Origin of the sequence: Janthinobacterium sp. PC23-8, assembly GCF_002250505.1 — a bacterium.
Taxonomy (GTDB): Bacteria; Pseudomonadota; Gammaproteobacteria; order Burkholderiales; family Burkholderiaceae_D; genus Janthinobacterium.
Window position 1 is genome coordinate 401,829 of the sequence record NZ_NJGY01000004.1, and the last position, 57,671, is coordinate 459,499.

A 57,671-nucleotide genomic window follows, 5' to 3' on the forward strand; every position below is an offset into this window, starting at 1 on the left:
GCGCAGCCAGACGCGGGCATAACTATTGCGGTCGCTCCTGCGGTCGCTCCTGAACACCAGCGCATACTGCTCTTGCGCCTGTGGCCGCGAGGCGCCGACATCGACGGCGGCCAGGGTAAAGTTCAAGGCCCGCAGCGGCGCGCATTCGGTATTGCCCGCCATCAGCAGCCGCGCCCGCGCCAGCAGCGGCTTCTGGTACAGCAGCACACCCTCGAGTTCCGCATCGGGCACGCGCTGCAGCAGGCGCACCGGCTCGGCCACGGGCCGGCAGGCGCCACGGTCGAGCCAGGCGTAATAGGCCAGTGCGCTTTGCTCCCAGCGCGCCTGCTTGCCCGCCCCCTTCAATACAAAGCTGGTGCGATGCGTGCGGCACAGCGCGCCCTGGCCCCGGTGCGGCGGCGCTTCCGTAGTGGCGCTGACGGTCCAGCCACGCCCCGATGCATCGCGCCGCACCTCGAACAGGGTGCGGGCCGGCTTGTTCCCGGGATAGGCCAGGGAATAAAAATCCTCGAATGACTTGCGCTCGTCGGCCGTGACCGCGCGCTCGGCAGCGCTGGCGGACCAGCCGCAGGCCAGCAAGGCCAGCAGCGCCAGCGAGCGCAGGGGTGTAATTTGCATGCCCGTCCTTGAAAAATCGGTCGGGCAATTATAGAGGAGCGGACGGACGATCAGGTGTAACTCTCAGGTGCAACCCTCAGGTGCAACCATAAGTGGCGCCGCCGGCAATCAGCGTCGCGCCGCAGCTGGTACGGTCGCCCTCGAACGCCACCGCCACGCCATTGATAGTGTGCCGGCCAGAGCCGCTGGAAATGGTGCAGCCGTTGTGGCCCTTGACCGGGCAGCTGCACAGGTCGCCGACGCAGGCCACCGCGACGCCTCCCACCGTGAAGTGGCTGGCGGCGCAGGAGACGACCTTGCCGCCGTGCGTAGTGGCGTCACCCTGGCGAATGATTTTGCGCATGAAATGCTCCTTTAATGTGCGCTCGCCTGTTCCAGCAGCGACTCCACCGCTGGCGCCGCATAGTTGGCGGGGTCGACGGACGGCGTGACCCGGCTGCGGAAGATCTCGAATGGCGCCTGCTCCTCGCGCACGGCGCTGGACGGCGGCGTGATGAAAACGATGCTGGCCTCGTCCCGGTCGCGCAGATTGATGGCCGCGCTGGCGCCGCCGTCGCGGTAGCTGCCCATCACGCCGAGGGCCATTTGCACGAAGAAGGTGGCCGCGCCGGTATTGCCCAGGCGATGGTCGGTATGGATGAACTGCGCCGACTTGCCGCTGTCGATCTCCGGCCCGCCCTGCGCCGCGTAATCGTGCAGCATGCCTTCCAACATCAATTGCTGCGCCGGCTGCTTGCCGGTGGCGGCAATAATGCGCGCCGCCCCCTGGCTGCGTTCGCCTTCCGGCAAGGTCAGCAGCGCTTCCTGCCAGCCCGCATTGAAGATCTTCTGCCGCGCGTCACGGCGCGTCACCGGCTTGCCATTCTCGTCCTTGAATTTGACGAACACGGGGCGGTGCACGAAGCCGTATGACGGCAAGCGGTCGAAGGTGTCCATCTGCTCGCGGTTCCACGGAATCGGAAACCACGGCGTCGGCTTCCAGGTTTGCGGCGGACGGTGGATCCACGGGTTGATGGCATTGAACTGGTACAGGCCAACGCCACGGACATCGGGACGCTGGGCGAACTTGGCGGTGGCGGCCAGCCATTCGGGGACGGTGGGTTGGCGGGGCATCATGGCACTGGACCATATTAATTTGACCAGGTGCGCGGCAAGCCCGTCCTTCAGGGCGTGGTCAAGAGCGCGGACGGCACAGCCGTCCGGTTTGGCGCATCTGGTGAGGCGTCTGCTGCTGCTCGATGTACTGGCGGATAACGGCAATGGGCGCACCACCACAGCTGCCGGCGAAGTAGGACGGCGACCACAGCGCGCCGCCCCATAGCTTCTGGCGGATGCTCGGGTAGTTCTTCTTCCGAATCATCCGGCTGGACACGCCCTTCAAACTGTTAACAAGATTCGAGACGGAAATTTTTGGCGGATAGTTCACCAGCAAGTGAACGTGGTCATCCTCGCCGTCGAATTCCACCAGTTCCGCTTCAAAGTCCGCGCAGACGCTGGCGAACATCGGTCGCAAGTCGTCAAGAATCTCTTTTGTGAAGACTTCGCGACGGTATTTTGTCACGAAGATCAAATGCACGTGCATGAGAAAAACGCAGTGTCTTCCGTGGTGAATGTCGTTATCATTACTCATAGACCAAACTATGATTGAACGATGCAACGCTTACAAGCCTACAAATACGAACTGATGCCAGACGGCGAGCAAGAGCGCGATATGCGCCGCTTCGCTGGGTCATGCCGGTTCGTCTACAACAAGGCGTTGGCGATGCAGAAGGAGAATCACGAGGCAGGTAACAAGTTCATCGGCTTCGCTGGGCTGTGCAAGGCGCTCACCGGCTGGCGTCATGGCGTCGAGACGCCGTGGCTAAAAGACGCGCCCTGCCACCCGCTACAACAGGCGCTCAAAGACTTGGAAAAGGCATACAAGAACTTCTTCGAGAAGCGCGCCGACTTCCCCAGCTTCAAACGTAAAGGCAGCGGCGACAGCTTTCGTTACCCGGACCCGAAACAGATCAAGCTCGATCAGCCCAACAACCGCCTCTTTCTTCCCAAGTTGGGCTGGCTGCGTTACCGCAACAGCCGTGACATTCTCGGCGAACTGCGCAACGTCACCGTGAGCCAGTCTGGCGGCAAGTGGTTCGCGTCGATTCAGACGCAGCGCGAAGTCGAACAGCCGTTGCCCACGGCGACGACTGCCATCGGTATCGATGTCGGCGTGGCCAGGTTCGCCACCATGAGCGACGCCAGCTTCATCACGCCGCTCAACAGCTTCAAGAAACACCAGCAACGCCTTGCGCACTACCAGCGCCGCATGAGCCACAAGGTCAAATTCAGCAACAACTGGAAGAAGGCGAAAGCCCGCATTCAGAAGATTCACGCCGGCATCGCCAACGCCCGGAAAGATTTCCTGCACAAGAGCACAACGACGATCAGCCAAAACCACGCGCTCGTATGCATTGAGGATTTGCAGGTACGGAACATGTCCAGGTCTTCCAAGGGCAACAGCGAACAGCACGGCAAGATGGTGCGCCAGAAGTCCGGCCTGAATCGTGCCATTCTCGACCAGGGTTGGGGCGAGTTCCGCCGCCAGCTTGGCTACAAGGTCGCATGGAACGGCGGCATGATGCTAGCCGTTCCACCGCACCACACCAGCCAGACGTGTCCGGCCTGTGGCAATGTCTCAAAAGATAATCGGCAGACTCAGGCCAAATTCCTGTGTGTCGATTGCGGCTACGAAAATCACGCCGATGTGGTCGGCGCGATCAATGTTTTAGAGCGGGGATACCGCTTGTTAGCCTGTGGAGAGTCGGCGCAGTCAGGCCGCTCGATGAAGCAGGAACCCACCGAAGCGACTGCGCAAATTACCGCGTAGCGCCGTAGGAATCCCCTTCCTTCAGGGAGGGGAGGATGTCAATTCAAACGCTGATTGCGGCGCCAGTTGTGCTTGCTGCTGGCCATCGCCGTCTTCATATAATTGCGCCGCCATGCTTTGCGCGTCGCCAAAGGCAAAGCTCGGTGCATTGAACTTCAGTGGCGACTCGCTGCCCAGGGTGATGCCATCGGCGATGCGGATAAAGGCGCCATGTTGGGAGATCAGCACAATCTCGTCGGCCATGGCCGTGATCTTGCCTTCGCTGGCCGTCAGCTTGAGGTTTTTCCCTGCATTGACATTGGCGGCCGCTGCCCGGTCCATTGCCAGCCCAGCTCGACGCCACGCGCACCCAGGCCGAATCGGCGTCCGTGTCCTTGGCGCCGGTGCCGCTCGCATGCTGATGGTCGGCGGGGCGCGTGGCGGGAAAGCGCACCTTGACACGGCCAAACGCATCGCAATGAACCTCTTCATTGGCAGGCCCGACCACCACCGCGCTTTGCATGGCCAGCGGCGGCAAGTCGGTGCGGGGATCATAGGCCGGCACGATGGGCACGCCACGGCGCACGGCCGTCAGGGCCACATGCATGCGCAAGGGGCCGTGCGCCACCACGGCATCGAAATCACGTTGCATCAAGGCATAGTCTTGCTGCAACCAGCGGTTGCGCTCGAACAGACGCGCCACGCGCGCGGCCAGCGCCAGCGGCAGATTGTTCTGCGCCGCCACCTGCAGCGAGGTGACGACAAAATCGCGTTCAAGCGCAGGCAGGCGGTCAATATCGGGATGGCCAAGCAAGGTGAAATACTCGCCCGCGCACAGGTCGCGCACGCTGCCTTCGGCATGGAAACAATGGCTGGCGTAATCATGGCGCCGCATCGCCAGCATGCCGAGATGGCACAACGCTTCGTGGTCCGAGGCGCCCGTTTGCGCCGTGCGTGGCGGCAGCACCAGGTAATCGTCGAGCGTGGCGGCCAAGGCATTGCCGTGCACGCCACCCCGGCCCTGCGCCGTCACCTCGGCCGACATGAAAGCGCGCCCGTGCGGACGCTCTTCATTCCAGCGGTGGCGCGTGACCTTGCCCGCTTGCAAGGTGCGTACCTCGCTCCAGGCACTCAGGGTATCGCGCTCTTCCGTGGCGCGCTCGGCATGATAGCGCACGCTGCCCGCCGCATTTTGCCGCAAGCCATCAACATGGTTGAACAACACCAGGGTGTGCGACGGTACGGCCGGCGCATGGGCCGGTCCAAGGTCGCCTGCACGGAAAAGCCAGCCCACGCCGCTGCGCGCCAGCAACCTGCGCACGAAGGCCGCATCGGACTCGTTATGCTGCATCACGAACTCGCGCTGCGGATAGCTTTCGGCATCAAAAAAATCCGCGTACTCGTACTGGAAGGCATGGGCCAGGATGCTATTGCTGCGTATCCACTCATCCAGCAGCAGCTGGACGATCTCGATATCGCTCTGGCGGCGAAACACGCGCGTATTGATGCGCTTTTCCATAATGGAAAATACATCGGTCAATACCAGTTGATAGCTGGCCAGGCCGCCATCGCCGTCACCGGCGCTCGCTTCGGTGATGATGCCGCACACGCTGCACAACTCCCCCTGATCGGTGACGATATCGAGCGCGGCCGGCAAGGCGATCAGGCTGGCCAGCGGCAAGCCGGCATGGCGCGATACGCACAGCAGGCGATACTCGATGCCACCGCAGATGGATTGCCGGCCAAACACGGTCTGCGGTAGCAAGCCGCCCGCTGGCAGCCCGGGCGTGGACGCCAGGCGCAAGCGCAAGGGGCGGTTTGCGCCCATCAGTTGGTCTTGCTCGAAGTAACTGGAAAAATCGCCATCGCCGCCATCCATCGCCGCCTCCCGTTGCATGCCTTGGAGAAACGACAATGCCATGGGAGGGACAGGCAATACTTGATTTTTAGCAACTGATCACGCGCCCGTAACGGTGGCGCCAGGCACACTGCTAAAATCGCCGCTGTTTGTCCACTCTTCCAGGTTTGCCATGTCTTGTTATTCCCTGTTGCTGCGCCGCGCGGCCCTGTTGCCGATTTTTCTCACCAGCATGCTGTTGCCAGGCGCCGCCAGCGCCGCGCCAGCCGCGTCCAGCGCTCCCCATAAGGTCATCGTCGATATGGATATCGGCGACGATATCGACGACGCCTTTGCGCTGGCCCTGTTGCTGCAAAGTCCAGAGATCGAGATTCTCGGCATCACCACCGCCTGGGGCGACACGGCCTTGCGCACGCGCCTGCTGGAACGGTTTCTGCGCGACACCGGCCATGCGGGTATTGCCGTTGCGCAGGGCGCCGCCACCGCCAACCCCACGCCATTTACCCAGGCGCGCTACGCGCAGCGCGGCAATGCGCCAGCGAAGGCACCGCAAGACGCGGCCGATTTTATCCTGCGCGAAGTGGCGCGCCAGCCGGGCCAGGTCACCTTGCTGGCGCTGGGGCCGCTGACGAATATCGGCGCGGCCATCGCCCGCGACAAGGCGGCGTTTGGCAAGGTCAAACAGGTGGTGATGATGGGCGGCTCGGTGCGGGCCGGCTACCGCAAATCGCAGTATGTGCCGGTGCGCCCGGCGGACAAGGAATACAACATCGTCTCCGATATTGCCGGCGCGCAGGCGCTGTTTGCTTCAGGCGTGACTATAGTCATGATGCCGCTGGACTCGACCCAGATCCGCCTCGACGAAGTCGAACGCAATGCGATCTTCGGCCACGGCTCGCCGCTGACCGACGCCGTCACCCTGCTCTACCATCAATGGATAGACAGCTACCAGCCATGGTCGAGCAATATGCCGTCGCTGTTCGACGTGGTGCCCGTCACCTGGCTGATCGACCCGGCAAGCTGCCCCACCGCGCCGCTGCGCATTGCCGTCACTGACGACGGCTATACGCGCGAGACGCCCGGCCAGCCCAACGCCCGGGTGTGCCTGGCGTCGAACCAGCCGCGCTTCTTTGAGATCGTCATGCAGCGCTTGCTGCAATAGCCTGGCGGCGTCATGCCGATCAGTTCTGCCAGGCGAACGCGCCACTCGCCATCGGGGCGATGGCGTTTACTCAATGGTGGGAAATGCGTATGCTATGGATGGCAGTTCCTCCCATAAAACACATCAAAGAGACACATGGCCTCCCCTGAAATTGCTTTCGCACGCCCGCTGAGCCAACAAGACTACAAAACCCTGTCGCTGGCCGCCCTCGGCGGGGCGCTGGAATTCTACGACTTCATCATCTTTGTCTTCTTCGCCAACGCGATCGGCCAGCTGTTCTTCCCGCCGGAAATGCCGGACTGGCTGCGCCTGCTGCAAACCTTCGGCATCTTTGCCGCCGGTTACGTGGTGCGTCCGCTGGGCGGCATCATCATGGCCCACTTTGGCGACTTGCTGGGTCGCAAGCGCATGTTCACCCTGTCGATCCTTTTGATGGCCGTGCCGACCCTGCTGATCGGCCTGCTGCCGACCTACGCCGCGATCGGCCTGGCCGCGCCGATGCTGCTGCTGTTGATGCGCATCCTGCAAGGCGCGGCTGTCGGCGGCGAAGTGCCGGGCGCCTGGGTGTTTGTGTCGGAACACGTGCCGAGCCGCTACACGGGCCTGGCCTGCGGTATTCTGACGGCCGGCCTGACGGTCGGCATCCTGCTCGGCTCGCTCGTCGCCACGGGCCTGAACACCGTCTATACACCGGCCGAAGTGCTGGACGGCGCCTGGCGCTATCCCTTCCTGTTGGGCGGCGTGTTCGGCTTTGGCGCCATGTATCTGCGCCGCTGGCTGCATGAAACGCCGGTATTCGCGGAAATGCAGCAGCGCAAAGCGCTGGCCACCGAAATGCCGTTGAAATCGGTGCTGCGCAGCCACCGCGGCGCCGTGGCGGTGTCCATCCTGCTGACCTGGATGCTGTCGGCCGGCATCGTCGTCATCATTTTGATGACGCCGGCCCTGCTGCAAAAAATCCACCATATCGACGCGCGCACCACCCTGATCGCCAATACTTGCGCCACCCTGTGCCTGGCCTTCGGCTGCGTGATCGCCGGCTGGCTGGCCGACCGCCTGGGCGCCAAGCCGGTGATCCTGGTCGGCGCGCCGCTGCTGGCCATTGCCACCTGGGTGTTCTACACCACCGTCGGCAGCCGCCCCGACCTGTTGCTGCCGCTGTATGCGGTGACCGGGCTGTGCGTCGGCGTGGTGGGCGCCGTGCCTTGCGTGCTGGTGCAGGCTTTCCCGGCCCAGGTGCGCTTCTCGGGATTGTCGTTTTCATACAACATTTCGTATGCGATTTTTGGCGGCCTGACCCCGGTCGTCGTCACCCTGATGCTCAAAAACAATGTGCTGGGCCCGGCCTATTATGTGATCGGCGTGTGCGTGGTCGGCATGCTGACGGCCCTGTTCGTCAGAAACGGGCACCACACGGCGCATTGATGTCGCTCGGCGGGGCTGGCAAACAGCCCTGCCTGCCGGCGCCTCTCCCCCCAACTCCCATCACCTGCTGAGCGCCATTGCTGCAGCGCGCTGGCGCCCTGCTGTATCACGCAAAGAACGCCGGGCCCGAGCGGGGCAGCAAATGAGCAGGCAATTGCCCGCATTGTTGCGGCATAATCGTTGCACCGCACCAAAATCCGAAACCCCATTTCACATTGCGAAATACCGGTGGTGCGGCGCCTGCCTGTATTGTCTCGCTTTTTGAAAATTCATTTCGCATCATGGAACGCAACAATCAAGTCATTGAAAAACAAGGATAAAATTTAAGTTATATGTCTTATATAAGACTTGATGAACTTCATAAAAATAGCCTACTATTTAGTCATGCAGTTTGCTTCAACAAGACGCGGCGGCACACTCGACGATTTTCTTACTTCGCTTTTTTTTCAGGAGATTCACATGTCCCAATACCAAGACGACATCAAGGCAGTTGCAGGTTTGAAAGAGCAACAAGGCAGCGCCTGGAACGCCATCAATCCCGAGTCCGCCGCCCGCATGCGCGCCCAGAACAAGTTCAAGACGGGCCTGGACATCGCCAAATACACGGCGAAAATCATGCGCGCCGACATGGCCGCCTACGACGCCGACTCGTCCAAATACACCCAGTCGCTGGGCTGCTGGCACGGTTTCATCGGTCAACAGAAGATGATCTCGATCAAGAAGCATTTCAACAGCACCGACCGCCGCTACCTGTACCTGTCGGGTTGGATGGTGGCCGCCTTGCGCTCGGAATTCGGCCCGCTGCCAGACCAGTCGATGCATGAAAAAACCGCCGTCACCGACTTGATCCGTGAACTCTATACCTTCCTGCGCCAGGCCGATGCGCGCGAACTGGGTGGCCTGTTCCGCCAGTTGGATGCCGCCGAAGGCGATGCCAAGGCCGCCATCCAGGCCAAGATCGACGGCCATATCACCCACGTAGTGCCCATCATCGCCGACATTGACGCTGGTTTCGGCAATGCCGAAGCGACCTACCTGCTGGCGAAACAGTTCATCGAAGCGGGCGCCTGCTGCATCCAGATCGAAAACCAGGTGTCCGATGAAAAACAATGCGGCCACCAGGACGGCAAAGTGACGGTGCCGCACGAAGACTTCCTGGCCAAGATCCGCGCCATCCGCTACGCCTTCCTGGAACTGGGCGTGGACGACGGCATCATCGTCGCCCGCACCGATTCGCTGGGCGCCGGCCTGACCAAGCAGATCGCCGTGACCACCACCCCGGGCGACCTGGGCGACCAATACAACGCCTTCCTCGACTGCGAAGAAGTGTCGGCCGATGCGCTGGGCAATGGCGACGTGATCATCAAGCGCGAAGGCAAGCTGCTGCGCCCGAAACGCCTGCCAAGCAACCTGTTCCAGTTCCGCGCCGGCACCGGCGAAGAGCGTTGCGTCCTGGACTGCATCACCTCGCTGCAAAACGGCGCCGACCTGTTGTGGATCGAAACCGAAAAACCGCATATCTCGCAAATCGGCGGCATGGTCAGCGAAATTCGCAAGGTCATCCCGAACGCCAAGCTGGTCTACAACAACAGCCCATCGTTCAACTGGACCCTGAACTTCCGTCAGCAAGTGTATGACGCGATGAAAGCCGCTGGCCAGGACGTGTCCGCCTACGAGCGCGGCCAGCTGATGAGCGTGGAATACGACGAGACGGAACTGGCCGCCATCGCCGACGAGAAAATCCGCACCTTCCAGGCCGACGCGGCCCGCGAAGCGGGCATCTTCCACCACCTGATCACCCTGCCGACCTACCACACGGCGGCGCTGTCGACCGACAATCTTGCCAAGGACTACTTCGGCGACCAGGGCATGCTGGGCTACGTGGCCGGCGTGCAGCGCAAGGAGATCCGCCAGGGCATCGCCTGCGTCAAGCACCAGAACATGTCGGGTTCGGACATCGGCGACGATCACAAGGATTACTTCAGCGGCGAAGCGGCGCTGAAGGCGGCGGGCAAAGATAACACGATGAATCAGTTCTGATTGTTTGAGGCTGGTTTATGAATGGAAAAGCCCGCTTCGGCGGGCTTTTCCATTCAGTTGAGGAAAGTCATAGGGCGTTGCTCGCAACGCCGCCTGCATCGCGTCATTGATCCAGTACGCGAAACGTCAAGGTGTAATTGTGGCCGTACATCGGCGCGGCTGCGCCGGCCGGCGCCGGCGCCTGATAGCGCACCAGGGCCAGATACAGTCCGGACTTCGTCAAGGGCAACGAGACTTTCCCGTCGGCATCGGTGGACAGATGTTGCACCGTGCTCTGGCTGGCCAGATCCATCGCCGAACGATACACGCTGACCTTCTGATTCGGCAAGGGCTTGCCGTCATATTGAACGGCGAAGTCGAATTTTTCATTGACGAACAGATCGCTCGGATGCGTGATGGCGACGATTTCCAGTCCCTTGCCAACGGGCGTGAGCGCCTTCGTCGATGGCTTGCCGGCAGTGACATAGGCCTCGGCAATAGACAGCGACTGATAGTGGCTCAGCAACTTGGCGTCTGCCGGAACGACTTGCTTCGGATCACGTGCGGACTCGGTCTTGCCGTTGCGCTCCCAGGTGCGAAACACGGCGCCCAGCCGGGGGCCGGTGCTGAGGCGATACGTCCCTTTCTCGTCGGGCAGCGTTTGTTCGGCCACCGTACGTTGCTTGAACTGACGGATGTCGCCGAACGCCATGCGCGCGCCTTCCGGCGTCACCAGCGAAAAGGCCGTCTCGCCAAACGCCACGGCGGGGATAAAGAATTTCTCGGTGAACCCCGCATCGACCCCGATCGTCTCCTTCGGCTGCACATCGAAGCTGCTCGGCAACAGGTAGGGTGTATGGGCGTGTGCCGTCAGCACGACAAGGGACGAGGCGGCAACGAGCGCGCGTAGCAGCCGCATCACTTCTTCTCCCCATCGGCTTGATCGATCTTGCCGTCACTATTGGTATCGGTGCGCTTGAAAGTTTTCTCGGCAATCGCGTTTTCCTCTGCCAGCGTCAGCTTGCCGTCATGGTCGGTATCGAGAATCTTGAAGCGCACATGGGCCTGCTTGATCGACCCGGCGTAACTGTCGTCCTGGGCACGGCCGGCGTACTGCTGCTGCAGGCGTGCTGCGAATTCGGCCACATATTCATCTTCGCTGAGCACGCCATCGTGATTGGTATCGGCTGCCGTGAAGCGCTGCGCGCGTACCGCATCGTACTCTTGCCGTGTCACCGTGCCGTCGCGGTTGGCGTCGAAACCGCCGATGAATGCCGACAGGCCATGGCCGCCGGCGGGCGCCGCTGGTCCTTGCGCTGCTGTTGGCTTCTGTGTTGCTGACTGCTGCGTTGCTGACTGCTGCGTTGCTGACTGCTGCGTTGCTGACTGCTGCGTTGCTGACTGCTGTGCCGCTGGCAGTGGCGCCGATGTACAGGCGGCCATCATGGCCGCCACCATGGCCGCCATGGCGAGACGGCTGGCGCGCGCGCCGCGTTGGGTTTTCTGATATTGCATGCTTACCTCTGTAAATAAGATGTGGATAGCGTCAAGCTGCACCCTGCCGGCCTGGCCTGGCCCTGCATCAGGCCGGCAAGGCACCCTAGAACGCCAGGTTCAATGACACCGCTGCAGTGCGACCCGGCTCGGTCAGCAGTTCGATGTCGCGCCGGTCACGGGCGACCGACGGTTGCAGGCTGCGTGCGCTGGAATAATCCCAGTAACGTTTATCGCCGAGGTTGTAAATGCCGGCATCGAGGCGCACGTTCTTGTTGATCTGCCAGTAACTGACCAGATCGAACAAGGCATGACCTGGCACACGGAACAGTGCCGTCGTGGCATCGGCCAGCGCCGGCCCCGCGTTATTGTAGGCATCGCGGTTGGTCGCCACAGCCTGCTTGCTGCCGACGAAGGTGCCGGTCAGATTCAGTCCCCACGCTTTCATCGGCGCATCGTAGCCGGCACCGATGATGGCCTTGCGCGGCAACACGGACTCGAGTGGAACGTCCTTGTCGCCAGCGTAGCTGGATTTGGCGGTGCCGCGGCTCAGGCCCATGGCCCAGGTCGTGTAGATGCCTTTGGCATGCGGACTCCATTGCCCGTGGTCCAGCCGTGCGCTCAGTTCGAAGCCGTAAATCCTGGCGTCGTCGCGGTTCTCGGCCTGATAAATGGTGCCGATATGCGCCGGCACCCTGGCAAACATGGCCGGGAACATCGCGCGGCCGTAGCGGGTGTAGGCGATGAAATCGTGGTATTTGGTGTAGAACAGCGATGTATTCAGGCTCACGCCCGGCGTTGGCTTGCCCTTCAGGCCGATCTCAAAAGCATCGCTGGTTTCCTGTTTCAGGTGTTGATTGCCGATCAGTGCGTACTGATTGTTGGCGACATAGTTGCTGGCCAGGTTCCATGAGCCGAAAATCTCGCCGGCCGATGGCGCACGTCCGCTGCGCTTGTACTGCGCATACGCGGCCATGGCCGGCGTCAGGTCGTAGCTCAGGCCCAGGCTGGGGCTCCAGATGGTGGTGCTCGGGGTGCCGTACATCTTTTCCACGTCGGCCGGCGTCAGGACGCCCGAGACAAAGTTGTCCAGGTCACGCGTCCTGATTTTGACGTAGTCGCCGCGCAGTGCCGGGATCAGCACCAGGCGATGGCCGCCAAGGTCGAATCCGATATGATCCTGCAAAAACAGCCCGGCCCGCGTGGTCGTCGTGTCCGGTTGCGGCTTCATGTAGCCGGGCACGTTCCATGGCCGCTCCACATCCTGCGTCGACGCGTTCAAGCCATAGCTCAGATAGTGCCGGCCCAGCCGCTTGTTGACCACGCTCGACAGCCCCCAGGTGCGCGTCTTGTTTTCGGAAACATTGCGCACACTGGCGTTGGTCGACAGCGTCTTCGTGTCGGTGGTGTCTTTCGTCCCGGTGCTCTGGAAATACAGACGCGTATCGGCCTGGTCGGCCCAGGCGTTGTTCGGTGTCCACTGGTGCATCAACTGCAGCGTATTGCGGCTGGTATCGCTATGTTGCTGCGAATCTTCGGTGATCAACGTGCTGGTGGTGTCCCAGCCAAAGAAAGACGTGTCGTTCTTGCGCCGATACAAATCCAGGGACAGCTCAAGCCGGTTGGCCGCATCGAGGCGCAGTGCGCCCTTGAGCAGCAAGGCATCGGAATTGAAGTCGTTGGCCATGCTGTCGACGATATCGCTGTTGTTGCGCGTGGCATGCCCATCGCGCCGCGAATAGCTGACCAGTCCGTCCAGCTTGCCGCTTTTGCCGGCGGCGGTCACGCTCTCGTTGCGGGCGCGGTCGGCCGAATCGTAGCCCACTTTGCCGCCGAAATACGACACCTTGTCGCCGCGCAGATAGTCGTCCGCCGACTTGGTCTTGAAGCTGACGGCGCCGCCGATGCCACCGGCCGAGCGCGTGGCCGAGGTGGTGCCGGAGAGGATATTGACCGACGTAAACATCTCGGGATCGATGAAGTCGCGACCGACACCAAACGAATTGACGCCGGCCCGGCTCACGTAAGGACGGGTCGTGGCATCGGGCATTTCAATGCCGTCCACATCCATGCCGACCCGATTGCCTTCGATGCCGCGAATGTTATAGCCGGTCGTGCCGGAACGGTCAAAGCTGCTGCGGTTGCGGGTCGTGCCCGCGGCAGTGCCCGGCGCGGACACCAAAGGCTGGTTGCGCACCACCTCCTTCATATTGTTGGCGCGATCGAGTTCGTCGCCACTGACCGTCGTCGCCGTGCCTGGCTCGGCCAACGCCTGCTCGGTCACCTCGACCGGCGCCATTGTCTGCATGAATGGCGGCTGGCTGCTGCTGTTTTCCTGGGCCAATGCCGGTGCCAGGAACATGGTGGAGATGGCGCAGGCCAGGGAGGTGCGAACCAACAGGGGGGTGCAGCGATGGCGTGCAGCCAGGCGCCGCTGCGGGAGCGAATCCCGTAAAGCGTATCCGGTCATAAAGTCTCTTCGAGCTTGTTTTTGGCTGGATACCTCCTTTGTTGGTGTTGCGGGGATTTCTGGCTGGCAAGTAAGTGTACTTTAAATGGGAATGATTTTCATTAACTTTTTTGGGGGGAGGTCTGTGGCACGACATTCGGTGACTTGCGACAGCGGCTTGTCAACTTTTCCGAATTCGTACGTGCCGGGGGCAGGTCTGCCATTCGGACAGCGCGGTAGGCTGGTGACGCGGGCGCTGTTGCGGTTGATGGATGAGGAGGTTAAAAACGATTTCGGCACGAGAAACTAAGTGTCTAGAGATGGGTGATCATATTCCAACTCGCAGCCTGCCATTTTTCAGAGCCAGGTTGCTTTTGAGTACACTGTTGAATCCTGTCACCCAACCACCAGCGCCATGAGTCAAGCCCTTCACAGCCAAGCCCGCACCACCCATCTGATCCGTGACGAAATCCGCAATTCGACGCTCTCTCAACGGGAACTGGCTGAGCGCTACAACGTCAGTCGTCTGACGATCCGCAAGTGGCAAAACCGCGACAGCGCCGAGGATCTTTCGCACCGGCCGCACACCATGCACACCACGCTCACGCCTGCGCAGGAACTGATCGTCGTGGAGCTGCGCACCACGGCTGCGACTACCCACCGACGACCTGCTGGCGGTGGCCCGCGAGTTCGTCAATCCGGCGCTTTCGCGCGCCGCCTTGGCATCTCCAGCCTGCTTGAACTGGCCGCCCGGGAAAGCGACAAGCCGGTCACCAAAAAGTCGTTCAAGGACTACGAGCCTGGCTTTTTACATATGGATATCAAGTACTTGCCGCAAATGCCCGACGAAACTGAGCGCAGTTACCTGTTCGTCGCGATTGACCGTGCCACGCGCTGGGTCTTCATGGAGATATATGCCGACCAGTCCGACAGCAGCAGCATTGACTTCCTGATCAAGCTCAACAAAGCCTGTCCGATCGCCATCGTCAAGCTGCTCACCGACAATGGCAGCCAGTTCACCGACCGCTTTACCAGCAAGAAAAAGGACCCGGAAACCGGCGACCGGATTCCCAGCGGCAAGCACGCGTTTGACGTGCTATGCCAGCAGCTGGCGATCGAACATCGCCTGATCCCGCCACGTCATCCGCAGACCAACGGCATGGTTGAACGCTTCAACAGCCGCATCAGCGAGGTCGTCAATCAGCCACGATTCGCGTCCAGGGCCCAGCTCGAATCAACACTGCGCAATTATCTGAAAATCTATAACCACAACATCCCACAGCGTGCTCTCAACAACGAAACGCCGATTCAGCCAATGAAGAAATGGCAGGCAAAAAAGCCAGAATCATTCGCAAAACCTGTTTATAACCAAGCGGGTCTTGACACCTAGGTCGCATGCACTGTGACAATGCGTGACTTTTCCACATAGGAAATTTGCTACAGTGGAGTGCCGCATCCCAAGAAAAACATGTTGACTTCTCTAAAAAAAATAATAGGCTTTACTACATTAGTTGAAGGGAAAGCAAACCCAATTAAAGAGAAGAGTGTCTTATTATTTTAGTGCCAGAAAGAAGTGATCGATGTGGCAATCCTGGATATTATTTGATGGTAGTATATAGTTACCATGATCGATTAAGAAAAATTTTGGAATTACTCAAAATTTTCAGCAACATTCTTCAAAGACACCTCCGTTCCGAAGCTTTATTATAGGCTCGCCATTCAGATTACACCCAACTACGCAAAACTGGTTCCGTTTTCGCTGTAATCAAAAATTTACCAGATGATATTTAAAACTCGGAAAAACCTCATACTTTAAATTATATAATTTATGCCGAGTTTATTTTTATTTTATATATACATTTTCAATTAAATAATTTACTTTATTTTAAAAACTAAATATTAAATATTAAATAATGAACTTAACATTAGATGAACTAGGCAATCCAATTTATCCATTTCAACATTCAAATGGATTTCCCATATTTCCGGAAGTCAATTTAATCGACAGACAAGGTTTTGTTGAAACAATTGAAAGAATGCTTTCTGAAGTACAATTGGTTTTCCTAGAGGGTGAAGAAGGATTTGGAACAACAACCACAGCAGCGCAATTTTGCCTATCTTATCCGGAACGGAGCTTTTGCCTATTCATCAAGCCTTCCAGCCGTACAACTTACAGTCCGGATTATATAAGATTGACGTTAGCAGAACAAATAACTTGGTTTCTTGACGGTAAAGAGATGGCGGAAGACGCCACGGGACCGAATGAGTTTAGAAAAATAATCATTCGCCTTGGCCGCAAGATAACTCGAAAAAATCCAGTATATTTCGTTATCGATGGTTTACAGAAAATTCAAAATGCTGAACCTATAATTGAAGAAATTTTTCGAGATATCCTTCCATTTTGGCAAGACAACATCAAGTTTTTGATTTGCGGAAAACAAAATACATTTGAAAAATATTTTTCTGATATATCTTGCAAGTACATACAGCAGCTCACCCTCTCATCGCCAGAAGTGGAAAAATTCATGCTCCCCTTCGTTCTTGATGGAAGTGATGTCAGGACATTGCATTCACTAACACAAGGGATTCCAGGAAGACTAGCTGCTGTCCGTCGCCTGATGTTAGGGAAAAAAACTTTAAACGAAATTTTAAATTCCAGTCCGGAAAAATTTCCCACCTTCATAAAGCTAGAGTTCGCACAGGTCGAGTATCTTTCAGAAATAGAAAAGAAGATTTTAGCAACCATAACTTTTTCGGGTAGGGAATTAAGCCGCGACAATCTTCTCGAAATGACAAACGCCAGCGAGAAAAACATAGATGAAGTATTGTCTTCATGTCAATTCATCAATGAAACCGGGAGCGAAAGAAGGATAGACTTTGTTTCTGAAGCGTTGCGTCGTTTTTCCTGCACAATGCTAGAAAAAACTAAAAATGAAGTTATCGCAACGAATATTGAATATCTTCTAAAAAGTCCCGAAAGTCGGGAATCAATCAACTACCTCCCTATATATTTTCAACAGCTTAATCAAGCGGCAGAGATAATTCGATTTTTAACACCAGAACACTTCTCCCACCTTTTACAGCAGACCTCTTCCATAGGCGCAGTGAGAGCTAGGTCTCAGATCGGAATGAAATCCGCAGTTGCATTGGAGCAACCAACAGATGTTCTAGGATTTTCTCTCTTACAAAGCATATTCTTGAGTATCGCTAAGTCTGAAGGAAGCATTGCCCAAATTCGGGCTTTAGTCGCTCTCGGCGAACATCAAACTGCACTCGCAATCGCGTACAATTGTGTTACGAATGAAGAGCGGCTTAAATTTCTAGCAGCTTATGCTAAAAAATGCAAAGAACTTACAAATACATTAAACGATGAAGTAATTTCTGCCATAAAGTCGACAGCGAAAGAAGTTGATTTCTCTCAGCTTGGCGATACTGCTATAGATATCGCTTCCGAAATAGTGTATGTCGACCAGGATATCGCACTGTCCATCATTGACGATGTTCTGAAAGGCGCATCTGTTTCTGAACGCGACGCGGCAATGGTTAGACTAAGCTTAGCAACGCCTGTAAAAAAAGGAACTCACTCAAATAATAGAAGTCACGCTCAGATAAGTGACACTAAGCTACAAGAATTCGTTTCTTCGATATTAGCTGTAGTGTCAGACTGGACTCATAAAGATATTATTGACGTATGTGGAAAGCTCGACCAGAGTAGGCAGCTCTTATTTCTTGCATACTGGATTACAGAGCATAAGCATAGTGAAAATGCAATAGATGTTATCGAACACGGGCTAAACTTAATGATTAGCAACTCTGCTCACAATCCACGAATGCGTGAATTTCGGGATTTGGCACTTGCGCTTCCATTTTGCTCCGACTTGATAAGAGTTGAAGCCTTGGTTAAAAGATTTGATGGTCAGCGAGGCCTCATTAGTGATGTAGCGATTTCAACTGAACTGGTTGGTCTTCAAATGATTCTAGCGCATGCTGAGACCCGATATAACGATAAAGCCGCTGCGTTAAGGATATTAGATTGTTACGTACAACTTAGTGATACTAGTGATGCTGATACGAAGCTGCAAGGTTTTTCCTCAATGCTAAGAGCTCTCAGTGAAATGGATGCTGATGACATCCTCGAAAAAGAAAACGGATTTAAAAAAACCGTACAGATGGAATTCTCAACACTTTTCGAGGAAGTTCTAAATAACTCAGCTGATCATTTCTTAATAATGAAAAATGTTATTTCAGAATTTTCACATATTAGCTTATCACATGCAGTAAATATTGCAAAATCATTAAACATCGAAGGTCGCAGAGACCAAGCATTTTCCAGAATATGTATCTCATTGCAAGAGGGTGAAATTTCGTCGAAAATGGTCAGTGAGGTCTGCGAAACGCTTCCTAAAATATCTGACGTTAATGAACGAAATATTATATTTTCAGATTTCCTTCATAATATTTCCGTGAGAAAGGCGAAGTTAGAAAAATCATCTTTGGAGAAAATAGAGGTACTTCTTGCAGATGTTAGAGACAGTTATATTCGTCCAAAAATAATTATCTCCACTTATAAACTAAGGATACTTTCTGGGTTAGGCGAGGAAGAAAAACTAATCGATTTGTTTTCGAGTTCAATTAATAATGTAATCACTAGCTATTGTCAGTCTGACTTCTATTTTGATATGGCTGAAGCTTCCTCAAGTGTAGATAACGCAGCGGCAAAAAAATATTATCTTTTAGGCACCGAAATAGCGGCATCTTCGTTACCTACACAGGCTTATACTCAGATCCTTGCTTGGTGCCTTACTTTCGCTGCAAGAGCAATTGGTGGCGCAGTGGGTGGAGGAGGATTCAAAGAGGAAATGGTTCGTCGATACCTGCAACTAGTTGAAGTAGCGCCGTCCTTACCCACAAAGGTATCGGCAATTTCCGACCTAGCTTCGAGAATGTGGATCGCGGGGCGACAGGACTTAGCAAAGTCTTTAATGGGTCAACACATTATTCCATTACTTGAGTCAACACTTATAAAATACCCTCCGAATGGAATGACACTGGTAAGTATATGCGCACCAGTTCTTTATTGCACTCATCCTCAAATCGCAATTGCTAAGATTCATCTTTTAAGCCGTCAGGAACGAGAGCCCGTGTTGGCTATCGCATTCGATTTGCTTCTCACCAAGACTCCAAGAACCGATCCCTGCATTACAGATATAAAAGAACAATTTTTTATTACTTATGATGAAGTTCTTGGCGCCGCAGCATTGATGGAACTTATGGAAGAAGATTGGAATATATATTCTTCCGTTCATCAACTAGTTAGCTCCATTGTTCATAAAAAAAATGCTGTAAACTTTACCGCTCAACAAAAAATTGATATTGCGGAAAAATTAAAAATTATTTTTGAAAAGGGCCTGCCCGACAAATTTAATATTCAGCACGATGGTTACCTAATATTATGCGAAGCGCAGGACCTGCGACTCCGATCTTCAGTTTCAATTCCAGCTTGGGAAAAATGTATAACAGAAGCATATCAAGTTTCAAACGTGGCTGACCGTGGATTCATCCTCTGTGAAATTTCTGCCCTACTCCCTCCCAAGATGGCTGCCCGGAAAAATGAAGTCCGTTTGGAAGCGCTGGCACTTTTTAGTCAAGTTCCTTCAGTGATCGATCGCATTAATCGGCTAATCGCACTATCTACCGGCACGTCGAAAGATGCAATTTCGATAGCAAAGCAATCGCTGAAATCAGCGATGTCAATGACGCTTTATATGCAGGACGAACAAGTTGCTCGCGACTCTAGGCGTAAGATAATCGACATTGCGGATAAAATTAAACCAGAGTTTGCGGATGAGTTAGCTGATTTAATTGATCAGGATACAGCTAGGAAATCTGCTCGGGCGGAAGTGAAGCAGCGAATTGAAATGCTGGCAGTAAAGAAAAAAATATCTGACGTAAAATCAAATCAGATGATAAGCAATTCAGAAATAAAACATTTATCCGAAGCATCCTGGAAAAACCTTCATAGCCTTTTAGGCGACAGGTTAGAAATTAAAAATCCAACGCTAATGATTGATTATTTGGACCAGTCATCTCGCTTTACGCTACACGATGCAGTACCGATTATATCGTGGTTTATCGAGAATAATTCAAAGAAATATTCTACTGGAAAAGACTCAAACGGAATTATTCGGACCTTAGCAGAGAAGCTATTAACCATAGCAGAATTTTCGGCTAACTCTATGATATCGATGGCTGAAAAGAATAGCAACTTTACTAAAATTTCGATAGGCGACTTTCCCTCAGAAACCCTCTTGGGACTAAATAACCGTACTGATTCTTTAAATTACATTGAAAACTGGTTGACTGAATGTGATGAAGAGATTATTTTGTGTGATCCATACTTCGGATGTAAAGAAAATGATTTAGAATTTTTTAGGCTAATACTTCGAGCGTGCCCAAATTGTGAGGTAGCAATCCTAACAAGCAAAGAAATTTTTCAGAAACAGGGAATATCTTCCGGGGATGTCTTTGTAGAGAAGTGGAGGCAAGTATGCGAACTTGATCTTCCGATAGGTCGAGTGATAAGTATCGGAAAGTTGATTAATTCGGCGTCCCTTATTCACGATCGATGGCTAATTAGCGGAAATAGAGGTCTTAAGCTTGGTACGTCTTTCAATGGAATAGGGACAGGTAAGCTGTCTGCCATTTCCATTCTCTCCGATGGAGAGTTGCTTCAAACAAAGAACCAAATTTTGCGGTTCGTAAACGGGGATCGATTTATTGACGGTGAGCGCATAAGCTCTTCAAGCTTCACGATTTAGATGCTCGCTGTCGGTGTAACCCGTCTCCACGTCAGGCTGTTCTCAAATGCCACTGCGTCGGGGTCAGGTCTGCCATTCGGACACGGACTCATGCATTAGTCGCCGTAGAAGCATGCTCAGCCACAAACCTAATCAGAACCACGAACGCGCGCCGCAGGCGCGCGAGGCTGCCGCGTAGCGGCAGCAGTGTGCCGATCGGCATAGGGGGTAGCCAAAGGCTACTCCCCTGCCACACCACCCGGCATGCGGGTCCGCACCGGGCGGTTCGAGAAGTTGAGGTCAAAGCAAGCGTGGCACGCCCAGCTTGTCGAAGTACGCGATGGTCAAGACGTATTTCAAGTGCCTGTTACTGTTGCGCCACCAGCCTAGACGCTTCGCGGCAACCCGTCGAGCAATGGGCGCAGGGGCACCAAGTTTCAGCAACGCCTGATAGATACGATGACTGTGCTTCCATTGTTTGAGCTGTATTGCCCGCAACCGGTGCCTTAGCCATTCATCGAGTCGTCGCCAGATACCCGGCGTCTGCGCCAATCGAAAGTATCCTCGCCATCCATTCACGTACGAGCGCAACCGTGCTACTACCTCTTGCATACCGCGTCCCCCGACGCGGCTGGTGAGTTCACGGATGCGTCGTTTGTATGCCGCTAATCGAGCGCCGGGGTCAGGTCTGCCATTCGGACACGGACTCATGCATAGGCCGCCGTAGAAGCATGCTCAGTCGAAACCTAATCAGAACCACGAACGCGCGCCGCAGGCGCGGGGCGCCGGGGTCAGGTCCGCCATTCGGACACGGACTCATGCATTGGTCGCCGTAGAAGCATGCTCAGTCGAAACCTAATCAGAACCACGAACGCGCGCCGCAGGCGCGCGAGGCTGCCGCGTAGCGGCAGCAGATGGGCGATTCGAATAGCCTCGCGCCCTTCAGGGCGCTCCGTCTTCGAATCCCCCGCGCAGGGCGCGCAGGCGCCCTGCTTCTCTCCACCGGCAGACGAAAAAAAAGCTACCCTAGGGTAGCTTTCTTTTTTTCGTCTTTGGCGGAGAGAGGGGGATTCGAACCCCCGATAGAGTATTACCCTATACACGCTTTCCAGGCGTGCGCCTTCAGCCGCTCAGCCATCTCTCCTGCGTTCAATGCTGGCGGACTACTTGCATTGACACTATTTCGCTTGTCGCGAAGCCGTAGATTATAGCAAAGAATCTATGTACTGCCAAAGATATTTACCGTGGAGTAAAAGTCTCTTTATAACCCAAGACCCCGAAGCCGTTCTAGCGTCCTTGCTCCACAAGCACATCAGCAAACATTTTAAACCCCCAAACCCCGGCACAGGCACTTCGGGCCAAGCGGGCCTGAAAAACGTCGAGGGCAAGGCGCAGCGACGACGACAGTACGAATAGTACGGCTAGGAGCTGCAACGCCGCCATCGGCGTTTTCTCAGGCTCGCGTCTACGGCCCGCCATTTTTAGGCTTTTACGCCTTGCTTTACGACGTCTCTTTCAGCTGATCCAGGATGGCCGGATTTTCCAGCGTGGAAACGTCCTGCGTGATCGTCTCGCCCTTGGCCAGCACGCGCAGCAGGCGGCGCATGATTTTGCCGGAGCGGGTTTTCGGCAGGTTGTCGCCGAAGCGGATCTCTTTCGGTTTTGCGATCGGGCCGATTTCCTTGCCGACCCAGTTGCGCAGCTCCAAGGCCAGTTTCTTCGCTTCCTCGCCGGTCGGGCGCGCTTGCTTGAGCACCACGAAGGCGCAGATCGATTCGCCTGTCGTGTCGTCCGGGCGGCCCACTACCGCCGCTTCCGCGACCAGCGGGTTGGCGACCAGGGCCGATTCGATTTCCATCGTGCCCATGCGGTGGCCGGAAACGTTCAGCACGTCATCGATGCGGCCCGTGATCGTGAAGTAGCCGGTGTCCTTGTTGCGGATCGCGCCGTCGCCGGCCAGGTACATCTTGCCGCCCAGCTCTTCCGGGAAGTAGCTCGACTTGAAGCGCTCGGGGTTGTTCCAGATCGTACGGATCATCGATGGCCATGGGCGTTTCACCACCAGAATGCCGCCCTGCCCGTTCGGCACGTCATGGCCCGCTTCGTCGACAATGGCAGCCATAATGCCTGGCAGTGGCAAGGTGCACGAACCCGGCACCATTGGGGTGGCGCCTGGCAGCGGCGTGATCATGTGGCCGCCGGTTTCGGTTTGCCAGAAGGTGTCGACGATCGGGCATTTTTCGCCGCCGATGTGTTTGTAGTACCACATCCACGCTTCGGGGTTGATCGGCTCGCCCACCGTGCCCAGCAGGCGCAGGCTGGACAGGTCGTAGTGCTGCGGATGGACTTTCGGGTCCACGTCGGCCGCCTTGATCAGCGAACGGATGGCCGTCGGCGCCGTGTAGAAGATGCTGACGTTGTGCTTTTTGATGGTTTCCCAGAAGCGGCCCGCGTTCGGGTAGGTCGGGATGCCTTCGAACACCACTTGCGTGGCGCCGACGGCCATCGGGCCATAGGCGATGTAGCTGTGGCCCGTCACCCAGCCGATGTCGGCCGTGCACCAGAATACGTCGTCGGGCTTGATGTCGAAGCTCCACTTCATCGTCAGCGCGGCCCACAGCAGGTAGCCGCCGCTCGAGTGCTGCACGCCTTTCGGGGTGCCGGTCGAGCCGGAGGTGTACAGAATGAACAGCGGATGCTCGGCATCGACCCATTCCGGCTCACACTGCGCGCTCTGGCCTTCGACCAGCTCGTGCAGCCAGGTGTCGCGGCCCTCGACCATGTTCAGGGCGCTGCCGGTGCGCTGATAGACGATCACGTTTTTCACGCACTCGCAGCCGCCCAGCGCCAGCGCTTCGTCGACGATGGATTTCAAGGGCAGCTTCTTGCCGCCGCGCAGTTGTTCGTCGCCGGTGATTACCGCCACGGCGCCGGCGTCGATAATGCGTTCCTGCAAGGATTTGGCCGAGAAACCGCCGAACACCACCGAGTGGGTGGCGCCGATGCGCGCGCACGCCTGCATGGCGGCCACGCCTTCGAGCGACATCGACATATAAATAATGACGCGGTCGCCCTTGGCGATGCCCTTGGCTTTCAGGCCGTTGGCGAACTTGCAGACTTTTTCGTGCAGTTCTTTATAGGTTGCCTTGGTGACGGTGCCGTCGTCGGCTTCGAAGATGATGGCGGTCTTGTCGCCCAGGCCGTTTTCAATGTTGCGGTCCAGGCAGTTGTACGACACGTTCAGCTGGCCGTCTTCGAACCATGTGTAGAACGGCGCGTTGTCTTCGTTGAGGGTGCGGGTAAAGGGCTTTTTCCAGCTCAGGTTTTCGCGCGCCAGCCTGGCCCAGAAGCCTTCGTAGTCGCGCTCGGCCTCAAGCACCATGGCGTGATAGGCGTCCATGCCGGAAATGGTGGCCTGCGCGGCAAATTGCGGCGAAGGATCAAAAATGCGGGACTCTTCCGGTCCCTGCTGCTGCGTTCCTTGGTTTTCTGTAGCGGCCATGCTGATCTCCAATGTAGTAATTGTTTGCAGATACCATATTCCCGGCGTCTTACGGACGCCTTACAGCCGGGTTTTTTTCACGCTCCGACACTTACCATACTCGCCCCCATTGACGAGCGTCAAGCGCGCCACGCCACGCCCTTCCCCGCAAATGCCGGTCTGTCAATTTATCTTGGGCCGGCTTGTGTTTCATCAAGACCAAGAACTCGACATGGGGGCATGCGCAGTGACTGGCAGCAAGTGTAAAATGTCGGGCATGCTGAAAAAAGCATTAATCCCGGGACTCTCCTCATGATCGACCACTCAAACAAGCCCTCCCATACCAAGCTGCACCCCTTGTCTGCTTTTATCTTCATGTCGCGCTGGCTGCAATTGCCGCTGTACCTGGGCCTGATCCTTGCCCAATGCGTGTATGTATTTCATTTCTGGGTAGAATTGTCCGACCTGATCGGCGCCGTGTTCGGCAACGATGCGGCCTTGCAGCATATCCTTACTGCCGTCGCCGTGCCGGGCAACCCGCTGCCGACCAAGCTCAATGAGGCGACCATCATGCTGGTGGTGCTGGGCCTGATCGACGTGGTGATGATCTCGAACCTGCTGATCATGGTCATCATTGGCGGCTATGAAACGTTTGTATCGCGCATGCACCTGGACGACCATCCGGACCAGCCGGAATGGCTGTCGCACGTGAACGCGTCGGTGCTGAAAACCAAGCTGGCCATGGCCATCATCGGCATCTCGTCGATCCATTTGCTCAAGACCTTTATCAACGCCAGCTCCTACAAGATGGACGTGATCATCGCGCAAACCGTGATCCATATGGTCTTCATCCTGTCGGCCATGGCAATCGCCTACACGGACCGCATCATGACCGTGACGCAGAACCAGGCCCGCCCACCGCATTAAGCAAGCACCAGTTTTATCCTTCTTATCTATCGCGAGAACACCATGACTGTCATAAAGCAAGAAGACCTGATCGAATCCGTCGCCGCAGCGTTGCAGTACATTAGCTACTACCACCCTGCCGATTACATCGAACACCTGGCGCGCGCCTACGAGGCCGAGCAAAGCCCGGCCGCGAAAGATGCGATCGCGCAAATTTTGACCAATTCGCGCATGTGCGCGGAAGGCAAGCGTCCGATCTGCCAGGACACGGGGATCGTCAACGTCTTCCTGAAAATCGGCATGGGCGTGCGCTTCGAAGGCTTTACGGGCACGGTTACCGACGCCGTCAACGAAGGCGTGCGCCGTGCCTACAACTTCGACGACAACAAGCTGCGCGCCTCCATCGTGGCCGACCCGCATTTCGACCGCAAGAACACCAAAGACAACACGCCAGCCGTGGTGCACATGGAACTGGTCGAAGGCAATACCGTCGACGTGAAAGTGGCGGCCAAGGGCGGCGGCTCGGAAAACAAGTCGAAGATGATCATGATGAACCCGTCCGATTCGCTGGTGGACTGGGTCATGAAGACGGTGCCGACCATGGGCGCCGGCTGGTGCCCGCCCGGCATGCTGGGCATCGGCATTGGCGGCACGGCCGAAAAAGCCATGCTGATGGCGAAAGAGGTGTTGATGGAAGACATCGACATGTTCGAGCTGAAACAACGCGGCCCGCAGAACAAGCTGGAAGAACTGCGCATCGAACTGTGCGACAAGATCAACTCGCTGGGCATCGGCGCGCAGGGCCTGGGCGGTTTGACCACCGTGCTGGACGTCAAAATCATGATGTACCCGACGCACGCCGCCTCGAAACCGGTCGCCATGATCCCGAACTGCGCCGCCACCCGCCACGGCCACTTCGTGCTGGACGGCTCGGGCCCGGCCTACATGACGCCGCCACCGCTGTCGACCTGGCCTGACGTGAGCTGGGCGCCGGACACGGAAAAATCGAAGCGCGTCGACCTCAACACATTGACCAAAGAAGAAGTCGCTTCGTGGACGCCGGGCCAGACCCTGCTGCTGAACGGCAAGATGCTGACCGGCCGCGACGCCGCGCACAAGCGCATCCAGGACATGCTGGCCAAGGGCGAAGCGTTGCCGGTGGACTTCAAGAACCGCGTCATCTACTACGTTGGCCCGGTCGATCCGGTGCGCGACGAAGTGGTCGGCCCGGCCGGCCCGACGACGGCCACGCGCATGGACAAGTTCACCGACATGATGCTGGAAAAAACCGGCCTGATCGCGATGATCGGCAAGGCCGAACGGGGACCGGTCGCCATCGAAGCTATCCAGAAACACCAGTCGGCCTACCTGATGGCCGTCGGCGGTTCGGCCTACCTGGTGTCGAAAGCCATCAAGGGCGCGAAAGTGCTGGGCTTTGCCGACATGGGCATGGAAGCCATCTACGAGTTCGACGTGGTCGACATGCCGGTAACGGTGGCGGTGGACGCGAAAGGCACCTCGGTGCACAACACGGGGCCGAAGGAATGGCAGGCCAAGATCGAGCAACTCAATAGCGTCAGCAAGATTCCTGTGACGGTTGCTTAAACAGGCACTACCATATACGCCGCGCGGCAACTCCAGCGCGGCGTTTTTTTATCTTTCCCGCTCTCTATGACTTTGACTTTACGCGACGCCGCCATCGGCGTGTTCGACTCCGGCGTCGGCGGCTTGTCCGTGCTGCGCCATATCCGCGCGCAACTGCCGCACGAAGACCTGATCTACGTGGCCGACTCGGGCTATGCGCCGTATGGCGACAAGACGGAACAGCAGGTGATCGACCGTTCGCTGGCGGTCGCCGCCTACCTGGTGCAACAAGGCGTCAAGGCGCTGGTGGTGGCCTGCAACACCGCCACAGTTGTCGCCATCAGGGCGCTGCGCGCGCGCTACCCGGAGCTGCCCATAGTCGGCGTGGAACCGGGCCTGAAACCGGCCGCCGCCGCCAGCCACAACGGCAAGATCGGCGTGCTGGCCACCGAGCGCACCGTGCGCGGCGACAAGCTGCTGGCCCTGCGCGAGCAGGTCAGCGCGGCCACCGGCGCCACCTTTATTTTGCAGCCGTGCATCGGCCTGGTCGAACGCATCGAGCAGTGCGCCGTGGGCGATGAACCGGGCGACGCCACCAGCGCCATGCTGGAACACTATATCGCCCCGCTGCTGGCGCAAGGCGTCGACACCCTGGTGCTGGGCTGTACCCACTACCCTTTCGTGCAGGACGCCATCACCCGCACCGTGCTTGCGCATACGCAGCAAGCGGTTACCCTGATCGACACGGGCGACGCCGTGGCGCGCCAGCTGGCCCGCCTGCTCGACGCCAACGGCCTGCGCCGCGACGCCAACCAGGCGCCGCAACTGCACGGCTACACCACCGCCAGCGTCGAGGCATTGCACACGGCCTTCGCCGGTTTGCTCGGCTGGCATCCGCCGCTGGCGCAGCTGTCGATCCAGGTGGAAACTGAGGTTTGAAGGCAATCTTTCGAAATATTAAAAAAGACCGCATTTAGATTTGCCACTTCGCCGAGTTCTTTGTATAATTCGGCACCTGTTCAGCAAAACACGCGCTGAACTAGCAGTAAGACAGTGGTGGCTGTAGCTCAGTTGGTAGAGTCCAGGATTGTGATTCCTGTTGTCGTGGGTTCGAGCCCCATCAGCCACCCCACAGAATGCGCAGGAAAATCAAAGGGTTACATGCTTCGGCTTGTAACCCTTTTTTTGTTTTCCGCTGTTAAACAGGCATGCGCTTGCGATAGCGCAGCAGCCCGAGCAGCGCCAGGCCGGCCACCAGCATCATGGCGCTTGCAGGCTCCGGCACGGCCGACAGGTTGCTGCTGTAGACAGCCGCGCCATCGACGATACTGAAACCGCTGTCGATACCTTTGCATCCGCTTGCGCCGATGCTCGCGCCATCGCCGCTCGATACATACGATGTCGCAGAGAACACACCCCCGCAGCCGCCACCGAGGCCGGCCACGCTGGCGTTGGCGCCGATGCTGATATAGTCCCTGGCCAGCACGGTACCGAGAAAGGCGGCGCCGGCGCCCAGGCTGGCGTAGCCGCCGCTGTTCCAGATGACGCGGTCACTGCCATCGGAATTGATCAGGACGATTTTGGTCGAGGCGCCCGCCACCAGATAATCACCGATATTGAAGACCCAGGCTTGATTGCCCTTGTTCTGGCCGTCAAGCGTCAGCGTAATGCCTGCCGTGGTCGACAGGTTGGCGGCGCTGAACACCCCCGCGTAGAGCGTGGTGTCGGCAATCATGGTGGTGGCCAGCGCGGTGCCTGTGCCCATGCCATTCAATGCGGCCTGGGCATTACCCAGTTGCTGCGATTGCGCCAGCACGCCGCCCGGCATGCCGGGCAACACCGGCACCGCCGACAGCGTGTCGACGCCATTGGTCCTGCTGCTGGCCGACAGGGTAATCGCGCCCATGGACTCGACCTTGCCGATCACCTCCGCATTGGCGCCAACCGTGGCCGCCCCGCCGGTGCGCAAATAGCCGCCTACCGATGAGGTGTCGCCGGTGCTGCCGGCGCCAACGCTCACCATATTGCCAGCCACCCTGGCGTTGGCGCCGATGGTGGCGGCACCGTTGGCGTACAGGCTGCCGCCGACAAGGGAGTGCGCACCCGTCGTGGTCACGCCGCCCGACAGCATGTCACCGATGACTGTCGAGTTGGCGCCGGTGGTGACATACGTCTGGCCGAACACCGTCAGGTCATTGAAGGAGTTGCCCAACAGAGGCACGGCAGTGCTCTGGGCATGAGCAGCGGTACTGCCCAGCACCACCAACAGTAACAGGGTTAATTGAGACGGTTTCATGAATATCTTTTTGCGCAACTTGCGCTTGAACAGACGGACCTGCGTGGACCATGGCGGTCTTGAATGGCCCGCGCCGCGAACAGGCGCACGCAGACAAGCCGGCATGGCTGAGTGATGATGGTGGTTGCCGGATTACATAGCAATCAGGAGAGGCGACACACCTGGCATGAACGATAAGGGCCAGGCCGGCCAATACGACGGCTGGTCATGGAGGGCACCGGAAGTACCGCGAAGAGTGGGCGGCAAGCTGCGGGAGGTATGTCAGGTATTCCGGCAACGGGGCGAGGTTGCGCAGAGAACGATCAAGACCATAAGCTGCTCAGAAGCAACAATACAGTAAGCATGGGTTATTAGATATATAAATCCATTGCCTACACTATATTTGGCAAATGAATCGATTTTCACGCCACACTAACGGCGCGGCGCAAGGGTCAAGCAGTGTGCCATCAGGTTCGGAGAACGGTTCACCAACGCGATTGACCAGTTTTTTTTATGCCATGCACATCCATGTAAAAAAAGCCGGCATGCAGCCGGCTCTTCGTCTTTTACTTCACGCTGCTTATCCCGCCAGCACCGACTGCACCGTCGTCGCCAGGTCTTCGATCCGCACCGGCTTGACGAGGAAATGGCGGAAGCCTACCGTCAGCGCGTCGTCCATGTACATCGGCAGGCTGTGGCCTGTGACGGCGACCAGCACGGCGTTGGCCGTGTCGGGGTTATTGCGCAGGCGGCGGCCGATTTCGATGCCGCTGATACCGGGCATTTCGATGTCGAGGTACACGGCGTCGGGCACGCATTGCTTGACTTGCTCGACCGCCATTTGCCAGTTGCGCACCACCACCACGGAATGGCCAAAGGTCTCCAGCAGCATGGCCAGCGATTCGCCCACTTCCTGGTTATCGTCAACCACCAGCAAATTGAGCTTGCGCGGCGGTACTGTTGTCGTGTCTCTACCCTGGCGGCGTTCCGTGGACTGGTTTTCGATGGTTTGGCTCATGTCGGTGTATTTTCTGGCGTCGTCGAAAACGGCAGTATACAAGAAGGCGCGCCCGGACATCGCACGCGCGTCTTCTGCCGCGCCAGCAAGACGCGTACCACCGCCGCCATCGGCGCGCTTTGCCGCATTGACAAAGAGAATGAGAATCACTACCATCCAGACCCCTACCCTCCGGAGTCAGCACCATGTCACGTCATCTTCCCTGTTCATTGCGGCCGTGCTCACTGGCCATTACCCTCGCCTGCCTGGGCCTGTCTCCGGGGGCGCAGGCGCAGCAGGGCGGCTCGGCCGACGATGCGGGTCCGGTGCTCGAAACAATACAGGTCAGCAGCAACCTGCTCGGCACCAGCATGGCGGCCAGCACCAAAAATTTCGCCGGCGCGCGCAGCGTGGTGCAAAAGGAAGAGATTGAAAATTCAGGCGCGTCCAGCGTCAGCGATGTGATGCGCCGCATCCCGGGCGTGCAGATCAGCGACAACTCGAGCAGCGCCGGCAGCGCCGTGTCGCTCAATATCGGCGTACGCGGCCTGCCCGGACGCTTCTCGCCGCGCAGCACGGTCTTGCTCGACGGCATACCGATGTCGGTGGCGCCTTACGGCCAGCCACAGCTGTCGTTCGCTCCTGTCAGCCTGGCCAATGTGGAAACGGTGGACGTGGTGCGCGGCGGCGGCGCGGTGCGCTTCGGCCCGCAAAACGTGGGCGGCATCATCAACTTCAAGACGCGCCGCATTCCCGGCACGGCCAGCATCACCGGCGACGCCAGCGTGCGCCAAAACAGCTACAGCGAAGGCGGCCACAATACCCAATACAGCGTGTTTGCCGGCAGCCAGCAGGACAGCGGTCTGGGCCTGGCACTGCTGTATTCAGGCATGACCGGCAGCGACTGGCGCGTGGCCAGCGATGAAAAACTGAACGACTTTGCGCTCAAGTTCCGCTACGACCTGAGCCCGACGGCCGAGGTCTACGGCAAGCTGTCGTATTACGACGTCACCTCGCGCACACCGGGCGGCCTGACGCAGGCGCAATACCGCCTGGACCCGTTCCAGAATACGCGCCGCCTGGATTTCTGGAACGGCGAGCGCAAGGCGTTTGACATCGGTTATTTGAACAGTATCTCCGCCACCGAGGAACTGGAAGTGCGCGCCTACTACAACGACAGCTCGCGCCAGAGCACCCTGATCAATGCAGCCGGTACCGGCCTGGGCCACCAGCCGCGCAACTACGAAACGGCCGCGTTCGAGCCACGCTACACACAGCGCTTCAGGACGGGCGCCGTCACGCAGGACGTCACGGTGGGTTACCGCTACCTGCGCGAGCGCGCCGACGAGACGATTTACAACGTGGTGGTCGCCACCGGCGTGCAACAGGCGCCGACGCGCTTTGCCGACAACAGCACCGACGCGCAAGCGATCTATATCGACAACAAGATCGCGCTCAACGCCTGGCGCCTCACGCCGGGCGTGCGCTACGAACATATCAGGACGCAGCGCATCAATCATTTGCCGCAGGAAGAGCAGATCGAACTGCTCAACAACCAGGCCCTGCCCTCGCTGAACGTGGCCTATTTGCTGAACAACAACGTGACCGTATTCGCCAACTACAACAGTTCGTTTGGCGCCGTGCAGAACATCCAGCTCAATGCGCAATCGGCGAAGAACCCGCTGCAGCCGGAACTGGCGAAAACCATGGAACTGGGCGGGCGCTGGAAGAGTGCCAGCCTGGCGGCAGAAGCCACCCTGTTCAACATCAAGTTCGACAACCAGATCCAGTCGGTGGGCAGCGGCCTCAACACTACCTTCTTCAACCGTGGCGCAACGCACCACCGGGGCCTGGAAACGGCGCTCGACTACCGCTTCGACGAGTCCGGCCCCTGGCGTGGCCTGAACGCCTACGCCACTTATACCTATACCAGGGCAACCCTGAAGGAAGGCGCCAACGCCGGCAATGACGTGCCGTATTACTCGCGCAATACCGACACGGTCGGCCTGCATTATCAGCGTGGCGGCGAGCGCGGCGGCCAGCGCGGCGGCCAGCGCGGCGGCGAGCGCGGCGGCTGGAGCTTTGATTTGTCGAGCACACATCAGACGCGGCAGTTTGCCGACGATGCCAACACGGTGCTGGAAAACGGCGCCGGCGACCTGGGGCTGATACCCGGCTACCGCACCTGGAATATGCAAGTCAAATGGCAGGTGCCGGGCCAGCCTGGCCTGGAACTGCTGGCGGGCGCAAACAACCTGGCCGACAAGCGTTACTTCACGCGCACCTCGGATGGCAACCTGGGCAAGATGGTCGGCGCGCCGCGCATGGTCTATCTGCAGGGGCGCCTGGCATTTTAATGATTTCCAAATGGCAATAATTTGTTGTTGAAAGTATACTATACATTTCAAATTTGAAAATAAATTGTCCGGCTAATTGCTTGTCCGCACAGTTTTAATGCTACTATTTGCATATCAATCAGGAAATAAGATTATTCTTAACATAACAAATGGAACGCCCATGAAATTGCCAGCCACCCTGTTGAACCTCGCCGCCATGACAACCCTGCTGTCGGCCGGCGCCGCCAGCGCCGCAACCGAGTTGGTGGTCAACGGCAGCTTTGAAAGCAACCCGATCAACTCGGGTGTGGAACAGGTCAGCAGCGTCACGGGCTGGACCTCGTCGATCAGCGGCAATTCGGCATTCGAGATCCAGAAAGGCACCACCCAGGGCGGCAACGGCGGCTTCATGCCGGCGGCGGCCAACGGCGTGCAATACCTGGAATTGAATACCGACCGCCTGACCTCGATTTCGCAAACCCTCAACACCACCGCCGGCGGCACTTACCAGCTGTCGTTCGCCTACTCGGGCCGCCCCGATACGGCGGGCAATGCCAGCAGCCTGATGAATGTGTACTGGGGCAACACACTGCTGACCGCCAGCCCCCTGGTCGGCACCACCACGCCAACCTGGCAGAGCTTCAGCCAGACCGTCAGCGCCGTGGGCGGCTCCACCGTGCTGCGCTTTGAATCGGTCGGCCCGGCCTCGGCGCCCAGCTACGGCTCCTACCTGGACAATGTCTCGGTGACCTCGGCGGTGCCGGAACCGCAAACCTGGGCCATGATGCTGCTGGGCCTGGGTTTGATGGGTTTTATCACCGCACGCCGCAAACACCAGGCATAAGCGCTCAACGCTGACTGACCGGCCACCCCGCAGCAATGCCGGGTGGCTTTTTTCATGGGAACGCGCTCATAAAGTCCGTCCCCGCTGCCCAATAGAATTAGATTGAGGCTACAATACTTTACCTATATAAAACAATGCCAAGTGCGCATTGCTCCGCCAAGGCAGCCCTGCGCCTTGATCACTACTATGTATGACAGAACAGGATGGCGCTTGCCATCAGTACCGACCATGGCTGAAGAAAAACCGATTCATGAAACGAGTTCCTACGGCAAGGACACCCCTGTGGGCCGTCCCGATATCGATGGCCGCGCCGGCGTCTTCGTGCCGACGGAAGAGTTTGACATCAATAACAGCACCACCTTCCGCAAGGGGGCCGGCATCGTCGGCTTCGGCAATCATGACGGCACGCTGACGGTGTATTACGAATCGAACCGTTTCGATGAAAGCAGCCTGCACAAGTGGGAAAACAAGGCGCGCAAGGCGTATGACCGCATGGTGATGAGTGCGCCGACGGTGTCGAAGGCCAAGTTCGATGCGCGCTTCCTGGAGCAGGTGGGCACCATTGACGGCATGGGCATCAACCTGAAACACCCGGAGCGGCTGACGCACTGGCTGGCCGTGTCGAACTTGTCCGACACGGCGCCCGAAGAGCCGGTGGTGCGCTGGAAAAATCGCTGAAACGGGCTGTCAGCAAGCTATAGATGGGTTCGCAAGCATTTGTCCTACAGGGTGACGGACATTCATCTGATTCCTGTAGGAACTATAGCTGCCTATGATGGAGTCATGCCGTTAGCGCGGATGCGCTCAACCTGCCACCATCTGGAGTCCATCATGTCCCGCTTTATCCCCATCAGCTTTGGTGCCTTCCAAATCAGTCTGGCTGGCGCGGCAATATATCTCCTGTGTTCGGCAGACGTGTTGCACCAAACCGCCATCTACTTCCATTAACTGGCCGGGACCAGCCCGGGCAGCTTACCAGCGGCGGCCGCCATGATAGCGGCCGTAGCCACCCCATCCGCCACGCGGACCACGGTAGCCCGAGCGCCCGAAGCCAAACATGAAATCGAGTCCGATCGACACGGGCGGGTTGTAATAATACGGCTGCGGCGCATACACGGGCGCCGGCACATACACCGGTTGCTGCACATACACCGGCTGCTGCTGCACATACACCGGCTCACTCGTATATTCCACCTGCGGCTCGCTGACCACGCGCGAGGTATGCACCGGCTCGGCCGAGACCGTATGCCATTCATAGGGATTGTAGGCCGCCTGCGGCGCACGCGTGCCATAGTAGGCCGGGCCGGGCGGCGCCACGGCGCAGCCACCGAGGGCGGCCATCGACATTACTACCAATAAGGTTTTCATCAGACACTCCTTTTGCAAGCTGGTAGTGTAAGAAATAAAACGACCATCGACTGCGGATTTACCGAATGTTACACCCCGAAGCAGAGCGCAACATGAAACGTGGCGCGCCCGCCACAAGCGGCGATGGTGGCCACGGAAATATCCTTAAATAAAGGGGATGTCGCACTGGTCGATCGCCTTGCCGGCGGCGTCAAGGCGCTGCGCGCACACCTGGTAGCGCACGCCGAAATCGAGTTCCATCTGCTCCACCTTGCCATACTTCAAGCCGATGGTGTGCTGTAGCTGCTGCGTGCCGGCCAGCGCCGCCACGTCCTGCGGGATCGCCATCGCGGTCTGCACTTCGCTCTGGCGCACTTCCTGGCGCCGCGCCACGTCAATCGCCAGCGCGAAGGTCATGTTGACGCCACCGTCGGCATAGGTGAACGACGGCGCGCTGCGCTGGGCCCGCATGACGCCCCAGGCGCACTGCTTCTGCTGCGCATCGCAGCGTTTCAACTGTGCCAAGGGATAATATTCGGCGGCCACCTTGCCATGCTTGATGGGCCAGCTGGTACGCACGCCATCGCGCTTGCCACTCATCGGATTGACCCAAGTCAAGCTATTGACCAGCGACACCGTCTGCCCCGCGTCGAGTCCCGGCGCGGTGCTGAAACCGGCGCAAGCCGACAGGGAAAGAACGGTGGCGGCGAGAGTTAGTTTCAAGATGGAATGCATAATGGCCTCTAGGCATGGAAAAACACGGCGGTATAGTGCCGAGCGTAACAGATACGGTACCCGAAAGCATGTCGTTCTTGACGAAAAGGTGCTATCAGCACAATCTTGGTGATTATGCTTTCGATGACTTGCCTTAACAGCCCCATCTTCCGACAGCATATCGCCAACGCGTGGCGCTCTGTGACCTCGCCGACTCGCATTCCAGCCAACTGCTTAATCAACAACATTGCGCAGCTTATAGAATATATCAATAATTCATGACTTGAATGACCAGAAATATTAAAATAAATTTATTTATTAAAATACACCAAGGACAATCGATGAATTTTTCATTGGCATAACGAGACTGGTTTGGCAGTTCCAGCAAGAATTCTCTCATAGCCATAAAAACTATTGAAAAAAAATAAAAATAGCAGGATAATAAATTACTAAAAATAGCTTATCACAGAAAAATTATTACTTTTTTATTTTTTATAAATATACATTTTTTTTAAAATAGGCTAGGCAACATAGCTGACCGAGGCTCTGTGTTTAAATAAAGACTACGGGTGGCGCTCACATTTATTTCAACCAAATACGCCGCAGCTATATTTATTTTTAACAGAATAAATTCAACCAAAATTATTAAGATTCCGATAAATGATGCTTAAAGTAAATAAGAAAAATAGCGATAAATTAATTCTTGAAAGAAAATACAAATTTATTAATTGGGGGATTCATGTCGAAAAAGTGGAAAAATATTTTCAACTTGTCATTATAGAAGCAAAAAATAAAGGTTATACAGAGAATTTTTATATCTCGCGAAACGACGAAGAAAGACAGATTCAAATTTTTTCGGGACGACGCCCAATGGAATTTAAACAAACCAACTACAATGCTTCGAATGACGCAAAAAAGCGGGAACTCTCTTATGAAAATGGTGCTGCAATTGTAATTTCTCAAACGGAACTTGGGGAAGTTGCAGTAATTCTTTACCCATACTCGTCCGAGAAAAGAAATAGAGTTCAGCAATATATTATTTGGAAAGTATTTTCAGATCCAACACACATAACTGATTCAGTATTAAAATCCGCCGTACGTGATTTTTTTCGCTACGTGCATGTATCTAGCGCATTTTTATCTGAAAGCTTTGTTGATAAGTCGAGAATTAGATACCTGGAATTTATAAGTAAACGCTATTCTGCAGATAACGGCATGGCAAAAATTTTGTTCGCCCATTGGATTTGGATATTTATTGGATCAATTGGATCCATTGCAAGCATTTATGGTATATGGCCAAATTCACCAAAACCTGATTCTTTCGTTCCAATCCCAGAGAGCAACAATCTGGAGCGTGCAATTTTAATGGCAAAAATGGAAGGTGTTGCATTCAAAACGCCAAGCGCTCTAGATGTAGTAGCAAAATTTTATGTTTCACCTACTATAAATTTCCCACTTAACAAGGATTCAAGCGTTTTTGCATTAGTATCAGTCAGCCCTTTCAGACCATCAGATTCCGATTTTACATTTGATGCCGGCGATTGTCGATTTTTGGGAAATGTAACAAATTTTGACCCCGCGTCGAATAAAGCTTATTTTTCCATTCAAACAATTTCCTGCACTGACAACTCAAAAAATGCATTTTCATTAAATAACACATACGCCCAGGATGATTTTACCGGGTTTCTGGCAAACTTAAAATATCCCACTGAATCCAACCTGCAAGTAGTTAAAGAACAAGACGGAAGTTATTCAGTCCCCGTGTTTTCTAACGCGTTGATAAAATTCTCCAATCCGATCAAGATGATAAAATACGTTGGGCAAGTTAATGAAAGATTTTAAAGGTGGATAATATCGTCTCTTGGCGCGGTATAACTACATTCGAAGTATTTGAATCGCAGATCTGAATTCAGACTACTGTCAGCTTATCTCCGAAAACAATCAGTCCTTGATCGCGATCCTGCGCCACCTTTTTACACTCGATATCGCCCTTGTACTGGCAGGACGGGCATATTGGCTGTCAATCACTGTTGGCAAAAACGGGCGGTATCGCCATCGCGATACCGCCCGTCAGGGGTAACCAACATCGTGACGGCCAGGGCACGCCTGGCCGGCGGCGATCAGTCCAGCTTCCAGGCGTAGTCGACCTTGGTCCAGGTCTGCGCCGGGCTGCCGTCCTTGGTGCCCGGTTTGAACTTGCATGCCGACAAAGCCTTGATGGCGGCCTTGTCGAGGTTCTTGAAGCCGCTGCTTTTCTCGATCTTCGAATCGGCAACCGTACCGTCGGCATTGACCAGGAAGGACATCGAGACCGTACCTTGCTCCTCGTTCATCAGCGATGCTTTCGGATAATCGGCCTTGCAGGTCTTGGCATCGAAGGATGCGGAAACCTCTGCCGCAAAGCTAGCGGACGAGACAGAAAACAGCAATGCTGCTGCAACACCCAGATGACGCATACTTTTAGACATGTGCTTCCCCATAAAGATCAAACAGAGTGATTACAGCTTCCAGGAATAGTCGACCTTGGTCCAGGTCTGGGCCACGCTGCCATCCTTGGTGCCCGGCTTGAATTTGCAGGCAGTGATGGCCTTGATGGCGGCCTTGTCCAGGTTGCGAAAGCCGCTGCTTTTGTCGACTTTCGAATCGACGACCTTGCCGTCGGCCGACACCAGGAACGACATCGTCACCTCGCCCTGCTCTTCATTGACCAGCGACGCTTTCGGATATTCCGCCTTGCAGTTCTTTGCATCGAAAGTCGCTGGCACTTCGCTGGCCAGGACAGTGGCGCTCACGCCGGAGAGGAGTACTGCTGCGATAACATTACGCTTATTCATAATTACACTTTTTCAACAACGTTAAACAACATCGTAAAACCGGCTGCGCGACTGGCCGCGCAGCCCGGCACTCTACTGCCACCATGGCACTACTACCGCTGCAACTTAAAACTCTTCCCATTCGTCATTGCCGGGGCTGGCCGCCGCCGCACGCTTGGGCGCCTTTGGCGCCTTTGGTGCGGCGGCCACTTCGGTCTTGCGCGTGAGCGACTTGACCGGGCGCAAAGGCGCGGCCGGCTTGCGCGCGGCCACCGGTGCGGCAACGGCGACCTTCGCGGCCGGCGCCTGGGCTGTCACGCGCTGTTCGCCTTCGACCAGCTTGAAGACGCTGACCACATGCGACAGTTCGGCCGCCTGGTCCTGCAGGCTTTGCGCCGCGGCGGCCGCTTGCTCGACCAGCGCCGCATTTTGCTGCGTCATGCCGTCCATCTCGATGATCGACAGGTTGACCTGCTCGATGCCGGCGCTTTGCTCGGCGCTGGCGCTGGCGATCTCGCTCATGATGTCGGTCACGCGGCGCACGCTGTCGACTACTTCACCCATTGTCACGCCGGCCTGGCCGACCAGGCGCGTGCCGCGTTCGGTCTTCTCGGCCGAATCGTCGATCAGGATCTTGATTTCCTTGGCGGCGCCAGCCGAACGCTGGGCCAGGTTGCGTACTTCCGAAGCGACCACGGCAAAGCCACGGCCCTGTTCGCCGGCGCGCGCCGCTTCCACGGCCGCATTCAGGGCCAGGATATTGGTCTGAAAGGCGATGCCGTCGATCACGCCGATGATGTCGACAATCTTCTTGGCCGATTCGTTGATCGAGCTCATGGTGTCCACCACTTGCGAGACCACCGAACCGCCCTTGATGGCCACGTCCGAGGCGGTGGCGGCCAGCTTGTTGGCTTCACGGGCATTGTCGGCGTTCTGTTTCACGGTCGAGGTCAGCTCTTCCATGGCGGAGGCGGTTTTTTCCAGTGCGCTGGCCTGCATTTCGGTGCGCGAGGACAGGTCGATAATGCCGTCGGCGATTTCATGCGAGGCGGTGCCGATGGTTTCCGTACCGACCCGCACCTGGCCGACGACGCCGACCAGACTGTTGCGCATTTCTTTCATTTCCGCCAGCAGGCTGGAATTGTCCGAGCTTCGCGTATGGATGCCGATCGACAGGTCGCCCTTGGCGATGCTGCCGGCAATCGAGGCCGTGTAGTCGGGTTCGCCGCCGAGCTGCTTGAGCAGGCCGCGGGTAATGGTCAGTGCCGCCGCCACGCCCAGCGCAACGGCCAGGGTGCCGAGCACGATCATGAACAGGCGCGCGCTGTCGAAAGCCTTGCGGGCGTCCGCCTGCATTTGCTCGTTGAGCTTGTCTTCCAGGGTGGCCAGCTGTTCCAGCGCATCGATCCATTTTTTCTGCACCGGGCGGATTTCCTTGATCATCACGCGCGTCGCGCCTTCGGCATTGTTGGCCATCCACAGCGCCGAGGCCTTGGCAATCGCCGGCATGGCGGTCGCTTCATATTCCTTGATCGAAGCGAGCAAGGTTTTTTCTTCGGCCGTCGATTCGGCGGCGAACTTGGCTTCGAGTTTTTTCTGGGTTTCCTGGTAGGTATTGGTCTGCGTCTTGATGCGCGCCATTTCCGGCTCCATGTCGCCCGCATCGGTCATCAGGGTCAGGATACGCAGCGACGTGATGCGGTCGCTGACATTGCCACGCATGTCGATCACCAGGCGGGTGACCACATTGTTGACGTTAATCACGTGATCGAGACGTTCCTGAATTTGCGCCATGCGCGCAATGCCGAGTATCGTCACAGCCACCAGCAGAACCAGTACCAGGGCGAACCCCAGGCCCAGGCGTGTACCAACCTTCATTTTTGCTAAATTCATTTCGGCTCTTCGTAAATGAAACTATTGATAAGAATTTTGCCCGGTACGACAAGACGAACGCTACGCAACGCCAATATCCGCCAAGGGCTTGACCAGCCCACCAGCGGTACCCGGTTGCGCGCAACACGGTGTGGTTCCTGCCTCCGGCAGCCCCGTCGATCACCCGATGACTGCGCATGCAAATTAGCCTCTCATATTGCTTTTTATTTACGATTAATTCCACCGTGACACAAAAAATTCGTATGAGAAATATTTGTCTATAATCAATTATAGGTGTAAGTTTTGCCTCAGAGCAAGCGATAACTGCCTGAATAAGTTGCAGATTAACTTTCTTCGGGAAAATGACAACATCACCGTTTCTTGCACCGTGAAAACGCCCCATGACTGTGCAACGATGTGCCAAAACAGCACATTGCCAACATGTAATGGTATGCAAAAAGACGTTTTTTCACCACAAAAAGGCAAAAAGAAGAGAACTGGGAAGATAGATGAAAAGCGGTATTACGGGCCTGATAATGGCGTAAAAACGACACTTCAGCCATCCCGACCACAGCGCAAGAAACCAGGCGCGAGCCTCAGGCCTGCGCCGGCGAAAGACGCGCCGCCGCTTCGAGCAGCAGCCGCGGATCGCCCGCGGCCAGCTTTTTTGAGTCGGACAAGGTCTGGCGGAAACCGCGCGCACCGGGCAGGTTCTGCATCAGGCCCAGCATATGGCGCGTGATGCTGTTGAGCTTCATGCGATCCTCTTTGGCCAGCTGCGCAGTGATATAAGGAATCATCGCTTCGAGCACCTGCTCGCGCGTTTTCACTTGCGTCTCGTCGCCGTAATAGCGCTGGTCGAACTGCGCCATCACATACGGATTGTGATAGGCCTCGCGGCCCAGCATCACGCCGTCCAGGTGCTGCAGGTGCAGGTCGATCTCATCGAGCGTCCTGATGCCGCCGTTGATGATGAATTCGAATTGCGGAAAGTCGCGCTTGAGCTGGTAGGCGTACTCGTATTTCAGCGGCGGCACTTCGCGGTTCTCCTTGGGGCTCAGGCCTTTCAGGATGGCGTTACGCGCATGCACGATAAACGTTTTGCAGCCGGCCTCGGCCACCGTGCCGACAAAGTCGCGCACGAAGCCATACGACTCGCTGTCATCGATGCCGATGCGGTGCTTGACGGTGACGTCGATATCGACCACGTCGCGCATGGCCTTCACGCAATCGGCCACCAGTTGCGGCTCGGCCATCAGGCAGGCGCCAAAGGCGCCCTTCTGCACGCGCTCGGACGGGCAACCGCAGTTCAGGTTGATCTCGTCATAGCCCCATTGCTGGCCCAGTCTGGCGCTGCTGGCCAGGTCGGCCGGATCGCTGCCGCCGAGCTGCAAGGCCACCGGATGCTCCTCCTCGTTGAAGCGCAGGTGGCGCTCCACGTCGCCATACACCAGCGCGCCGGTGGTCACCATCTCTGTATACAACCAGGTATGGCGCGTGATTTCGCGGTGGAACTTGCGGCAGTGGCGGTCGGTCCAGTCCATCATCGGGGCGACGGACAGGCGGCGGGAAGGCAGAGAAGAGGAAGTCATGGTGTGTATGAAAACAGGGGCTGCAAATGACAAACCCGCTGCGCGCATCACCGGTAAAAGTGAAGCTGCGTAGCGGGCTGGAAGCAGCATGGCCGAGAGGCCATGCTTGCACTACATATTACGCGTCACGCGACGCTTTTTTACGCTCGTGCTCTTTCAGGAAGCGCTTGCGCAGGCGGATCGATTTAGGCGTGATTTCGACCAGTTCGTCGTCCTCGATGAATTCGACCGCGTATTCCAGCGACATCTGGATCGGTGGTACCAGGCGCACCGCTTCGTCGGTACCCGACGAACGCACGTTGGTCAGCTGCTTGCCCTTGATCGGGTTGACGACCAGGTCGTTGTCGCGCGAGTGGATGCCGATGACCATGCCTTCGTAGACCGGGTCATTGTGCGACACGAACATGCGGCCGCGGTCCTGCAGTTTCCAGATCGCGTATGCAACGGCGGCGCCGTCGTCTTGCGAGATCAGCACGCCGTTGCGACGGCCAGCCATTTCGCCACGGGTGTTGTCGACCGGTGCGTATTCATGGAACACGTGGCTCATCAGGCCGGTGCCGCGGGTCAGGGTCATGAATTCGCCCTGGAAGCCGATCAGGCCACGCGCCGGGATCAGATACTCGAGACGCACGCGGCCCTTGCCATCCGATTCCATGTTTTGCAGGTCGCCGCGACGACGGCCCAGTTCTTCCATGACGCCGCCCTGGTTGGCTTCTTCCACGTCGACCGACAGGTTTTCAAACGGCTCGTGGCGCACGCCATCGACCATTTTGAAGACCACGCGTGGACGCGATACGGCCAGCTCGAAGCCTTCGCGGCGCATGTTTTCGATCAGAATCGTCAGGTGCAATTCGCCGCGGCCCGACACTTCAAAGATCGTGTCGTCGTCGGTTGGTGTAACGCGCAGGGCAACGTTGGCTTTCAGTTCGCGGTCCAGACGGTCGCGCAGCTGACGGCTGGTAACGAACTTGCCTTCGCGGCCAGCCAGTGGCGAATTGTTGACCATGAAGTTCATGGTCAGGGTCGGCTCATCGACGGTCAGCATCGGCAGCGGTTCCGGGGTATCCGGCGCGCACAGGGTCGAACCGATACCGATTTCGTCGATACCGTTGATCAGGCAGATGTCGCCGGCAACGGCTTCGTCGACCAGCACGCGCTCCAGGCCCTTGAAGTTCAGCACCTGGTTGATGCGGCCTTTGACTGGCGTCGCGCCTGGGCCATTGATGACCAGCACGTCCTGGCCGACCTTGACGGTACCGCGGTTGACGCGGCCAATGCCGATCTTGCCGACGTAGGACGAGTAGTCGAGCGAGGTGATCTGCATCTGCAGCGGGCCTTCCGGATTGTCGTCACGTACTGGCACGTGTTCCAGGATGGCGTCGAACATCGGCTTCATGTCGCCGCTGCGGATATCTTCGGTCAGGCCGGCGTAGCCGTTCAGGCCCGAAGCGTAAATGATCGGGAAGTCCAGTTGTTCGTCGGTCGCGCCGAGTTTGTCGAACAGTTCGAACGTCTGGTTGATGGCCCAGTCCGGGCGCGCGCCTGGACGGTCGATCTTGTTGACGATGACGATAGGCTTCAGACCCAGTGCCAGCGCCTTGCGGGTGACGAAACGGGTTTGCGGCATCGGGCCTTCCTGGGCATCGATCAGCAGCAAGACCGAATCGACCATCGACAGCACACGTTCCACTTCGCCGCCGAAGTCGGCGTGGCCCGGGGTGTCGACGATATTGATGTGGGTGCCTTCGTACTCAACGGCGCAGTTCTTCGACAAAATCGTAATGCCGCGCTCCTTTTCCAGGTCGTTCGAGTCCATGACTCGGGTGTCGACCGCTTGGTTTTCACGGAAGGTACCGGACTGGCGCAGCAGCTGATCCACCAGCGTGGTTTTGCCGTGGTCAACGTGGGCGATAATGGCGATGTTACGAATTGCGCGTTTTGTAGTAGACATGGTCGTTATATTTGCTGAAAAACTGCAGGGTGCGTACGGGGTGTACGGTGCGTTTCGGTAGTGGCTGAAACTGGAACCGCGTAGTATAGCATGTTGCGTTACGGCGCCATTTAAAATTGCTGGCGGTTCCAGGCTGCAGGAGTGGATGGGTTAAAATGCAACACAGATAATTATTGGTGGGCGGTAGCGATCAGGCGCTCCGGCGCCAGGATGCTGTACTCCTGCAACTGGCCGGTGCCCAGCAGTCTGGCGTCGTGATACACGCGCACCCTGCCCGGCCCGGCTGGCACGACGACCTCTTCCTTGCCCAGCGCAATGCGCTGGCCATGCAGGAAGCGCCTGGCCAATTCTTCGCTCAAGCGCACCGCCGGAAAACTCGACAGCAAGGCGTCCACGGGGGCAAGCAGGCTCAACGGTTCGGCATGCGCCGTCAGTTCGTCGAGCGTGATCACGCCGTCCAGCGTCAACTCGCCGACCCGGGTGCGGCGCAAGGCGTTCAGGTGCGCGCCGCAACCGAGGGCGTTGCCGATGTCTTCGCCCAGCACGCGGATATACGTGCCCTTGCTGCACATCACCGACAGTTTCAGGAACGGCGCTTCGTAGCTCAAAAACTCCAGCTGGTGGATGGTCACCGGGCGCGCTTCGCGCTCCAGGGTGATGCCGGCGCGCGCATATTCGTACAGCGGCTTGCCGTCGCGCTTCAAGGCCGAATACATCGGCGGCGTTTGCAAAATCGGTCCACGGAACTGCGCCAGCACAGCTTCGATCTGTTCGACCGTCACGTCGACGTCGCGCGTGGCGATGACGGCGCCTTCGGTGTCGCCCGTATCGGTCGCCACGCCCAGGTGCACCAGGGTTTCATAGGTCTTGTCGGCTTCGAGCAGATCCTGGGAAAACTTGGTGGCCTCGCCAAAGCACAGCGGCAGCAAACCGGTGGCGAACGGATCGAGCGTGCCGGTATGGCCCGCCTTCTTCGCGTTCAACACGCGCTTGGACTTGATCAGCGCATCGTTGCTGGACCAGCCGACAGGCTTGTCCATCAGCAGCACGCCGTCGACCAGGTCGCGTACGCGCTTGAGGCCTGGTGGTCGTTTCGGTCCCGCCACGTTTATTGCTCGTCCGCTTTATCAGCTTCCGGCTTGGTTTCCACCTTCTCGTCCGGCTCGGCGTCCGCCGCACGGGTGGCGTTGGCCTTGTCGATCAACAAGGACATTTCCATGCCGCGCGAGGTCGAGCTGTCGTGCACGAAATGCAGCATCGGCAGGGTGTGGATATGCAGGCGCTTGCCCAGCAGGCCACGGATAAAACCGGCCGCAGCCATCAGGCCTTCGGTGGTGTTCTTGATGGCTTCCTTGCTGTCTTTCAACATCGTGAAAAACACCTTGGCGTGCGCGTAGTCGGGCGTGATCTGCACTTCGGTGATGGTGATCATCGTGCCCACGCGCGGGTCTTTCAGTTCGTAGGCGACGATTTCGGCCAGATCGCGCTGGATCTGGTCTGCCACGCGCAAGCCGCGCGCCGGCATGGTTTTGCTATGTTTGGCCATGATTATGCTGTCCTGAGTGCCGCAGGGCGCATGGATCAAACGGTTGCCCGTAGCCCCATGCGCCCCGCGTGTTGTGCGCGGACAGATCACTGTCCGCGCTGTTCTTCCGTAATTACAAGGTACGAGCGATTTCCTGCACTTCGAACACTTCCAGGGTGTCGCCAACCTGGATGTCGTTGTAGTTCTTCAGCGACAGGCCGCACTCGAGGCCGGCGCGGACTTCTTTGGCGTCGTCCTTGAAGCGTTTCAGGGACTCGATCTCGCCACTCCAGACCACGATGTTGTTGCGCAACAGGCGCACCGACGAAGCACGCTTGACGACGCCATCGGTGACCAGGCAACCGGCAATCGCGCCGACTTTCGAGACCAGGATAACCTGGCGGATCTCGACCTGGCCGATGACCGTTTCGCGTTTCTCTGGCGCCAACATGCCCGACAGCGCCGAACGGATCTCGTCGATCGCATCGTAGATGATGTTGTAGTAGCGAATGTCCACGCCGTTCGACTCGGCCAGCTTGCGCGCCTGGGCGTCAGCACGGGCGTTAAAGCCGATGATGACCGCTTTCGAGGCGACCGCCAGGTTGACGTCCGATTCCGTGATGCCGCCAACGGCTGCGTGTACAACCTGCACGCGCACTTCCGAGGTCGACAGTTTCTGCAACGAGCCCACCAGTGCTTCTTGCGAACCCTGCACGTCGGTCTTGATGATCAACGGCAAGTTTTTCACTTCGCCTTCGGCCATCTGGTCGAACATGTTTTCCAGTTTCGCGGCTTGCTGCTTGGCCAGTTTCACGTCGCGGAACTTACCTTGACGGAACAGACCAATTTCACGCGCCTTGCGCTCGTCGGCCATCACGACCACTTCTTCACCGGCGACCGGCACTTCGGTCAGACCCTGGATCTCGACCGGGATCGATGGACCGGCTTCGGCAATCGACTTGCCGTTTTCGTCCAGCATGGCGCGCACGCGGCCATACGAAGAACCGGCCAGGATCACGTCGCCACGGCGCAAGGTACCCGATTGCACCAGGATCGTTGCGACCGGGCCACGGCCCTTGTCCAGACGGGCTTCAACCACCAGGCCACGGGCCGGCGCATCGACGGGCGCTGTCAGTTCCAGCACCTCGGCCTGCAGCAGCACTTGCTCGAGCAGCTCGTCGATACCCTGGCCGGTTTTGGCCGACACCGGCACGAATGGCGATTCGCCACCGTACTCTTCCGGCACGACCTGTTCGGCAACCAGTTCCTGCGTCACACGGTCAACGTTGCCACCCGGTTTGTCGACCTTGTTGATCGCCACCACCAGCGGTACGCCGGCAGCTTTCGCGTGGGCAATCGCTTCTTTCGTTTGCGGCATCACGCCATCGTCGGCGGCAACCACCAGAATCACGATGTCGGTTGCCTTGGCGCCACGGGCACGCATGGCGGTAAACGCTTCGTGACCCGGGGTGTCGAGGAAGGTGATCATGCCGCGTGGCGTGTCGACGTGGTAAGCGCCGATATGCTGCGTAATGCCACCGGCTTCGCCCGACGCCACTTTGGCGCGGCGGATGTAATCGAGCAAGGAAGTTTTACCATGGTCGACGTGACCCATGACGGTGACCACCGGTGCGCGCGGCTTGGTTTCGAAGTGCGCGTGTTCGCCCACATCGGCCAGCAGGGCTTCCGGATCGTCCAGTTCGGCGGCAAACGCCTTGTGGCCCATTTCCTCGACCAGTATCATGGCCGTTTCCTGGTCCAGCACCTGGTTGATGGTGCACATCTGGCCCAGTTTCATCAAATGCTTGATGACTTCGGAAGCCTTGACCGACATCTTGTGCGCCAGTTCGGCAACCGTAATGGTTTCCGGCACGTGCACATCCTTGATGACGGCTTCAGTTGGCGCCTGGAAATTCGTTTCGCGGTCGTCATGGTGCGTCGGGCGACGGCCCTTGGCGCCACCACGCCAGCTGTCACGGCCGGCAGGGCCGCTATTGCCGCGTGGCTTGGGACCGCCGGTGGTGCCGCGTTTTTTCGCGTCATCGGACCAGGTGGACGATACATTGGCCGACTTGATCGATTTCTTGTCTGCCACGGCAGGCTTCTTGTCGGCTGGCTTGTCGCCAGGCTTCTTGTCGGCCGGCTTGTGCAGCGTGCCTTCGGGCGCCTTCGGCTTGACCGGGACAGGCACTGGTTCAGGGGCCTTGATGGCGCGGCGTGGCGCGTTCATCATGGCCTTGATCTGGGCGACCTCGTCCGCCACGGCCTTGCGGGCACGATCGGTGGCTTCGGCTTTTTCAGCGGCTTCCTTGGCGGCGACTGCGGCAGCGGCAGCTTTTTTCTTCGCTTCTTCGGCGGCGGCGGCTTTTTTCGCTTCGGCGGCGGCGTCGTCAGCCACTGGCGCGGCAGCGCTGGCAGCAGGCGCGGCGGCAGCCTTGGCGGCAGCTTTCTTCGCTTCGGCGTCGGCTTCTTTCTTGGCGGACAGTTCAGCCTGTTGCGTGGCTTTCGCCTGGGCTTCTTTTTCCGCGTCGAGCTTGGCCAGACGTTCCTGTTTCTCACGCAGATCGGCTTCCTGGCGTGCGATCAGTTCAGCTTGCTTGCGAACTTCTTCTTCACGACGCGCCACTTCGGCGGGATCGATCACCGGTGCGGCAGGCGCAACCGGTTCAGGCGTGGCGGCAGGCGCCGCTTCGTCACGCTGGACGAAGGTGCGTTTCTTGCGCACTTCCACCTGGATGGTGCGCGATTTGCCGGTTGCATCGGCTTGCTTGATCTCAGTCGTTTCCTTGCGGGTCACGGTGATTTTCTTCTTTTCTGTGTCAGCCGCTGCGCCATGGGTGCGGCGCAGATGATCCAAAAGCTTGTCCTTATCATCTTTCGACAATGGATCTGACGTCGAACTTTTCTCGACGCCGGCAGAACGCAGCTGCGTCAGCAGCAAATCTGCAGGCATCTTCAGTTCGGTGGCAAATTGGGCTACGTTGTTACTCGCCATTCAGTCCTCTTTTCTATGTGTCGCGGAGATGATAAAGATACTCAAATTAAGCCTTTGCGGATTCAGCCAGACTCCATGCCTTGGCTTGCAGCGCCTTGGCACGATCGTCATATTTCGAGTCAACCAACTTCATCTCATCGTCGGTCACATCTTTAAATTCACTTGTAATCAGTTCACGCGCACGGTCCGCAGACAAGGCCAGGATTGCGCCAACTTCGTCATATGCCAGTGCTGCAAATGCTTCAACGGTCTTGATACCAGCCAGACCCAGCTTGCCAGCGGTGACGCGGTCCATGCCTTCCAGACCCACCAACGCCTCGTCCATGCCTTCCAGTCCCTCTTCCGAAGCGATCGCTTCGGTAACGAGCGCATCACGCGCACGGGTACGGAGTTCATTGACGGTATCTTCGTCAAACGATTCGATTTCCAGCATCTCGGAAATTGGCACGTAGGCGATTTCTTCCAGACTGGCGAAACCCTCTTCCACCAGAATGTCTGCAACTTCTTGGTCCACATCGAGCTTTTCCATGAACAGGATGCGCACGGCAGCCGTTTCCTGGGCAGCTTTGTCGGCCGATTCTTCGGCCGTCATGATGTTGATCTTCCAACCGGTCAGGTCGGCGGCCAGGCGCACGTTCTGGCCGGAACGGCCGATCGCGATGGCCAGGTTCTCTTCGTCGACCACCACGTCCATCGCGTGCTTTTCTTCGTCGACCATGATCGACGACACGTTCGCCGGCGCCAGCGCGCCGATGACGAACTGCGCCGGATCTTCCGACCACAACACGATGTCGACGCGCTCGCCACCCAACTCACCGGTGACAGCCTGCACGCGCGAACCGCGCATGCCGACGCAGGTGCCGATCGGGTCGATGCGCTTGTCGGCCGTGTAGACGGCGATTTTGGCGCGCACGCCGGCATCGCGGGCGGCCGATTTAATTTCCAGCATGCCTTGTTCGATTTCCGGCACTTCCAGTTCGAACAGCTTCATGATGAATTCCGGCGCGGTGCGCGACAGGATCACCTGCGGGCCGCGCATGTTGCGGTCGATGCGCAGGATGAAAGCACGCACGCGGTCGCCGATGCGCAGATTCTCTTTCGGGATCATCTGGTCGCGCGGCAGGCGCGCTTCGATCTTGCCGGACTCGACGATTGCATCGCCGCGTTCCATGCGCTTGATGGTGCCGGTGACGAGCGAGTCGCCGCGTTCCAGGAAGTCAACCAGGATCTGTTCGCGCTCGGCGTCACGCACGCGCTGCAAAACGACCTGCTTGGTGTCTTGCGCAAAGCGGCGGCCGAATTCGACGGACTCGATCGGCTCTTCGATATGGTCATCGACTTCGATGTCGGCGATCTGTTCTTTCGCTTCGAAGTGCAGGATTTCCTGATCCGGCAGTTGCAGGCCGGCTTCGTCAGGCACGACGTGCCAGCGGCGGAACGATTCAAATTCGCCCGAATCGCGGTCGATCGAAACGCGGATGTCCACTTCACCCTCATATCGTTTCTTCGTGGCTTGCGCCAACGCGAATTCGAGGGCGCCGAAGACGACATCTTTATCGACGTTTTTTTCGCGCGCCAGCGCGTCTACCAATAATAAAACTTCGCGACTCATGCTTTGCGTCCCTTAAAAACCACCTGCGGCACCAAGCGTGCCTTATCCACATCGGCGAGCGTAAACTCCAACATCGCCGGACCATCCTTACCTTCGAATTCCAACGACAAATTCTCGCCCACGGGTTCTTGCAAGATCCCCTGGAACGATTTCCGGTTGTTCGTACCCGGCATCGCCACGCGCAGCTTGACGATGATTTCCTGGCCTGCGAAACGGACGAAGTCTTCCAGCTTGCGCACCGGCCGGTCCAGGCCCGGGGAAGAAATCTCGAGACGCTCGTAAGGAACGTTCTCTACCGTCAACACATGCGATAACTGGTGACTCACCGTGGCACAGTCTTCGACCGTGATCGGACCTTTTTCAGCGGCATCGGCGGCGCTGAAATCAATAAAGACGCGCAGCATTCCGCGCTCGGCACGTTCGACATCAACGAGCTCATAGCCCAGACCTGTGACTGTCTTTTCAATTAATCCCAACTGCTGCAAGAAATTCTCCAGAAATAAGGCCCGTTTTCGCCCGATATCGCGCCTGGCAGCGCCAGACACTGGGCAAAAACACGCATTCAATCATATATGGCCCCTCGCGGAGCCATGACAAACGGTTCAACAAAAAAAAAATGGGCATCTGCCCATCTTCTTGTATTTCCCCAACCAGATGAAAGCACTCTCTACCGAACAACCCTGCGGAGAACTTTTATTAGGCTGCAGATTATAACCTCTTATTAACTTCGCTGCAATGCCGCACATGCGACCATGGCCGACTTACAACAGTTACAAGAGCGCGCACCCACGCAGAAAAGCGGGTGCGCTACAAGTATTAATTAACCTTTGGTGCGGCGGCGCGGCATGCCATCCATGCCACCGCGCGGCTGGCCACCGGATCGCACCTGGCCGGCACCACCACCACCACCAGTACGGCGCGGGCCGGTATTGGCAAAGCCGAACGTGGTTTGCAACGGATCGGGCTGGCGTGGGCCGCGCTGCGGTGCGCGGTCAGCGCCACCGGGACGGCCCTGGCCACCCTGGCCGGCCACACGCGGAGCGCGTCCCTGCGGCGCACCGTCGAAGGCAGCGGCCGAACGCGGCTGACCGCCCTGGAACGGGCCTTGCGGCTGGCCACGGCCAGGACCGCGCGCTTCGCCGGGACGGCCCATGCCGCCCGGGCGGCCCTGGCCCTGGCCTTGTGGGCGGGCAAACTGACCGCCGCCTGGCTGGCCACGGCGCGGCGCGACCGGGAACGGATCGGCGTTGCGGTTGCTGACATCGATGCGGTTGCCGTTCGGCTCGTCATCGCGCTCCTTGCGGTCGACCTTGCGCGCGTCGCGCCCTTTCGCGGCGCCAGCGGCGCGTGGATCACCGGAAGCCGGCATTTTCTTTTCGATGCCGTAGGCGGCCAGCAGGTCGCGTACGGTATTTTCTTCCATCTCTTCCCAGCGGCCGCGTTTCAGGCCACTTGGCAAGGTCATCGCGCCGTAGCGGGTACGGATCAGGCGCGAGACGGTCAGGCCGATCGCTTCGAACATGCGGCGCACTTCGCGGTTACGGCCTTCGCCGATCACCACGCGGTACCACTTGTTGATGCCTTCGCCGCCACCATCGGCGATCTTCGAAAACTGCGCCAGGCCGTCTTCAAGTTCGACGCCGGCCAGCAGTTTCTGGCGCATGCCTTCTTCCAGTTCGCCCAGGGTACGCACGGCGTACTCGCGGTCGATGCCGTAGCGCGGGTGCATCAGGCGGTTGGCCAGGTCACCGGAGGTGGTAAACAGCAGCAAGCCTTCGGTATTGAAATCGAGGCGGCCGACGGCCAGCCATTTGCCGGCCTTCATGGTCGGCAGGCGGTCGAACACGGAAGGACGGCCGTCCGGGTCGTTGTGGCTGACGATTTCGCCGGCCGGCTTGTGATACACGAGCACGCGCGGCGGCTTTTTGCTGACGCGGCGCTGGATCAGTTTGCCATTGATGCGGACATGGTCCGACGGCAAGATGCGCTGGCCGATATGGGCCGGCTCGCCATTGACGGACACGCGGCCCGAAATGATCAGGTCTTCCATGTCGCGGCGCGAACCGAGACCGGCTTCGGCCAGCACCTTGTGCAGCTTGGGTGCGTCGTCGTCGGAGGTCAGGTCGCGGCGCACGGCGGTTTTCTGCACGCGGCCGGTGCCGCCCTCTTCGCTGTCGAACGCGTCGGAGGTGACGAACGAGAAGATCGCATCGGCTTCGTTCAGTTTGCCTGGCGCAGCCTGGCGGCCCTTGCCCTTTTTACGGCTCTTGCCGGCGTTCTTGCCGGTGCCCGGCAGATCGTTGCGCGGCTGGCGCGGCTGGCGCGCTGCGGAAACGAGGTTGCCTTCGGCGTCGAACACATCGGCGACCGGCGCGGCGGGTTCGGCTGCAGCTTCCTGCGGTGCGGCGTCAGCTTGTTCCGCCTTCCCGGCCTTCTGGCGCGGCGGCTGGCGCAACGCGCGTTCGGCTTGCCGTTCGGCTTGCACGCCGCGCATCTGGCGCGGCCCACGCGTGGCGCGGGTTTCCTCGGTTTTTTCCACGACTGCTTGCGGCGCGGTTTCGGCCTCAACCGCAGCGGCCTTGGCGGCGGCGCGCGCGCGCGGTGGGCGCGGCGCCGGCACGGCAACGTCGGCAGGCGCGTCGGCGGCGGCAGCGTCAGGCGGCGCTTTCGGCGCGGCCTTGGCGCGGGCTTTCTTGACGACTGGCGCGGCCTCGACCACCTCGGCGGCGGGCGCGACGATAGCAGCGGCGGCGGCGATCTCGGCCTTGGTGCGGCGCTTCGGCTTGGCGGCCGGCACGGCATCGGCTATGGGCGCGGCGGCGATGCTGCCGGCAGCGGCGTCCGCTTCGATCTGAGCCTTGGTGCGGCGCTTGGGCTTGGCAACGATGACGTCGTCGCTGGCGGGTACTGTCTCGGGTGTGTTCGGATTATTCATTGTTCGTTTCTTGGCTGTGCTGACCTGGCGCAGCGTCAGCCGTTAGTTCTGGCGCAGGGTCGTGAGTATAGGCTTCGCTCGCGGGCGAAGCATCGGGGCCGGCATCAGGGCTTGCTGTCACTATTGTCACAGCCGTACTGCTACCCGCACCAAGCGGTACTGCAACGTTATTGGTTGCTTTGTCAAAATTTTCCTGCAGGGCCGCTTCCAGGGCTTCGAGCCCGTTGCCCTGCATGTCGCTGATTTGCTGCAACGGCGGCAGCTGGGACAGCGAACTCAAACCCAGGTCATCCAAAAACTGTCTGGTGGTGGCCAGCAAGGCCGGCCGCCCCACCACGTCGCGGTAGCCGACCGCATCGACCCAGCCGCGGTCTTCCAGCATCTTGATCGTCTGCGAGTTGACGGCCACGCCGCGAATTTCTTCGATATCGCCGCGCGTGACGGGCTGGCGGTAGGCGATAATGGCCAGCGTTTCCAGGGTCGCCCGCGAATACTTCGGCGGGCGCTCCGGGGTCAGCCGGTCGAGGTAGATCTTCATTTCAGGACGGCTCTGGAAGCGCCAGCCCGACGCCAGGCTGACCACTTCGATGCCGCGCCCTTCCCATTCCTGCCGCAACTCCTCGAGCAACTGCTTGATCGTATCGGCGCCGACGCCGGCGCCGCGTACGCGGCCATTGTCGTCGGCATCGACGAACAGCTTTTTCAGGCTGTGGATCGTCAGCGATTCACGCGCGCACAGCAGCGCTGTTTCGAGGACTCTTTTGGCCTCAATGGTGTTCATAGCAATTCTGTGCGGATATGTGTTGCAATTCGTGTGCAGAGAAAGAAATCAAAACGTTCATTTCAACGTAACAGATGGCAGGCATCACTGACGATGTCATGCTGGGTTACAAGTTGAGGCTGTTTTTCCGACGCCTTGGCCTAAGCGCGCAAAGCGGGAGTCTTGCGGATGCGATGAATATCCTGCGATCCATGGCGCTGGCCTTAAATAACCAGCAATGAAACGATTTTCCGGAGCAGCTGCTTCATCTGTGCCGGCGCCGGGCGCCGGGCGGGTGAGACAGTCGTCGTTTCATCCAACGATGCCAATTGTACCTGATAAAAAGCGGAAAAGCGCAAAACCGGGCAAAACAGCCATTTGCCCGGCGTAAACGCTACAGATCAGTTCACCTTATTGTGCGGACAGTTTTTCGGCCAGGATGGCCGAGGTGCCGAGAAAAGCCGGGTATTGCGCGGTAATGACGAAAGTGGGCACCTGCGACACGTAATTGGCAAAGCGGCCCTTGCGTTCGAAACGGGCGCGGAAGCCCGAACGGTCGAAGCGCGCGCCGAGCCGTGGCACGATGCCGCCGCCGATATAGATGCCGCCCAGCGCGCCCAGGGTCACGGCCACGTTGGCGGCCACGGTGCCGAGCATGCAGCAGAAGGTTTCGATGACCTCGTCGCACAGCGTCGATTCGCCGGCCAGCGCGCGGCGCGTGATTTCGGCGGCCGGCAGTTGCTCGTCGGCTACGCCAGCGCGGTCGGCCAATGCGCGGTAGATCAGCTCCAGGCCATCGCCGGAAATCAGGCGTTCGGCCGAGACGTGCTCGAATTCGCGCCAGGCAAACTGCAGAATCGACACTTCGAGTTCATTGAAGGGGGCAAAGTTGACATGGCCGCCTTCGCTTTGCAGCGCGATCCAGCCGCCGTGCGACGGAATCAGGCCCGACACACCGAGGCCCGTGCCGGCGCCGATCAGGCCGATGGCCGTATTCGGGCGCGCGGTGCCGGCGCCGACCTGGCGCTTTTCATGGTCGGACAGCATCGGCACGGCGCGCGCCAGCGCGGTGAAATCGTTGACCACCTCGAGCGTGACAAAACCGCACTCTTCGCGCATGGCGCGGATCGAGAACGACCAGTGATGGTTGGTCATGCTGAGGAAATCGCCGGCGACCGGGTTGGCAATCGCAATGACGGCATGGCGCACGGCCTGGCCACCGGCGGCGGCCACTTGCGGCAAGGCCAGATAGGCTTGCAGGGCGGCGGCCAGGCTCGGGTAGTCGGCGCACGGCAGCACTTCCACCTGGCCGATCTGGCCGGCAGCCACTTCCAGGGCAAAACGGGCATTCGTGCCGCCTACATCGGCCAGCAGGCGCGGACCATCGGCGTAGGCGGAAGTGGGCAATGCGGGAGTAGACGGAGCGCTCATGATTTTAAGTGTAAGTGGGACGCATGGGACGCCCAGCTTAAAGGATGAATGAGCTTCGAGGCAAGTAAAGTTTGTAGTTTAAGTACATCAAAAGCCGCATTTATCGGTAGTTCCACTCCAAATACGACAAGCCAGCTGGCAGCACCAAGTCGACGCAAGTGCTCACACTCAGAACAGCCATCAAATCATGCTGCATAGCAGCAGAAACCAGGCACCACAACACCGCTGCCCACTGCCCCGCGTGGCGCCGTGATGCATGACGGTTTGTTCGTATTTTCGTAGGATTACTACCAAATTCCGACAACGAAATCAGGAGGCCATGCCTTCCTTGAGCAGGCCGGCACTGGCCGGCTCATCGGAACGGTAGACGGCGTTCCAGGCGTCGAGGCCGCCATGGAGCGGCTTGGCGCGGTGAAAACCATGTTCGTTGAGCAGCTTGGCCACCTGCGCAGCCGTCACGTCGTTGGGGCAGCTGCAATAGACGATGATATGGCGGTCCTTGTCGAGGCCGATCAGGGCCGGCACCGGCTCCTTGCCATTGAAAAACAGGGCGCCCGGCACGGCAGGGGCCAAAGCTTGCGCCGTGACGCTGCGCGCGTCGACCATCAGCGGCTCATGGCCCTGCTCGATCAGGTCCAGCAACTCGCTGATGCTGATGCGTTCGATCTGCAAGGCCTGGCGGAAACGGCGGCGCTCCAGGTACTTATACAGCAGGAACAGACCCAGCAAGGTCGCCAGCACCAGCAAGGCCGTGCTGCCCATGGTGCTGAGCAGGTCCAGCACTTTTTCCACGCTGGCGTGAAAGATCACGCCGATCAGGATGCCGGTGCCGCACCACAGCAAACCGCCGAGACCGGCATACAGGAAGAAACGCGACGCGGGCGTACCCATGGCGCCCGACATCGGCGCGGCAATCGTATTAAAACCAGGCACGAACTTGGAGACGATCAGCGCCTTCGGGCCCCAGCGCTTGAATTTGTCTTCCGTCTGGCTGACGCAATAGTCGGGCGACAGCGAAATGCGGCACAGCAGGCGCAAGATGCGCTTGCCGAAATGGCGCCCCGCCCTGAACCAGGTCAGGTCGCTGATCAAACACGCCGCCAGGCCGGCAGCCAGCACCAGCGCGCCATTCATGTCGCCATCGACCGACAAGGCACCCGCCACTACCAGGATGGGAAAGGCGGGAATCGGCAGGCCGAGCTGCTCCACCAGCACGATCCCGAAGACGATCAGGATGCCGTAATGTTCGAGCAGGAAGATAAGGTTGGGCATGGACGCTATCTTACCGCAAAAGCTCGCTCAGATTTGCACGCCTCTCGGTATGGCGCTGAGCAAGGTCCGTGTGTACGGATGCACCGGATTGCGGTACAACTCGTCCGAATCGGCCAGTTCCACCACTTTGCCCTGATGCATCACCATCACCTGGTCGGCGATATATTTCACCACCGACAAATCGTGCGAGATGAAGATGTAGGACAGGCCGAATTCGTCCTGCAAGTCCTGCAGCAGATTGAGCACCTGCGCCTGCACCGATACGTCGAGCGCCGAGACGGACTCGTCGCACACGAGGATTTCCGGCTGCATCGTCAGGCAACGGGCAATCGCGATGCGCTGGCGCTGGCCACCCGAGAACTCGTGCGGATAGCGGTGAAACGCCTGCTCCGGCAAGCCGACCTTATCGAGCAGCCAGTAGGCCTTGGCGATGCGCTCCTGGTCATTGGCGCCGATCTTGTGGATGCGCATCGGCTCAAGCAAAATCTGCCCCACCGTAAAGCGCGGGTTGAGCGACGCATACGGGTTCTGGAAAATGATCTGGATGCGGCGTTTATAGGGCAGATACTCGCGGTTCGGCATGGCGATCAGATCCTTGCCGTGGAACATGGCGGTGCCGCCGGTGGCCTGGTGCAGTCGCAATAGCGTCAGGCCCACGGTGGTCTTGCCGGAACCGGACTCGCCCACCACGCCCAGGGTCTTGCCACGCGGCAGGGTAAACGACACATCCTTGACGGCCTGGAACTCGCGCTTGCCGAACAGGCCCTCGCGCATGTAAAAGCTCTTGCTCAGGTTCTTCACCACCAGCACCGGTTCGTCGCCCGGCGTATAGCCGCGCGAGCGTTGTTTGATTTCCACACCGGGGCCGGCCTTGCCTTCCATATAGTCCGCAATCACCGGCAAACGCCAGGGCCGCTGGTCCAGCGACGGGCGGCAATGCAGCAGCGCTTTGGTGTACGCATCGTTTGGCGCCTCGAATACCTGGCGCACTTCGCCGGTTTCGCGCACTTCGCCGTGGCGCATGACGATCACCTGGTCGGCGATCTCGCCCACCAGGCCCAGGTCGTGGGTAATGAACAGCACCGACATCTGGTGTTTCTTTTGCAGCGCGGCGATCAGGTCCATGATCTGTTTCTGGATCGTCACGTCGAGCGCCGTGGTCGGCTCGTCGGCGATCAGCAGTTTCGGCTCGCAGGCGATCGCCATGGCGATCATCACGCGCTGCTGCTGGCCGCCCGACATCTGGCTCGGATAGGCGTCGATCTTGTTGGCGGGGTCGGGAATGCCGACTTCATCGAGCAGCGCCAAAGTGCGCGCCCGCGCCTGCTTGCGGTTCATGCCCATGTGCTGGCGCAGCACTTCGGCGATCTGGAAACCGACCGTAAACACCGGGTTCAAGGAGGACATCGGCTCCTGGAAGATCATCGAGATATCCTTGCCGCACATCTTGCGCCGCTCGCCGATCGACAGCTTGAGCAGGTCGCGCCCGCCAAAGAAAATGCTCGATTGCGGGGCGATGATGGTGTTGTCCGGCGGCAGCAGGCCCATCACGGCCAGCGAACTGACGGACTTGCCGCTGCCCGATTCGCCCACCAGCGCCACCGTGCTGTTGCGCGGCACGTTAAACGAGATGCCCTTGACGGCTTCAAACGTGGTCTTCTTGTCGAGGCGGAAGGTGACGCGCAGGTCGCGTACTTCCAGCAGATTATTCTGGTCCATGGGCACTCCTATTTCACTTTGGGGTCGAGCGCGTCGCGCA

At 58.1% G+C, this 57,671-nt stretch carries 42 protein-coding genes, 2 tRNA genes and 1 pseudogene (2 of these 45 cut by a window edge); 14 read left to right on the forward strand and 31 right to left on the reverse strand.

All coding sequences use genetic code 11. The features are described 5' to 3' along the window. From CD932_RS25425 to tnpA, 4 genes are all read right to left on the reverse strand, one after another. Positions 1 to 618 carry the 5' portion of a hypothetical protein gene (locus tag CD932_RS25425; RefSeq protein ID WP_094445657.1) on the reverse strand. It extends 54 nt beyond the left edge of the window, so 618 of the gene's 672 nt are visible here — the first part of the coding sequence; it begins with the start codon at positions 616 to 618; the stop codon falls past the left edge of the window. A 76-nt stretch (positions 619 to 694) separates the two neighbouring features. Next, positions 695 to 961, reverse strand: a complete 267-nt coding sequence (locus CD932_RS25430; RefSeq protein WP_094445658.1) for a PAAR domain-containing protein — start codon at positions 959 to 961, stop codon at positions 695 to 697. Between the two features lie 11 nt (positions 962 to 972). Beyond that, on the reverse strand, positions 973 to 1,734 hold the full coding sequence (locus CD932_RS25435) for a DUF2875 family protein (protein WP_094445659.1): 762 nt from the start codon (positions 1,732 to 1,734) through the stop codon (positions 973 to 975). 58 nt (positions 1,735 to 1,792) lie between these two features. Next, positions 1,793 to 2,248, reverse strand: a complete 456-nt coding sequence (tnpA, locus tag CD932_RS25440) for an IS200/IS605 family transposase (RefSeq protein ID WP_094445660.1) — start codon at positions 2,246 to 2,248, stop codon at positions 1,793 to 1,795. A gap of 21 nt (positions 2,249 to 2,269) precedes the next feature. On the opposite strand from tnpA, the gene CD932_RS25445 reads away from it, so the two are divergent. Further along, positions 2,270 to 3,487, forward strand: coding sequence for an RNA-guided endonuclease TnpB family protein (locus CD932_RS25445; protein ID WP_094445661.1), 1,218 nt, complete (start codon positions 2,270 to 2,272; stop codon positions 3,485 to 3,487). A 94-nt stretch (positions 3,488 to 3,581) separates the two neighbouring features. On the opposite strand, the gene CD932_RS25450 is transcribed toward CD932_RS25445, so the two are convergent. Beyond that, positions 3,582 to 5,387, reverse strand: coding sequence for a type VI secretion system Vgr family protein (locus CD932_RS25450; RefSeq protein ID WP_254926763.1), 1,806 nt, complete (start codon positions 5,385 to 5,387; stop codon positions 3,582 to 3,584). A 109-nt stretch (positions 5,388 to 5,496) separates the two neighbouring features. Between CD932_RS25450 and CD932_RS25455 the strand changes: the two genes are divergently transcribed. From CD932_RS25455 to CD932_RS25465, 3 genes are all read left to right on the forward strand, one after another. Next, positions 5,497 to 6,486: a nucleoside hydrolase gene (locus CD932_RS25455; RefSeq protein ID WP_094445663.1), complete on the forward strand. Its 990-nt coding sequence runs from the start codon at positions 5,497 to 5,499 to the stop codon at positions 6,484 to 6,486. A gap of 135 nt (positions 6,487 to 6,621) precedes the next feature. Next, a complete protein-coding gene (locus CD932_RS25460) occupies positions 6,622 to 7,911 on the forward strand; it encodes an MFS transporter (RefSeq protein ID WP_094445664.1) in 1,290 nt (429 codons plus the stop codon). 459 nt (positions 7,912 to 8,370) lie between these two features. Then, the gene (locus CD932_RS25465; RefSeq protein WP_094445665.1) at positions 8,371 to 9,951 is read left to right on the forward strand and encodes an isocitrate lyase; all 1,581 of its coding nucleotides are present in this window, start codon (positions 8,371 to 8,373) and stop codon (positions 9,949 to 9,951) included. 103 nt (positions 9,952 to 10,054) lie between these two features. On the opposite strand, the gene CD932_RS25470 is transcribed toward CD932_RS25465, so the two are convergent. The 3 genes from CD932_RS25470 to CD932_RS25480 all read right to left on the reverse strand — a co-directional run bounded on the left by CD932_RS25470 (position 10,055) and on the right by CD932_RS25480 (position 13,822). Next, positions 10,055 to 10,849 (reverse strand): DUF4198 domain-containing protein, encoded by a 795-nt coding sequence (locus CD932_RS25470; protein ID WP_094445666.1) that lies wholly within the window; start codon positions 10,847 to 10,849, stop codon positions 10,055 to 10,057. Next, positions 10,849 to 11,445 (reverse strand): EF-hand domain-containing protein, encoded by a 597-nt coding sequence (locus tag CD932_RS25475; RefSeq protein ID WP_094445667.1) that lies wholly within the window; start codon positions 11,443 to 11,445, stop codon positions 10,849 to 10,851. Before CD932_RS25475 ends, CD932_RS25470 begins: the two co-directional genes overlap by 1 nt. 85 nt (positions 11,446 to 11,530) lie before the next feature. Then, positions 11,531 to 13,822: a TonB-dependent hemoglobin/transferrin/lactoferrin family receptor gene (locus tag CD932_RS25480; protein ID WP_254926764.1), complete on the reverse strand. Its 2,292-nt coding sequence runs from the start codon at positions 13,820 to 13,822 to the stop codon at positions 11,531 to 11,533. 466 nt (positions 13,823 to 14,288) lie between these two features. Between CD932_RS25480 and CD932_RS25485 the strand changes: the two are divergent. Continuing rightward, positions 14,289 to 15,263 (forward strand): annotated as a pseudogene (locus CD932_RS25485) (IS481 family transposase). Between the two features lie 523 nt (positions 15,264 to 15,786). Then, the gene (locus CD932_RS28525) at positions 15,787 to 20,691 is read left to right on the forward strand and encodes a hypothetical protein (RefSeq protein ID WP_141213381.1); all 4,905 of its coding nucleotides are present in this window, start codon (positions 15,787 to 15,789) and stop codon (positions 20,689 to 20,691) included. A gap of 279 nt (positions 20,692 to 20,970) precedes the next feature. On the opposite strand, the gene CD932_RS25495 is transcribed toward CD932_RS28525, so the two are convergent. From CD932_RS25495 to acs, 3 genes are all read right to left on the reverse strand, one after another. Further along, complete coding sequence (locus tag CD932_RS25495) at positions 20,971 to 21,381, reverse strand: group II intron maturase-specific domain-containing protein (RefSeq protein WP_094445670.1); 411 nt, start codon at positions 21,379 to 21,381, stop codon at positions 20,971 to 20,973. Between the two features lie 342 nt (positions 21,382 to 21,723). Then, a tRNA-Ser gene (locus tag CD932_RS25500) sits at positions 21,724 to 21,814 on the reverse strand. Between the two features lie 357 nt (positions 21,815 to 22,171). Next, positions 22,172 to 24,172 carry an acetate--CoA ligase gene (gene acs / locus CD932_RS25510; protein ID WP_094445672.1) on the reverse strand — a complete coding sequence of 667 codons (2,001 nt, stop codon included), beginning with the start codon at positions 24,170 to 24,172 and terminating at the stop codon, positions 22,172 to 22,174. 291 nt (positions 24,173 to 24,463) lie between these two features. On the opposite strand from acs, the gene CD932_RS25515 reads away from it, so the two are divergent. The 4 genes from CD932_RS25515 (at position 24,464) to CD932_RS25530 (ending at position 27,773) form a co-directional block, all read left to right on the forward strand. After that, entirely contained in the window at positions 24,464 to 25,078 is a 615-nt protein-coding gene (locus tag CD932_RS25515) for a YqhA family protein (RefSeq protein WP_094445673.1), read from the forward strand. 42 nt (positions 25,079 to 25,120) lie between these two features. Continuing rightward, the gene (locus CD932_RS25520; RefSeq protein WP_094445674.1) at positions 25,121 to 26,662 is read left to right on the forward strand and encodes a fumarate hydratase; all 1,542 of its coding nucleotides are present in this window, start codon (positions 25,121 to 25,123) and stop codon (positions 26,660 to 26,662) included. Between the two features lie 66 nt (positions 26,663 to 26,728). Continuing rightward, entirely contained in the window at positions 26,729 to 27,580 is an 852-nt protein-coding gene (gene murI, locus CD932_RS25525; protein WP_094445675.1) for a glutamate racemase, read from the forward strand. A 117-nt stretch (positions 27,581 to 27,697) separates the two neighbouring features. Further along, a tRNA-His gene (locus CD932_RS25530) sits at positions 27,698 to 27,773 on the forward strand. A 66-nt stretch (positions 27,774 to 27,839) separates the two neighbouring features. Here CD932_RS25530 and CD932_RS25535 read toward each other — a convergent pair. Then, positions 27,840 to 28,937 carry an ice-binding family protein gene (locus CD932_RS25535; protein WP_176461139.1) on the reverse strand — a complete coding sequence of 366 codons (1,098 nt, stop codon included), beginning with the start codon at positions 28,935 to 28,937 and terminating at the stop codon, positions 27,840 to 27,842. Between the two features lie 559 nt (positions 28,938 to 29,496). Beyond that, positions 29,497 to 29,934, reverse strand: coding sequence for a response regulator (locus tag CD932_RS25540; RefSeq protein ID WP_176461140.1), 438 nt, complete (start codon positions 29,932 to 29,934; stop codon positions 29,497 to 29,499). Between the two features lie 185 nt (positions 29,935 to 30,119). On the opposite strand from CD932_RS25540, the gene CD932_RS25545 reads away from it, so the two are divergent. The 3 genes from CD932_RS25545 to CD932_RS25555 all read left to right on the forward strand — a co-directional run bounded on the left by CD932_RS25545 (position 30,120) and on the right by CD932_RS25555 (position 33,771). After that, positions 30,120 to 32,270: a TonB-dependent siderophore receptor gene (locus tag CD932_RS25545; protein ID WP_094445678.1), complete on the forward strand. Its 2,151-nt coding sequence runs from the start codon at positions 30,120 to 30,122 to the stop codon at positions 32,268 to 32,270. Positions 32,271 to 32,430: 160 nt separating this feature from the next. Then, complete coding sequence (locus CD932_RS25550) at positions 32,431 to 33,093, forward strand: DUF642 domain-containing protein (protein WP_176461141.1); 663 nt, start codon at positions 32,431 to 32,433, stop codon at positions 33,091 to 33,093. 228 nt (positions 33,094 to 33,321) lie between these two features. Next, on the forward strand, positions 33,322 to 33,771 hold the full coding sequence (locus tag CD932_RS25555) for a hypothetical protein (RefSeq protein ID WP_094445680.1): 450 nt from the start codon (positions 33,322 to 33,324) through the stop codon (positions 33,769 to 33,771). 294 nt (positions 33,772 to 34,065) lie between these two features. Here CD932_RS25555 and CD932_RS25560 read toward each other — a convergent pair whose 3' ends face one another. Beyond that, complete coding sequence (locus tag CD932_RS25560; RefSeq protein WP_094445681.1) at positions 34,066 to 34,461, reverse strand: hypothetical protein; 396 nt, start codon at positions 34,459 to 34,461, stop codon at positions 34,066 to 34,068. Between the two features lie 144 nt (positions 34,462 to 34,605). Next, positions 34,606 to 35,163, reverse strand: a complete 558-nt coding sequence (locus CD932_RS25565) for a hypothetical protein (protein WP_141213382.1) — start codon at positions 35,161 to 35,163, stop codon at positions 34,606 to 34,608. Positions 35,164 to 35,814: 651 nt separating this feature from the next. Here CD932_RS25565 and CD932_RS28530 point away from each other — a divergent pair. Then, a complete protein-coding gene (locus tag CD932_RS28530; protein WP_141213383.1) occupies positions 35,815 to 36,996 on the forward strand; it encodes a hypothetical protein in 1,182 nt (393 codons plus the stop codon). 278 nt (positions 36,997 to 37,274) lie between these two features. Here the strand turns inward: CD932_RS28530 and CD932_RS25575 are convergent, their stop codons facing one another. The 16 genes from CD932_RS25575 to CD932_RS25650 form a co-directional block, all read right to left on the reverse strand. Beyond that, positions 37,275 to 37,622, reverse strand: coding sequence for an energy transducer TonB (locus CD932_RS25575; RefSeq protein ID WP_217907369.1), 348 nt, complete (start codon positions 37,620 to 37,622; stop codon positions 37,275 to 37,277). Between the two features lie 30 nt (positions 37,623 to 37,652). Then, positions 37,653 to 37,988 carry an energy transducer TonB gene (locus CD932_RS25580; RefSeq protein ID WP_094445685.1) on the reverse strand — a complete coding sequence of 112 codons (336 nt, stop codon included), beginning with the start codon at positions 37,986 to 37,988 and terminating at the stop codon, positions 37,653 to 37,655. A gap of 105 nt (positions 37,989 to 38,093) precedes the next feature. After that, positions 38,094 to 39,860 carry a methyl-accepting chemotaxis protein gene (locus CD932_RS25585; protein ID WP_254926765.1) on the reverse strand — a complete coding sequence of 589 codons (1,767 nt, stop codon included), beginning with the start codon at positions 39,858 to 39,860 and terminating at the stop codon, positions 38,094 to 38,096. A 575-nt stretch (positions 39,861 to 40,435) separates the two neighbouring features. Then, the gene (gene dusA, locus CD932_RS25590; RefSeq protein ID WP_094445687.1) at positions 40,436 to 41,431 is read right to left on the reverse strand and encodes a tRNA dihydrouridine(20/20a) synthase DusA; all 996 of its coding nucleotides are present in this window, start codon (positions 41,429 to 41,431) and stop codon (positions 40,436 to 40,438) included. Positions 41,432 to 41,549: 118 nt separating this feature from the next. Further along, entirely contained in the window at positions 41,550 to 43,382 is a 1,833-nt protein-coding gene (gene typA / locus CD932_RS25595) for a translational GTPase TypA (protein WP_094445688.1), read from the reverse strand. Positions 43,383 to 43,552: 170 nt separating this feature from the next. After that, positions 43,553 to 44,488, reverse strand: coding sequence for a tRNA pseudouridine(55) synthase TruB (gene truB, locus CD932_RS25600; protein WP_094445689.1), 936 nt, complete (start codon positions 44,486 to 44,488; stop codon positions 43,553 to 43,555). A 2-nt stretch (positions 44,489 to 44,490) separates the two neighbouring features. Continuing rightward, on the reverse strand, positions 44,491 to 44,928 hold the full coding sequence (gene rbfA, locus CD932_RS25605) for a 30S ribosome-binding factor RbfA (RefSeq protein WP_094445690.1): 438 nt from the start codon (positions 44,926 to 44,928) through the stop codon (positions 44,491 to 44,493). A 112-nt stretch (positions 44,929 to 45,040) separates the two neighbouring features. Continuing rightward, complete coding sequence (infB, locus tag CD932_RS25610; RefSeq protein WP_094445691.1) at positions 45,041 to 47,902, reverse strand: translation initiation factor IF-2; 2,862 nt, start codon at positions 47,900 to 47,902, stop codon at positions 45,041 to 45,043. Between the two features lie 46 nt (positions 47,903 to 47,948). Continuing rightward, a complete protein-coding gene (nusA, locus tag CD932_RS25615; protein ID WP_094445692.1) occupies positions 47,949 to 49,514 on the reverse strand; it encodes a transcription termination factor NusA in 1,566 nt (521 codons plus the stop codon). Beyond that, entirely contained in the window at positions 49,511 to 49,999 is a 489-nt protein-coding gene (gene rimP / locus CD932_RS25620) for a ribosome maturation factor RimP (RefSeq protein ID WP_094445693.1), read from the reverse strand. Before rimP ends, nusA begins: the two co-directional genes overlap by 4 nt. Before the next feature lie 335 nt (positions 50,000 to 50,334). Then, on the reverse strand, positions 50,335 to 52,449 hold the full coding sequence (rluB, locus tag CD932_RS25625) for a 23S rRNA pseudouridine(2605) synthase RluB (protein WP_094445694.1): 2,115 nt from the start codon (positions 52,447 to 52,449) through the stop codon (positions 50,335 to 50,337). After that, positions 52,442 to 53,230, reverse strand: coding sequence for an SMC-Scp complex subunit ScpB (gene scpB / locus CD932_RS25630; protein ID WP_094445695.1), 789 nt, complete (start codon positions 53,228 to 53,230; stop codon positions 52,442 to 52,444). The genes rluB and scpB overlap by 8 nt, the downstream gene beginning before the upstream one ends. A 390-nt stretch (positions 53,231 to 53,620) precedes the next feature. Further along, complete coding sequence (locus CD932_RS25635; RefSeq protein WP_094445696.1) at positions 53,621 to 54,640, reverse strand: glucokinase; 1,020 nt, start codon at positions 54,638 to 54,640, stop codon at positions 53,621 to 53,623. A gap of 309 nt (positions 54,641 to 54,949) precedes the next feature. Continuing rightward, positions 54,950 to 55,912, reverse strand: coding sequence for a VTT domain-containing protein (locus CD932_RS25640; protein WP_094445697.1), 963 nt, complete (start codon positions 55,910 to 55,912; stop codon positions 54,950 to 54,952). Positions 55,913 to 55,939: 27 nt separating this feature from the next. After that, positions 55,940 to 57,631 (reverse strand): ABC transporter ATP-binding protein, encoded by a 1,692-nt coding sequence (locus CD932_RS25645; RefSeq protein WP_094445698.1) that lies wholly within the window; start codon positions 57,629 to 57,631, stop codon positions 55,940 to 55,942. Positions 57,632 to 57,639: 8 nt separating this feature from the next. Then, positions 57,640 to 57,671, reverse strand: partial view of an ABC transporter permease gene (locus CD932_RS25650; RefSeq protein ID WP_094445699.1) — the 3' end only. The gene runs 1,081 nt beyond the window's last position; the window shows 32 of its 1,113 coding nt (coding positions 1,082-1,113); its start codon lies off the right edge, out of view — the gene reads right to left on this strand; it ends in the stop codon at positions 57,640 to 57,642.

Coding starts and splice junctions, on each gene's coding strand:
- CD932_RS25430 (WP_094445658.1), bottom strand. CDS start 961: ATGCGCAAAATCATTCGCCAGGGTGACGCCACTACGCACGGCGGCAAG.
- CD932_RS25435 (WP_094445659.1), bottom strand. CDS start 1,734: ATGATGCCCCGCCAACCCACCGTCCCCGAATGGCTGGCCGCCACCGCC.
- tnpA (WP_094445660.1), bottom strand. CDS start 2,248: ATGAGTAATGATAACGACATTCACCACGGAAGACACTGCGTTTTTCTC.
- CD932_RS25445 (WP_094445661.1), top strand. CDS start 2,270: ATGCAACGCTTACAAGCCTACAAATACGAACTGATGCCAGACGGCGAG.
- CD932_RS25450 (WP_254926763.1), bottom strand. CDS start 5,387: ATGGCATTGTCGTTTCTCCAAGGCATGCAACGGGAGGCGGCGATGGAT.
- CD932_RS25455 (WP_094445663.1), top strand. CDS start 5,497: ATGTCTTGTTATTCCCTGTTGCTGCGCCGCGCGGCCCTGTTGCCGATT.
- CD932_RS25460 (WP_094445664.1), top strand. CDS start 6,622: ATGGCCTCCCCTGAAATTGCTTTCGCACGCCCGCTGAGCCAACAAGAC.
- CD932_RS25465 (WP_094445665.1), top strand. CDS start 8,371: ATGTCCCAATACCAAGACGACATCAAGGCAGTTGCAGGTTTGAAAGAG.
- CD932_RS25470 (WP_094445666.1), bottom strand. CDS start 10,849: ATGCGGCTGCTACGCGCGCTCGTTGCCGCCTCGTCCCTTGTCGTGCTG.
- CD932_RS25475 (WP_094445667.1), bottom strand. CDS start 11,445: ATGCAATATCAGAAAACCCAACGCGGCGCGCGCGCCAGCCGTCTCGCC.
- CD932_RS28525 (WP_141213381.1), top strand. CDS start 15,787: ATGAACTTAACATTAGATGAACTAGGCAATCCAATTTATCCATTTCAA.
- CD932_RS25495 (WP_094445670.1), bottom strand. CDS start 21,381: ATGAGTCCGTGTCCGAATGGCAGACCTGACCCCGGCGCTCGATTAGCG.
- acs (WP_094445672.1), bottom strand. CDS start 24,172: ATGGCCGCTACAGAAAACCAAGGAACGCAGCAGCAGGGACCGGAAGAG.
- CD932_RS25515 (WP_094445673.1), top strand. CDS start 24,464: ATGATCGACCACTCAAACAAGCCCTCCCATACCAAGCTGCACCCCTTG.
- CD932_RS25520 (WP_094445674.1), top strand. CDS start 25,121: ATGACTGTCATAAAGCAAGAAGACCTGATCGAATCCGTCGCCGCAGCG.
- murI (WP_094445675.1), top strand. CDS start 26,729: ATGACTTTGACTTTACGCGACGCCGCCATCGGCGTGTTCGACTCCGGC.
- CD932_RS25535 (WP_176461139.1), bottom strand. CDS start 28,937: ATGAAACCGTCTCAATTAACCCTGTTACTGTTGGTGGTGCTGGGCAGT.
- CD932_RS25540 (WP_176461140.1), bottom strand. CDS start 29,934: ATGAGCCAAACCATCGAAAACCAGTCCACGGAACGCCGCCAGGGTAGA.
- CD932_RS25545 (WP_094445678.1), top strand. CDS start 30,120: ATGTCACGTCATCTTCCCTGTTCATTGCGGCCGTGCTCACTGGCCATT.
- CD932_RS25550 (WP_176461141.1), top strand. CDS start 32,431: ATGAAATTGCCAGCCACCCTGTTGAACCTCGCCGCCATGACAACCCTG.
- CD932_RS25555 (WP_094445680.1), top strand. CDS start 33,322: ATGGCTGAAGAAAAACCGATTCATGAAACGAGTTCCTACGGCAAGGAC.
- CD932_RS25560 (WP_094445681.1), bottom strand. CDS start 34,461: ATGAAAACCTTATTGGTAGTAATGTCGATGGCCGCCCTCGGTGGCTGC.
- CD932_RS28530 (WP_141213383.1), top strand. CDS start 35,815: ATGATGCTTAAAGTAAATAAGAAAAATAGCGATAAATTAATTCTTGAA.
- CD932_RS25575 (WP_217907369.1), bottom strand. CDS start 37,622: ATGTCTAAAAGTATGCGTCATCTGGGTGTTGCAGCAGCATTGCTGTTT.
- CD932_RS25580 (WP_094445685.1), bottom strand. CDS start 37,988: ATGAATAAGCGTAATGTTATCGCAGCAGTACTCCTCTCCGGCGTGAGC.
- CD932_RS25585 (WP_254926765.1), bottom strand. CDS start 39,860: ATGAATTTAGCAAAAATGAAGGTTGGTACACGCCTGGGCCTGGGGTTC.
- dusA (WP_094445687.1), bottom strand. CDS start 41,431: ATGACTTCCTCTTCTCTGCCTTCCCGCCGCCTGTCCGTCGCCCCGATG.
- typA (WP_094445688.1), bottom strand. CDS start 43,382: ATGTCTACTACAAAACGCGCAATTCGTAACATCGCCATTATCGCCCAC.
- rbfA (WP_094445690.1), bottom strand. CDS start 44,928: ATGGCCAAACATAGCAAAACCATGCCGGCGCGCGGCTTGCGCGTGGCA.
- infB (WP_094445691.1), bottom strand. CDS start 47,902: ATGGCGAGTAACAACGTAGCCCAATTTGCCACCGAACTGAAGATGCCT.
- nusA (WP_094445692.1), bottom strand. CDS start 49,514: ATGAGTCGCGAAGTTTTATTATTGGTAGACGCGCTGGCGCGCGAAAAA.
- rluB (WP_094445694.1), bottom strand. CDS start 52,449: ATGAATAATCCGAACACACCCGAGACAGTACCCGCCAGCGACGACGTC.
- scpB (WP_094445695.1), bottom strand. CDS start 53,230: ATGAACACCATTGAGGCCAAAAGAGTCCTCGAAACAGCGCTGCTGTGC.
- CD932_RS25635 (WP_094445696.1), bottom strand. CDS start 54,640: ATGAGCGCTCCGTCTACTCCCGCATTGCCCACTTCCGCCTACGCCGAT.
- CD932_RS25640 (WP_094445697.1), bottom strand. CDS start 55,912: ATGCCCAACCTTATCTTCCTGCTCGAACATTACGGCATCCTGATCGTC.
- CD932_RS25645 (WP_094445698.1), bottom strand. CDS start 57,631: ATGGACCAGAATAATCTGCTGGAAGTACGCGACCTGCGCGTCACCTTC.